The organism is Kitasatospora sp. NPDC048298 (assembly GCF_043201465.1).
Taxonomy (GTDB): Bacteria; Actinomycetota; Actinomycetes; order Streptomycetales; family Streptomycetaceae; genus Kitasatospora.
This window is the reverse complement of the sequence record NZ_JBICYZ010000038.1, coordinates 1-56,332: the sequence shown is the minus strand read 5'-3', so window position 1 is coordinate 56,332 and position 56,332 is coordinate 1. Positions and strand designations below refer to the sequence as shown.

The window sequence follows — 56,332 nt, the reverse complement described above, 5'->3', positions numbered from 1 at the left end:
CGCATCACCTCGATGAAGGGCCTCAAGCGGACAGTGCGCCGGTTCGGCCCCGTCGAGGGCCACCGAACCGGCCCGCACGGCGACCGGCTCCTGTCGTACGAGACGGCCCGCCGCCGCATCTACCTGCCCGCCTACCGGTGGGTCCTCGAACACCGCGCCGCCGACCTGGTCGAGCGGCTCCGGGGGATGGACGAGGTCGTGCTCCTCGACTTCACCACCAACGGGCGACGTCGCCGACCCCTCCAGCCCCCTCTCCCACGCCGCGCTCGTCCGGCTGTACGTCGAGGGCCGCTGGCCCGCCGAGGAGCACCCGGACGCTCCGGCTCCGCGACCGGTCGAACACCCTGAGCCCCGAACACCCTGAGCCCCGAATGCGCCGAGCCCACACGCCCTGAGCCCCGAGGCTGAACCCTCCGGGCCCGTCGGCCGTGTTCCGGGTGCGGCACCGCGTCGGCGGGCAGCCGCGGTCCCTCGGAACGGAGTCGATTTGATGAGCAAGCGCGCCGGCCACGCGAGGCACGGAGGCCCCGGGGTGTTGGCGGCGGTCGCCCGCCGCAGGGTCCCGGTCGCGGCGACCGCGGTCGCCCTGGTGGCCGGGTCCGTCCTCGCCGTCTCCGCCAGCGCCGCCGGACCGGCCGACGCCGCCGTGCCGGCCGCCGCCCAGGCGCCGCGGGTGAAGGCCCAGCAGTGGATCTACCCCGGTCCGGCCGGTTCGCCGACCTGCAGCGCGCCCGCCGAGTACGCCGACGGCCGGCTCGCGAACGGCGTGCTGCAGCCCGAGTACTACACCATCGACGGCAACGGCGGCGCGGTGCTGCTGTCGGCCTCCGACCCGGACTACGCCTGCAACGGCTACAGCCCGGCGAACGTGGCGGACGTCAAGGCCCACTCGGCGCAGCAGTACATGACGGTCTCGCTGGCCGACCTCGCCGCCGAACGCAAGCTGACGGGCGACCCGGCGAAGACGGCCGCGGCCGTGCAGACCCTCACCGACTTCACCCGGAAGATCGGCTTCGCCGGCGTCGACATCGACTTCGAGAACTACTGGGACTGGAGCGCGCAGGACGCCGAGAACTTCTTCGGCTTCATCACCGCCCTGTCCGACGGGTTGCACGGCCGCGGCCTCAAGCTGCAGGTCGAGGGCCCGCCGGACACCACCACCCGGTTCGACTACGGGCGGGCCCTGACGGCCGGCGCCGACCAGGTGGTCATGATGGCGTACGACTACCAGTACCAGTCCCCGGCCGGCGCCACCTGCCTGCCGTTCGCGCCGTACGACTGGGCGCGGGACCTCTTCTCCGGCGCCCTGGCCCAGATCCCGGCCGACCAGCGCTCCCGCTTCGTCGCCGGGCTGCCGTCCGAGGCCTACACCGCGAGCGACCAGTGCCGCACCGTCAAGGGCAACCAGACCGTCGCCGACATGAAGAAGGCCCCGGGCTACTCCGAGGACCCGGCGGTCATCGCCCAGCGCCGTGACCCCGCCTCGGGCGAGATCCGGTGGAGCTCGGGCGGCCGCTTCTACGACTACGTCGACCAGACCGCCCTGGACTCCAAGCTGAAGGTCGCGACCGACCTCGGCATCACCGAGGTCTCGGTCTGGGCGCTGGGCGGCGGCAACGCCTGGTTCTCCCCCGGCGCCCTGGGCGGCGGCCCGGCCGGCCACGGCCTGGTCTCGAAGGCCAGCGGCCGCTGCATGAACGCCCCCTCCTCGGCCAACCTCGCCCGCTTGGAGGTCCGGGACTGCGACGGCTCCGCGGGCGAAGCGGTCGCCGCCCAGGCCGACGGCACCCTCCGGGTGTACGGCAAGTGCGTGGACGCCTCCGGCCGCAAGACCACCCCCGGCACGCCCGTCATCCTGTACACCTGCAACGGCGGGACCAACCAGCAGTGGCAGCCCCGGCCCGACGGCTCCTTCGTCGGCGGCCAGTCGGGCCTGTGCCTGGACGTCACCGGCGGAGCGGTGCCCGCCCCCGACGGCACGCAGCTGGAGCTGTGGCAGTGCACCGGCCAGAGCAACCAGATCTGGACCGCCGTCTGACACCACCGCGCCGGTTCCCCACCGACGGCACCGCCCGCCCGGGCGGTGCCGTCGCCCGCTCCGGAACGCCTCTCCGCCCTTGCCGGGAAAAGCAGTTGGTCCGAACACGCGAGGAGTCCGACAATCGCCGGATGACCGATGACCAGAGCGAGTTCCAGCGGTGGCGCGCAGCCCGCATGACCTGCAAGCGCTTCCTCTCCGCCGACCGCGTCCTCAGCATCCGCGAGCGCCTCGCCCAACTCTCCGCCATAGACGGCCTGGACGCCGGCCCCGACTTCTACGGCATCGGCGGCCCGGTGCGACAGCTGGAGGAACGGACCGCCGCCCTGCTCGGCAAGGAGGACGCGGTCTTCTTCCCCACCGGGACGATGGCCCAGCAGGTCGCCCTCCGCCACCACGCCGAGCGCACCGGCAACACGGCCGTCGCCCTGCACCCGCTCAGCCACATCGAGCGGCACGAGCGCCACGCCCACACCCAGCTCACCGGCCTGCGCGGCCTCTGGCCCACGACCGCGCAACGCCAGCCGACGCCCGAGGAACTCACCGCGTTGGGCGAGCCGTTCGGCACCCTGACGGTCGAACTCCCGCTGCGCGACCCCGGTTACCTCCTCCCCAGCTGGGACGAGTTGACCGCCATGGTCGCCGCCGCCCGCGAGGCCGGCGCCCGGGTGCACTTCGACGGCGCACGCCTCTGGAACACCACGGTCCACTTCGACAGGCGGCTCGACGAGATCGCCGCCCTCGCCGACAGCGTCTACGTCTCGTACTACAAGGACCTCGGCGGAATCAGCGGAGCCGCCCTGGCCGGTGACTCCGCCCTCACCGCCCACGCCCGCACCTGGCGCCACCGCTACGGCGGCCAGCTCTCCCAGCAGTGGCCCGCCGCTCTCGCCGCCCTCCACGGCCTGGACACGGTGCTGCCCCGCCTGGCCGACTACACCCGCCACGCGGCCACCCTCGTACCGGCCCTGGCCGCACTGCCGGGCGCCCGGCTCCACCCGGAGGTCCCGCCCACCCACGAGTTCCAGCTCTGGCTGCCGGGCCCGGCCGAGGCCCTGAACGCCGCCCACCTGGCGCTCGCGGAGGAGGAGGGCCTCTGGTTCACCTCGCACTGGGAGGACGCCGCGCCCGGCCTCGCCATGGCCGAGATCAGCCTCGGCGAGCCGGCGCTGGCATGGACGGCGGCGCAGGTGCGGGAGGTCGGACTGCGCTTCCTGGAGCTGGCCGCCAAGGCCTGACGGAAGGGACCTTCCGGGGTGCCGGGCCTGGACTGACTCCCCGTCAGCCGAAGCCCGGCCCTTCCGGCCTCGCCGGCCGACACCCCTGCGGAGTTCCCGGAATCCGGACCTCCACTCCGAGGAGTGATTCACCGCGAAACGGTTCGCGGCGAATCACCCTTCATGTCAGACTGACGATATGAGCGAGATGCACGTGGGGGACCTGGCCGCCGTCCGCAGCCGCGAGGAGTTGGTCGCGCTGATGGCCGACGGGGTGCGGCCGAAGTGGGTGATGTTCTGGGGGCACACCGAGCGCAAGGGCGGCGGGACGCGCCAGGAGTGCCTGAGCCAGTGGTGGCCCGGCGAGTTCACCGTCGACGGGGTCGGCTACGCCTCCGCCGAGCACTGGATGATGGCCGGCAAGGCCCGGATGTTCGGCGACGAGGAGATCGCTCAGCGGGTGCTGGAGGCCCGGACACCCGGCGAGGCGAAGAAGCTGGGGCGGCTGGTCAGGGACTTCGACAACGAGACCTGGACGGCCGGCCGCTTCGAGCTGGTGGTGGCGGGCAACGTCGCGAAGTTCGGGCAGGACGAGGCGCTGCGCGGCTACCTGCTGGGCACGGGCGACCGGGTGCTGGTCGAGGCCAGCCCGCTGGACCGGATCTGGGGCATCGGGCTGGCCGCCGACGACATCCGGGCCCAGCAGCCCGCCGAGTGGCGCGGGTTGAACCTGCTCGGCTTCGCGCTGATGGAGGCACGGACGCGGCTGGGCGCGTGAGCACGATCGCTCCACTGCTGGATGGGACGGTGGTGGTCTCGGCCGCGGCCGCCCTGTTCCTGGCGCCGGGAGTTCTGCGACGCAGGGGCCCGGAGCGGCGGCACGTCGGCACGCGCCGGCCCGGGCCGGAGCCGGTGCTGGCGGTGGTCGTCGCACTGATCTACCTCAACCAGGTGCTCGTCGCCGTCTACGTGAACCGGGTGCACCACGGGGACGTCTCCTTCATCGCCCGCCACCTGCCGCCCGGGTGGTTCGACGTGCCCCGCCTGGACCCCCTCGCCGCCCACTTCCCGGCCCCGGAGCTGCTGGCCCCGTCCGTGCTCCGGGTTCCGGCGCTCCTCGAACTGCCGCTGGTGCTGCTGGCGTTCGTCGCCGTCATCCGACGGCTGGACCGCGCGCTGTACGTCCGGCTGGCCCGCTCACCCCTGATCCCGCTCGCCGCCGCCTCGTACACGGTGGCGTTCTGCGCGGTGGAGTGGGACCTGCGCAACCCGTACACGGTGGACGACCTCGTGCTGCGCACGCTCGCCGCCTGCCTCACGCCCCCGCTGATCGTCTGGCTGGCCCGCCGCGAGCCCGAACCCGAACCCGAACCCGAACCCGAACCCGAACCCGGCGCCGAACCCGCCCGGAGCCTGTTCCGCTTCGCCCTCGACCTGTGGGCGTACGGCCAGTTGATGCTGGGGCTGTACGACACCGCACTGCTCTACAACCTCGCCCGGCTCGGCGACCATCTCCCTTCCGCCGCAGCCGCGTTGGCGGTGCTCGTCGCCACCCGCACCGCCCCGACCCGACCCCGCCTCCCGCACCGGCAGCCGGGCCCGTACACCACCGCACTCGCCGAGACGATCGGCCGGGCGCTCGCACTGTTCCTCGCCCCCGCCCTGGCGATCCGCTACGCGGAGTCCTTCGGGACGCCCGAACTCGCCGCCCTGGCCGGGATCCTGGTGATCGGGGCTGCGGCGGCCCACCGGGACGCGCTGCTCCTCCTGCTGCCCGCCCTCGCAGGCGGGGCGGTCGGATATGCCGTCGCGGCGCTCGCTCCCGGCTCGTACTACGAGGCGACCCTGCTACGGAGCGCGACCGGCGCACTTCTCACAACGACCGCCGTCTGCGCGCTCCTTGACACCACTCGGACACGACTGGTCGTGCGCTCTTAACTCCTACGCCACATACTGACGCGAGGATGTCACACAGTCAGGGTCCGAATGGACAGGTTGGGGCGATCATGCGCATGCGGCCGACGGCACAACCCGCAGGCCAGCAGCCGGAAGGCGAGCAGCAAGCCGCCGAACTCCGCGCAGAACTGGACGAGTTACTCCGTGCGAGCCGCTACGCGAGCCAGCGGGAACGGCGCCTCAACGAGGCGATCCGCGCAACCCCCGGTCGACAGCGGCCGGACGGGGAGCTGCTGCGCCAGCTCGCCCAGGCCCGCACCCTCCGCGAGGGGCTGGGCGCCCGCTGCCTCCAACTCAGCGACCAGCTGGAGGCGTTGGAGAGCCGGATCAGACACCGGCAGCAGCCTCCGCCACCACAGCAGCCCCAGCACCCCCACTTCCCGCAACAGCAACAGCAACAGCAACAGCAACGACAGCAGCCCTCACAGCAACCCTCACAACAGCAGGCCCCGCCACCCCCCGCCCGCCCCGACCTCGGCGCCCTCACCGAGCGCATCATCACCCTCCACCGGGCCGGCTCCCTCACCGAGGTCGCCGAGGTGATCGACACGGCCGCCGCCCACCTCGCCCCCGCCGACGCCTCGCTGCTGGTCGGCATGCTGACCCGGTACGGCCCGAACGGCAGCTCGCTCCACCTCGCCCGCAGCATCTCCCGGTCGGCTCCGGACCACTCCGTCGCCGTGCTCGCCGAGCTGCGCGAACTGGGCCTGGCCGAGGAGGCGGCGGAGGTGTTCCACGCCTTCTGGAGCTACCCGGCCGCCTCCGTCCCCGGTCTGCTCTCCGCGCTGGACCGGGCCGGACTGGCCGCCGACAGCGCGACGCTGCTCTGGGAGTGGGGGTCGGCGCCGATGACCGAGCTGACCTCCCTGGCCGCCTGCCTCCAGCAGCACGGTCGGGCCGCCGACGTCCGGACCCTGCTGCGCCAGGCCGCCGGTCGCTCCACCGCCGACCTCGCCGACCTCGCGGCCGGGCTGCCGCCCGCGCTCGCCACCCTGCTGCTGAACGAACTGGCCGTGCTGCGCCCGCCCGTCGAGGTGGTCCGGCTGGCCACCGCCCTGAACGGCGCCGGCACCTCCGAGCTGTACGCGCAGCTGCTGGCCGCACTGCTCGCCGACGAGGCCCGCCACCGCACCACCCTCGCCGCCCTGCGCACCGCCGGCCTGCCGACCCGCCCGCCCACGGCTCCACGCTCCCGCTGGGGACGGCGCTAGCGGCCCGCCGCCGCCCCGACCCCGACCGCCCCGCCCCCGGACAGCAAGGAGCCCCCGACCGCCCCATCAGGGCGGACGAGGGCTCCCGAGCCGATCAGGCCCCCGCTAGCAGCCGATCAGCCGCGCGCCGAGGTACGCCTTGACCTGGTCCAGCGAGACGCGCTCCTGCGACATGGTGTCGCGGTCGCGGACGGTCACCGCGTTGTCCTCGAGGGTGTCGAAGTCGACCGTGACGCAGAACGGCGTGCCGATCTCGTCCTGGCGGCGGTAGCGCTTGCCGATGGCGCCGGCGTCGTCGAACTCGACGTTCCACGCGGTGCGCAGGTCGGCGGCCAGGCCGCGGGCCTTCGGGGAGAGATCGGCGTTGCGCGACAGCGGCAGGACGGCGACCTTGACCGGGGCCAGGCGCGGGTCCAGCCGCATGCCGACGCGCTTCTCCATGACGCCCTTGGCGTTCGGCGCCTCGTCCTCGAAGTAGGCGTCGATCAGGAAGGCCAGCATGGCGCGGTTGAGGCCGGCCGCCGGCTCGATGACGTACGGGAAGTAGCGCTCGCCGGACTCCTGGTCGAAGTACCGGAGGTCCTTGCCGGAGGCCTCGCTGTGCACCCGCAGGTCGTAGTCGGTGCGGTTGGCGACGCCCTCCAGCTCGGAGAACTCGCTGCCGCCGAAGTTGAAGCGGTACTCGATGTCCACCGTGCGCTTGGCGTAGTGGGAGAGCTTCTCCTTCGGGTGCTCGAAGAAGCGCATGTTCTCGGTGCGCATGCCGAGGTCGACGTACCAGTCCCAGCGCTGCTGGAGCCAGTACTCGTGCCACTGCTCGTCCTCGCCCGGCTTGACGAAGAACTCCATCTCCATCTGCTCGAACTCGCGGGTCCGGAAGATGAAGTTGCCGGGCGTGATCTCGTTGCGGAAGCTCTTGCCGGTCTGGGCGATGCCGAACGGCGGCTTCTTGCGCGAAGTGGTCTGGACGGCGCTGAAGTTGGTGAAGATGCCCTGGGCGGTCTCCGGGCGCAGGAACGCCAGGCCGCTCGCCTCCTCGGTGACACCGAGGTGGGTCTTCAGCATGCCCGAGAAGTCCTTGGGCTCGGTGAACTGGCCCTTGGTGCCGCAGTCGGGGCAGTTGACGTCCTTGAGGCCGTTCGGCGGCGGGAAGCCGTGCTTGGCCTCGTACTTCTCCTCCAGGTGGTCGGCCCGGTGGCGCTTGTGGCAGGAGAGGCACTCGGTCAGCGGGTCGTTGAAGGTGGCGACGTGGCCGGAGGCCTCCCACACCTCGCGCGCGAGGATCACCGACGAGTCGAGTCCGACGACGTCCTCACGGGCCTGGACCATCGTGCGCCACCACTGGCGCTTGATGTTCTCCTTGAGCTCGACACCCAGCGGCCCGTAGTCCCAGGCGGCGCGCGTGCCACCGTAGATCTCGCTGCAGGGGTAGACGAAGCCACGGCGCTTGCTCAGGCTGACGATCGTGTCGATCTTGTCGGCGGCCACAGTGCTCTCTTCAGTACGTACGGCACGGTCAGGGCACGGCTGGTTGCGCGTACCCGAATACCTCAGGTTACCGGCCATACGGGTACGTGATTCAAATCGGTATCGTCCGGCCGCCGACGCCCTCGGCCACCCTCCGTTCACCCGCCCGAGTGATTTGACAATCATTTCCATGTGAGATGAGAATGATTGTCATGATGATCAGACTGCCTCGACTCGGACTGACTCGCCGGACCCGTCGCTCCATGGCCTTCGGCGCCACCGCCCTGGCCGCCTCCCTCGCCCTCACGGCCTGCGGAGGCAGCAGCAGTGCCGACAGCGGCGCCGGTCGGCTGAAGGTCGTCGCGTCCTTCTACCCGATGGAGTTCCTGGCCCAGCAGATCGGCAAGGAGCACGTCGCGGTCACCGATCTGACCGCCGCCGGCGTCGAGCCGCACGACCTGGAGCTCACCGCCAAGCAGGTCGGCACGGTCCAGAAGGCCGACGCGATCATCTACCTCAAGGGCCTGCAGCCCACCGTCGACCAGGCCGTCGCGCAGTCGTCCAGCAAGCACAAGATCGACGCCACCGCCGCCAGCCCGCTGGTCGACCACCACCTCGACGAGGGCACCGAGGACGAGGCCCACGGGAGCGAGGCCCACGGGGGCGACGGCCACGGGCACGAGGGCCCGGCCGGCGACCCGCACATCTGGCTCGACCCGACCCGCTACGCGGCGATCGCCAAGAGCGTCGGCGACGAGTTCGCCAAGGCCGACCCGGCGCACGCCGAGGACTACCGGAAGAACACCGACGAGCTGGTCACCAAGCTCACCGCGCTCGACCAGGAGTTCCGGGCCGGGCTGAAGGACGCCACGACCAGGACCTTCGTCACCAGCCACGCCGCCTTCGGCTACCTCGCCGACCACTACGGCCTCACCCAGGTCGCCATCAACGGCGTCGACCCGGAGTCCGAGCCCACCCCGGCCCGCCTCGCCGCGGTGCAGAAGGCCGCCAAGGACAACGGCGTCACCACCGTCTTCTTCGAGACCCTCGTCAGCCCCAAGCTCGCCGACACCGTCGCCAAGGACCTCGGCCTCAAGACCGCCGTCCTGGACCCGCTGGAGGGCGTCAAGGACCCCGCCAAGGACGACTACCTGACGGTGATGAAGCAGAACCTGGCCAACCTCCAGGCCGCCCTCGGCGCCCCGGCCACCCCCGCCGGAACCGCCCCCGCGACGGACGCCGCCACCCCTGCCGCCACCAGCTGACGGGACCAGCACCATGACCGACCCGATACCCCCGGCCGTCCGCCTCCGTGACGCCGTCGCCTCGCGCGGCGGCCGGCCGGTGCTGCGCGGCGTCGATCTCACCGTCCGCCCCGGCGAGGTCGTCGCCCTGCTGGGCGCCAACGGCTCCGGCAAGTCCACCACCGTCAAGGCCGTGATCGGCTCCGTCCCGCTGGAGCAGGGCACCCTGGAGCTGTTCGGCACGCCGTTCGGCTCCTTCCGCGCCTGGCACCGGATCGGGTACGTCCCGCAGCGCACCACCGCCGCCTCCGGCGTCCCCGCCACCGTCCGCGAGGTGGTCTCCACCGGACGGCTGCCGCAGCACCGGCTGCTGCCCTTCCGCCGCCGGGACCGCGAGGCGGTCGACCGCGCGCTGGCCGCCGTCGGCATGCTGGAGCGGGCCTCGGACGGCGTGGCCGACCTCTCCGGCGGCCAGCAGCAGCGGGTGCTGATCGCCCGCGCCCTGGTCGGCTCCCCCGACCTGCTGATCATGGACGAGCCGATGGCCGGCGTGGACGCCGCCAGCCAGCAGGTGCTCGCCGACACCCTGCGCGCCGAGGTCGGCCGCGGCGCCTCCGTCCTCCTCGTGCTGCACGAACTCGGGCCGCTGGAGCCGCTGATCGACCGCGCCGTGGTACTGCGGGACGGCTGCGTCGCCCACGACGGCCCGCCGGTGCCCAACACCGGCCTGCACGCGCTGCCCGGCCACGACCACGTCCACCCGCACGCCGACCTGACCCCGCCGAGGCTGCTCGCATGATCGAGATGTTCTCCTACGACTTCATGCAGCGCGCCCTGCTCGCCGCCGTCCTGGTCGGGATCACCGCCCCGGCCGTCGGCATCTACCTGGTGCAGCGCCGCCAGGCGCTGATGGGCGACGGCATGGGCCACGTCGCGATGACCGGCGTCGGCCTCGGTTTCGTCTTCCAGACCAGCCCGGTCTGGATGGCCGTGCTGGTCTGCGTGCTCGGCGCCGTCACCATGGAGCTGGTCCGCTCGCGCGGCAACCAGCGCGGCGACATCGCCCTCGCGATGCTCTTCTACGGCGGCATGGCCTGCGGCAAACTGCTGGTCTCGATGTCCGCCCAGGCCGGGGCCGGCTCGCTGGAGAGCTACCTGTGGGGCTCGATCCTCACCGTCGCCCCCGCCGACCTGGCCACCATCGCGGTGCTCGGCGCGGTGGTCATCGCGGTCACCGTCGGCCTGCGCCGCCAGCTCTTCGCGATCTGCCAGGACGAGGACTTCGCCCGGGTCACCGGGGTGCCGGTGCGCACCCTCAACCTGCTGCTCGCGGTGATGGCCGCGGTCACCGTCACGGTCGCCATGCGGGTGGTCGGGCTGCTGCTGGTCAGCGCGCTGATGGTGGTCCCCGTGGTGGCCGCCCAGCAGCTCACCCGCTCCTTCGCCGCCACCCAGGCCGCCTCGATCGCGCTCGGCGTGGTCGTCTCGCTGGCCGGCGTCACCGGCTCCTACCACCTCGACGTGCCCTCCGGCCCGGCCATCGTGCTGCTCGCCATCGCGGTCTTCGCGGTGTTCAGCCTGCTCGCCGCCCCACTGGCCCGGCGGCGCCACCGCGGCGCGGGCGAGCAGGGACCGAAGGTCTGCGACGTCGAACTGCCGGGACAGGCCACCTCCGGGCCCTCCGGCATGAGCACCACTGAGGGACGGGCGGGGCTGGCACAATGATGTGCGAGACGCCCACGACCCCAGGAGGACCCACGGTGACCACCGCAGGCCCGTCGCCGCGCGCCCGATCGACCCGGCAGCGTGCCGCCGTCTCGGCGGCCCTGGACGAGATCGCGGACTTCCGCAGTGCCCAGGAGCTCCACGACCTGCTCAAGCACCGCGGCGACTCCGTCGGTCTGACCACGGTCTACCGCACGCTCCAGTCACTCGCGGACGCCGGTGAGGTGGACGTGCTGCGCACCGCCGACGGCGAGGCGGTCTACCGCCGGTGCAGCAGCGGGCACCACCACCACCTGGTCTGCCGGCACTGCGGCGCGACCGTCGAGGTGGAGGGCCCCGCGGTGGAGCGCTGGGCCAACTCGGTCGCCGCCGAGCACGGCTTCAGCGACATCGCGCACACCCTGGAGATCTTCGGGACCTGCGCGGAGTGCGCCAAGCGGATCTGAGCCCCGTACACGACGCCCCGTACGCGACGGCCCGTACACGACGGAGAGGACCCACCGGGATGATTCCGGTGGGTCCTCTCCGTCGTCCGGGTGGCGCGGGAGCGAGGGACCGCTCAGCGCCGAGGGACTCCTCAGCGCTGGGACGGCAGCGGCGCGCCGACCTCGTTGGGGATCGCCCCGCCGAAGCGCCGGTCACGCATCGCGTACTGCTCGCAGGCGCGCCACAGGTCGCGGCGGTCGAAGTCCGGCCAGAGCACGTCCTGGAACACGAACTCGGCGTAAGCCGACTGCCAGAGCAGGAAGTTGGAGGTGCGCTGCTCGCCGCTGGGGCGCAGGAACAGGTCCACGTCCGGCATGTCCGGGTGGTACATGTACTTGGCCAGGGTCTTCTCGTTGACCTTCTTCGGGTCGAGCTTCCCGGCCGCGACGTCCATGGCGATCGCCTGCGCCGCGTCGGCGAGTTCGGCCCGGCCGCCGTAGTTGACGCACATGTAGAGCGTGACGGCGTCGTTGCCCTTGGTCTGCTCCTCGGCGACCTGCAGCTCCTGGACGACGCTCTTCCACAGCTTGGGCATCCGGCCCGCCCAGCGGATCCGCACGCCCATGGCGTCCATCTCGTCGCGGCGGCGGGCGATGACGTCCCGGTTGAAGTTCATCAGGAACTTCACCTCGTCGGGCGAGCGCTTCCAGTTCTCGGTGGAGAACGCGTACAGCGAGATGTTCTTGACCCCGAGCTCGATGGCGCCCTTGAGGACGTCCAGCACCACGGACTCGCCGACCTTGTGGCCCTCGGTGCGCGGCAGTCCGCGCTCCTTGGCCCAGCGGCCGTTGCCGTCCATGACGATCGCGACGTGCTGGGGGATCAGCTCGCCGGGGAGCTTCGGGGGCTGTGCGCCGCTGGGGTGCGGGGTCGGGGGGACGTACGCCCGCTGCTTGCCGCCGCCGAAGAGCCGTCGCGCTGCCATGTGCTCACTTCTCCACGTATCTCATCGAGCGGATGCCCCGCTCCAGGTGCCACTGCAGATAGGCCGCGACCAGGCCGCTGCCCTCCCGCCAGTACCGCGGCTCGCAGGCGTCGGCCGTCTGCCAGTCCCCTGACAGCAGCGCCCCGAGCAGTACCAGTGTCTCAGGGGAGGGTACGGCACATCCGGGCACTCGGCAGTCGCCGCAGAGCACCCCGCCCGCGGGAAGGGAGAAGAAACGGTTCGGCCCCTCCAGGCCGCACTTGGCGCAGTCGGTGAAGCTCGCGCCGTACCCGTTCACCGCGAGCGAGCGCAGCAGGAAGGCGTCCAGCACCAGGTGCGACTCGTGCAGCCCGGCCGCCAGCGTGCGCAGTCCGCCGACCAGCAGCAGGTACTGCTGGACGGCCGGCTCGCCCTCGTTCTCGGCGAACCGCTCGGCGGTCTCCAGCATCGCGGTGCCGGCCGTGTAGCGGCCGTAGTCGGTGACGATCGAGCCCCCGTACGGGGCGATGGTCTCCACCTGGGTGCAGAGCGGCAATCCGCGGCCGACCAGCTCACTCCCCCGGCTGAAGAACTGCACGTCCACGTGCGAGAACGGCTCCAGGCGGGCGCCGAACTTGGACTTCGTCTTCCGCACCCCGCGAGCGACCGCCCGCACCTTGCCGTGCTGGCGGGTCAGCAGGGTGATGATCCGATCGGCCTCGCCGAGCTTCTGCGCCCGCAGCACGACGCCGTCGTCCCGGAAAAGACTCATGGGGACCATTGTCCCCCACCCCCGCCCCGCGCCGGACAGCCGTGTTGCCCGCACCGACGGCCGTGGGGGAGGCCTGCGGTGCGGGTCACGGCGGGCCCGGGGTGGGGAGTCCGGGGCCCGTTGTGGGGGATTCGGAGGTGGTCTACGGATTCCGGAGTCGCGGACCGCGGGGCGCGGTGATCGACGGCCGGCGTACTCGACGGACGGTGTGTTCGACGGACGGGTCTACTCGACGGACAGTGCCACGAGCGGTGTGCTCGTCGGACGGTGCTAACGGTGCTACTTGTACGGCGCCCTGGCCGCCGCCTCCAGCAGCGCCCCGACCCGGGCCTTCGGCAGGTCCAGGCAGCCCCCGACCGCGGCCAGCGCGTCGCGCTCCTGCGGCAGGTAGCGCCCGTCCGCCAGCGCGATCGCCGCGCCCTGCAGCAGCAGCCGCTCGCGGCCGTGGTGGGCCAGGTGCGGGGTGAGCGGTTCGAGCACCGCGTGCAGTTCGACGGCCAGGCCGCCGGACATCCCGCGGGCGTCGTGGAGTTCGCCGCCGAGCCCGGAGAGCGCGGCGAGCGCGGCCAGCACCTGGGCCTCGCCGCAGTCCTCGAACCCGGCCTCGCGCACCGCCGTGCAGGCCGCCTCGCGGGCCGCCCGGTGGGCGGTGCCGCCGGCCGCGAGCAGGGCCAGCGCGATGGTGTACTGGGCGTCCCGCAGCATCGCGCCGAGGCGCACGCTGGTGGGCTGCTCCAGGCTCTCGACGCCGTACCGGCCGTGGCAGCCGGTGCACTGCACACTGCCGATGACCGGGCCGAGCGGGACCACCGGGGTCCCCAGCAACCGCAGCCACCGCCGGCCGTGCTGCCGGCGGTAGTTGCGGTCCCCGCCGCAGCCCGGGCAGAAGAAGTCACCGAGAACGTCAGTCCGCCACCGCGGGCGAACACCCCACAACCTGGTCACGGCGCCACTCCCCAGACATGGCAGGCGGCCTGCTCGACAATGGGCAGGTCACGCGACCGGACACCGAGGCCGTCCCACCGACCCGGCTTTCCGGTGGATCGATGTTGCCACGGTTACCGGCACGTGTCAGTACCTCGAACGGCTTCCGATTCGAAAAAATGTGGCGCAGGCCACAGTGCCAGGTGGGGGCGACGAAGGGCCGCCCCGCAGGACGGCCCTTCGCATACCACCCGTTCGAATTAGCCGCGCTGCGAGCGGTTGACGGCGCTGATCATGGCCTTCAGCGAGGCCAGCACGGTGTTGCCGTCGATGCCCACGCCCCACATCACCCTGCCGTCCACCGCGCACTCCACGTACGCGGCGGCCTGGGCGTCGCCGCCCTCGCTCAGCGCGTGCTCGGCGTAGTCCAGGACGCGCACGTCCACGCCGATCCGGGCCAGCGCGTCGGCGAAGGCCGAGACCGGGCCGTTGCCGGTCCCGGTCAGGGTCACCGGGGCGCCGTCCACCAGGGCCTCGGCGGTCAGCGCGTCCCGGCCGTCCTCGGTGGTCAGGGTGCGCGAGCCGGACAGCGAGATCCGGCCCCACGGGTTGTCGGTGGTCGGCAGGTACTCGTCCTCGAAGACCCGCCAGATCTCGGCCGGGCTGACCTCGCCGCCCTCGGCGTCGGTCTTGGCCTGGATGATCCGGGAGAACTCGATCTGCATCCGGCGCGGCAGGTCCAGCTTGTGGTCGTTCTTCAGCACGTACGCCACGCCGCCCTTGCCGGACTGGCTGTTGACCCGGATGACCGCCTCGTAGGTGCGGCCGACGTCCTTCGGGTCGATCGGCAGGTACGGCACGCCCCAGGTGTGCTCCTCCACCGGCACGCCCGCGGCCGCGGCGTCCGCCTCCAGGACATCGAAGCCCTTCTTGATGGCGTCCTGGTGCGAGCCGGAGAAGGAGGTGTACACCAGGTCGCCGGCGTACGGGTGGCGCGGGTGCACCTCCATCTGGTTGCAGTACTCGGCGGTGCGGCGCACCTCGTCGATGTCGGAGAAGTCGATCTGCGGGTCGATGCCCTGCGAGAACAGGTTCATCCCCAGAGTCACCAGGTCGACGTTGCCGGTCCGCTCGCCCTGCCCGAACAGGCAGCCCTCGATGCGGTCGGCGCCCGCCATGTAGGACAGCTCGGCGGAGGCGACGGCGGTGCCGCGGTCGTTGTGCGGGTGCACCGACAGGCAGACGTGCTCGCGGCGCGACAGGTGGCGCGACATCCACTCGAACTGGTCGGCCTGGACGTTCGGGGTGGCCCGCTCGACGGTGGCGGGCAGGTTCAGGATGATCTCGCGGCCCTCGCCCGGCTGCCAGACGTCCATGACCGCCTCGCAGACCTCCAGCGCGAAGTCCAGCTCGGTGTCGACGAAGATCTCCGGCGAGTACTGGTAGCCGAAGACGGTGTCGTCGCCCAGCAGCTTCTCCGCGTACTCCATCACCAGTCGGGTGCCGTCGGTGGCGATCGCCTTGGTGGCCGCCCTGTCGTTGCGGAACACCACCCGGCGGAACAGCGGCGCGGTCGCGTTGTACAGGTGGACGGTCGCGCGCGGGGCGCCGACCAGCGACTCCACGGTCTTCTCGATCAGTTCCTCGCGGGCCTGCGTCAGCACCGAGATGGTGACGTCCTCGGGGATCGCCCCCTCCTCGATCAGCGACCGTACGAAGGCGTGGTCGGTGGCACCGGAGGAGGGGAAGCCGACCTCGATCTCCTTGTAGCCCATCTTCACCAGCAGGTCGAACATCATCCGCTTGCGGGCCGGCGACATCGGGTCGATCAGCGCCTGGTTGCCGTCCCGCAGGTCGGTGGACAGCCAGCGCGGCGCCTTGGTGATCACCGTGTTCGGCCAGGTGCGGTCCGGCAGGTCGACGGTGCCGAACGGCAGGTAGCGCCCGTGCCGCATGCCCGAGGGCCGCTGGCGCACCGAGGCGGCGGTGATCGGGGTGGGGCGGTCGACGAAGGGACGGCCGGCGGGAACGGACGCGGCGGAGTTCTGCTCGGTCATGGAGGTGACTCGGCTTCCTGTGATGCGTGATGCGGGCGGGTCGGGGTGGTCGACACGTGGTCGGTACCGACTGGCCGGCCTCGGCTGTCGCTCGCGATACACCGTTGGATCGCCGATTGCGCGCAGCTCGTTCCCCGCGGCGAGGGTGCCGGCCCGGTGGACTACAGGCCCTCGACGCGGCAGCTAAGAAGAAGCAGCCCGTTGCGCATGATGGCCCCAGCGTAACCCAGCGCCGCGCGCCCCCGAAGTGATCCGGGCTTCCGTTCCACTCCTTGAGACACGGCTGATCACGCCCGAGGTGGTGACAACCGGTCATGAAGGCCCCACCCTGGGTCACATGACTGCAGCAGTACCGATCTGCACGATCGTCCCGCCGTACGTCCTGGACCACCTCGCCGAGGCCGGTCACGAGCCCGCCGTCCACTCCCTGGCCCTCGACGCGGCGCACCGCGCGGCCCGCCTCGACCCGCCCCCGTCCGTCGCCGTCTCCGTCCCCGGCCTGGACCGGGTGGTGTACGACGCCGGCCACGGCCAGCGGCTGCCCGGGCGCAGCGTGCGCACCGAGGGCCGGGCCGCGTCCTCCGACAGCTCCGTCAACCACGCCTACGACGGCCTCGGCGCCACCTTCGCGCTCTACGCCGACGTCTTCGGCCGGCACTCGATCGACGACCGGAACCTGCGGCTGGACGCCACCGTCCACTACGGCCGCAACTACGACAACGCCTTCTGGAACGGCAACCAGATGGTGTTCGGCGACGGCGACAACGTGGTGTTCGGCGACTTCACCGCCTGCATCGACGTCATCGGCCACGAACTCACCCACGGCGTCACCCAGTTCACCGCCGGGCTGGAGTACCAGGACCAGCCCGGCGCGCTCAACGAGTCGGTCTCCGACGTCTTCGGCTCGCTGGTCAAGCAGTACGCGCTGCACCAGGACGCCGCCGACGCGGACTGGCTGATCGGCGCCGGGCTGCTCGCCCCGGGCGTCCAGGGCGTGGCGCTGCGCTCGATGAAGGCGCCCGGCACCGCCTACGACGACCCGCGGCTCGGCAAGGACCCGCAGCCCGCGCACATGCGGGACTACGTGCACACCTCCCAGGACTACGGCGGGGTGCACGTCAACTCCGGCATCCCCAACCACGCGTTCTACCTGCTGGCCACCGCGCTCGGCGGCTCGGCCTGGGAGCGCGCGGGGCGGATCTGGTACGACGCCCTGACCGGGCGCACGCTGCCCGCCGACGCCGACTTCACCGCCTTCGCCCGGGCCACCGTGGCCGTCGCCAAGGCCCGCTACCCGGACGACCGGTCGGTCGTGGACACCGTCACGGCCTCCTGGGCGCAGGTCGGGATCAGCCCGGGGTGAGCGCCGGCCGGGGCCACCGGAGCGCGTCCGGAGGACGGTTGAGACCGGGTTGAGGCGGGCTTAAGGTCACGGTCCGGGAAAAGCCCGGCAAACCCCCTCCCCGGGTAGCACCATGGACACCATGCGCATCCAGGTGACCCGGACCGGCGGTTTCGCCGGGATCGTCCGCCAGGCGGAGATCGACACCGCCGACCGCACGGACGCCCCGCACGTGCACGCACTCGCCCGCGAGGCCGTCGCGGGCGGGCTGCGCGCGCCCTCGTACGGGGTGCCGGACGGTTTCCACTACGAGATCACCGTCGACGGCCGGTCGGTGTACTGCGCCGACCCGAAGCTCACCGACTCCCAGCGCGAGCTGGTCTCCCTGGTGCTGCGCGAGGGCGCGTAGCACCGGGGGCCGGGCCCCCGGAGTCGGCGAGGGCCCGCCCGGACGCATTCGCGTCCGAACGGGCCCCGGGCCTTCCGGCGGCTCGAACTCCCCTGTCGGGAGCGCCGGTTCAGAATCCCAGCTTGCGCAGCTGCTTGGGGTCGCGCTGCCAGTCCTTGGCGACCTTGACGTGCAGGTCCAGGTAGACCGGCGTGCCGAGCAGCGCCTCGATGTGCTTGCGGGCGGTGGTGCCGACGTGCTTGAGCCGCGAGCCCTTGGCGCCGATCACGATGGCCTTCTGGCTCTGCCGCTCGATGTAGACGTTGGCGTGGATGTCCAGCAGCGGGCGGTCCGCCGGGCGGCCCTCGCGCGGGAGCATCTCCTCGACCACCACGGCCAGCGAGTGCGGCAGCTCGTCGCGCACGCCCTCCAGCGCGGCCTCGCGGATCAGCTCGGCGACCATGATCTGCTCGGGCTCGTCGGTGAGGTCGCCGTCCGGGTAGAGCTGGTCGCCCTCCGGCAGCAGCTTGGTGAGCAGGTCGGCGACCAGCTCCACCTGCTTGTCGCCCACCGCCGAGACCGGGATGATCTCGGCCCACTCGAAGCCCAGCTCGACGCCGAGCTGCTGGATGGCGATCAGCTGCTCGGCCAGGCGCTTGGAGTCGACCAGGTCGGTCTTGGTGACGATGGCGACCTTCGGGGTCTTCTTGATCCCGGCGATCTCCTTGGCGATGAACTTGTCGCCGGGGCCGATCTTCTGGTCGGCGGGCAGGCAGAAGCCGATCACGTCGACCTCGGCCCAGGTGGTGCGGACCAGGTCGTTGAGGCGTTCGCCGAGCAGGGTGCGCGGCTTGTGCAGACCGGGGGTGTCGACCAGCACGAGCTGGGCGTCGGGGCGGTGCACGATGCCGCGAACGGTGTGCCGGGTGGTCTGCGGGCGGTCGGAGGTGATCGCGACCTTCGTCCCCACCAGGGCGTTGGTCAGGGTCGACTTGCCCGCGTTGGGCCGGCCGACGAAGCACGCGAACCCGGAGCGGTACGAGGAGGAAGGGGCATTCATGGGCTCCATTCTCCCTGATCACCGGAGCCCCGCGGTCCGGGCCCGCCCCCGGGGGCGTCCGGGGGCGCTTTCAGCCCTTCTTGGCGCTCTTGTTGCCGCCCTTGCCGCCCTTGCCGTCGGTGGGGACCAGCGAGACCACCACCAGCACCAGCAGGAAACCGAGCGAGCCGAACAGCCAGAGGTCCGAGCCGGTCTCCTGCCACTTGCCGAGCCCCATCACGAACAGCAGCAGCCCGGCGAAGAACGCCACCGCCCCCATGCCCCAGTCCCCTCACCGAGTCCACTCCCCCGGTGAGATTATCTGCCAGGTCTGGGCCGAGACCATGCCCTTCGGCGGGCCGCCGAAGGCCCGCACCACGGACCCCCGACAGCCCGGAAGAGACCCGGCACGGGCCCGCGCGCAGGCCCCGCGCACAGGCCCGTACGGTCCCTCAGCGGGCCTCGGCGGCCACCCGCAGCGCCCCGTCCGGCCCGGCCAGCAGCACCGGCGTCCCGGCCCCGCCCAGGTCCCGCACGGCCGCCAGGTCCGCCTCAGCCGGCTGCTCCGCCTCGCTCACCACGGCCGCCGCCTCCAGCGACCTGGCGCCGCTGGCCACCGCCATCGCCACCGCCGTCTGGAGGGCGCTCAGCCGCAGCGACTCCAGCGCGACCGTCCCGGCCACGTAGGTGCGCCCGGTCTCGTCACGCACCGCGGCCCCCTCGGCGACGCCGTTGCGGGCGCGGGCTGAGCGGGCCAGGGTGATGATCTTCTTGTCTTCGGGGTCGAGTTCGACGATGTCACTCATGCCGCCGAGCATAGGCACCCGGCGCCGGTCAGTGGCCGACCGGGTGGGTCCGCCCCGGGTTCGGATGGAGGACCTTGACGAAGGTCTTCGCCGCACCGGACGGCAGGTCCTCCTCGTGCTCGGTGCGCTTGCGCCAGTACGGGTTGTCGTGCGGCAGGTGGCTGCTCACCCGGCCGTACATCCCGAAGGTCGTCAGGACGATCCCGAAGATGAACGCGAACAGCACGTTCGACAACCGGAAGTTGAGGATGTTCGCTTCCGGCCGCTCCAGCACCGTCAGACCGTAGAAGCCGGACAGGACGAACAGCACGCCCACCGCCATGTTGAGGTTGGACGCGAAGTTCCCGCCGATCACCGCCCCCACCAGCAGGACCGCGCCCGCCACGATGGACAGGATGCTCAGCGCCCCGTTGGTCGACAGCCCGGCGATCCGGTCGCCGTGGGTGGCCAGGAAGCCGGGATGGTCGGCCAGCCCCAGGCTCCCGAACACGATCAGGAAGATCCCCCCGCCCCCCGCCCCGATCCGCCACACCATGGCGAGCCGGCGGTCGACGGGCTTCAGCGTGTCTTGCAGCTTCATGGCGACCTCCAGAGCTCGGCCATGGTCTAGCTGTAGGGATGGAGCTTCTCCATGTGCGGCGTCTCGTGCATGTAGAGCGAGCCGCACTGCTGGCAGCAGCGCAGCCCGGTGCCCCACTCCTCCTCGGGCCGCGTCTCGGCGTCGTCCGGCATGGTCCGGCCGCAGAGCGCCACCGACAGGTCCTCGTCCCGCACCACGTGCCAGGACTTGACTCCGCCGGCCGCCCCCTGCGGGCCGTACTCCGCGCGAAGTTTGTGCGTCATGCCCTCCATGGTCGCTCGGCGCCCGCCCGGCCGCTACTCGCCCGAGGGCTCCTCGGGGTCCTCGGTGTGGCGGACGGGGGCGGCGACCATGGAGCCGATCCGGTTGCGGCGGCCCGCCGAGGACTCGGCGGTCAGCAGGATGCCGGTCAGGCCGCCGTCGACCGGCTCGGGCAGCGGGATCTCGCAGGAGGAGCCGGGGATCGGCACCCGGCCCAGGTGCTTGGCCAGCAGGCCGCCGACGGTCTCGACGTCCTCGTCCTCCAGCTCGATGCCGAACAGCTCGCCCAGGTCCTCGACCAGCAGCCGGGCGGTGATCCGGTACGAGCCGTCGCCGAGGTCCTCCACCGGGGCGATCTCCCGGTCGTACTCGTCGGTGATCTCGCCGACGATCTCCTCCAGGATGTCCTCGATGGTGACCAGCCCGGCCGTGCCGCCGTACTCGTCGATCACGATCGCCACGTGCGAGCGGCGCTGCTGCATCTCGCGCAGCAGGTCGCCGGCCGCCTTGGAGTCCGGGACGAAGACGGCCGGGCGCATCACCGCGCCGACCTCCTCGGACTCCGCCTCCCGGTTGATGTGGGTGCGCCGCACCAGGTCCTTGAGGTAGACGATGCCGACCACGTCGTCCTCGTTGTCACCGACCACCGGGATGCGCGAAAAGCCCGAGCGCAGCGCCAGGGTGAGCGCCTGCCGGACGGTCTTGTGCCGCTCGATCATCACCAGGTCGGTGCGCGGCACCATCACCTCGCGCACGATGGTGTCGCCCAGCTCGAAGACCGAGTGCACCATCCGGCGCTCCTCGTCCTCGATCAGGTCGTCCTTCTCGGCGAGGTCCACCAGGGCCCGCAGCTCCGCCTCGGAGGCGAACGGACCCTCCCGGTAGCCCTTGCCGGGGGTCAGCGCGTTGCCGAGCAGGATCAGCAGCCGCGGGATCGGCCCCAGCACCGCGGCCAGCGGCAGCAGCACGAAGGAGGCCGCGGTCGCGGTGGTGACCGGGTGCTGGCGCCCGATCGTGCGCGGCGAGACCCCCACCGCGACGAACGACACCAGCACCATCACGCCGAACGCCAGCAGCACGGCCTGCCAGGTGGGCGTCACGTTGCGCACGCACACCACGGTGACCAGCACCGCCGCCGCCATCTCGCTGGCCACCCGGATCAGGGTGGCCAGGTTGAGGTAGCGGATCGGGTCGGAGGCGACGGTCAGCAGCCGCGCGGAACCGCGCCGGCCGCTGCGCACCGCCTCCTCCGCCCGGAACCGGGAGACCCGGGAGATGCCCGCCTCGGCGCACGCGGCCAGCCAGCCGAGCACGACGAGCAGCACGGCACCGAGGATGAAGCTCGTACTCTCACCACTCACAGGGGTTCGGGCTCCGCGCTCAGTGGGTGGTGGGAGCCGGGGAGATGCCGCCGAGGCCGCGGCCCGCCCGCCAGTCGTCCAGGATGCGCTTCTGGAGGGCGAACATCTCCTCCTCTTCCTCCGGCTCCTCGTGGTCGTAACCGAGGACGTGCAGCACGCCGTGCACGGTGAGCAGCTGCAGCTCCTCGTCCATCGAGTGCTTGGAGGGAGCCGCCTTGCCCTGCTGCTCGGCGACCTCGGGGCAGAGCACGATGTCACCGAGCAGGCCCTGCGGCAGCTCCTCGCCCTCCTTGCCGGGACGCAGCTCGTCCATCGGGAAGGACATCACGTCGGTGGGCCCTGGCAGGTCCATCCACTGGATGTGCAGCTCCTCCATCGCCGCTCCATCCACCAGGATCACGGACAGTTCGGACTGCGGGTGGATCCGCATCTTGTCCAGTGCGAAGCGGGCGACGTCGAGGATGGCTTCCTCGTCGGCCTCCCAACCGGACTCGTTGGCGATGTCGATCGACATGACGGGCTCTGTGCTCAGCTTTCGGTGCGATGGGACTGTCGGGGTGCGCGGGGTGCGCGGGGTGCGGTGGCCTTGCCGGGTCGCCGCTGGGCGGGCTTGCGGGCCGCCGGGGCGGCGTCCTCGGCCTCCTGGCGGGCGTCCCAGCGCTCGTAGGCGTCCACGATCCGGCCGACCAGCTTGTGGCGGACCACGTCGGTGCTGGTGAGGACGGAGAAGTGGATGTCGGGCACGTCGGCCAGGATCTCCTGGACGACCTTCAGCCCGCTGCGGGTGCCGCCCGGGAGGTCGATCTGGCTGGTGTCGCCGGTGACCACCACCCGGGAGTTGAACCCGAGGCGGGTGAGGAACATCTTCATCTGCTCGGGCGAGGTGTTCTGGGCCTCGTCGAGGATGATGAAGGCGTCGTTGAGGGTGCGGCCGCGCATGTACGCGAGCGGCGCGACCTCGATGGTGCCGGCCGCCATCAGGCGCGGGATGGAGTCCGGGTCCATCATGTCGTGCAGCGCGTCGTACAGCGGGCGCAGGTACGGGTCGATCTTCTCGTAGAGGGTGCCGGGCAGGAAGCCCAGCCGCTCCCCCGCCTCGACCGCCGGGCGGGTCAGGATGATCCGGTTGACCTCCTTGGCCTGGAGGGCCTGGACGGCCTTGGCCATCGCCAGGTAGGTCTTGCCGGTACCGGCCGGGCCGAGGCCGAAGACGATCGTGTGCCTGTCGATCGCCTCGACGTAGCGCTGCTGGTTGAGGGTCTTCGGGCGGATCGTGCGGCCCCGGTTGGACAGGATGTTCGCGGTGAACACCTGGGAGGGCGCCGGGCTGTCCGGGTCCTGCTCCTGGCTGCGGAGCATGGCGATGGAGCGCTCCACGGAGTCCTCCGTCAGGGGCTGGCCGGTGCGCAGCACCAGCATCATCTCGTTGAAGAGCCGCTGTACGAGGGCGACCTCGGCCCGCACCCCGGTGGCCGTCACCTCGTTGCCGCGGACATGGATGTCGGCGGCGGGGAAGCCCCGCTCGATCACGCGCAGCAGCGAGTCCGCGGTGCCGAGCAGGGTGACCATCGGGTGCTTCTCGGGGATGACGATCCGGGCGCTGACGCGGCCGTCGTCGGCCGGTTCGGGGCGCGACTGTCCGTTCGTACGGGTCTGCGATGTGTCACTCATAGGTCGGCGCTGGGGCCTGCCTCATCCCATCCGTGGTGTCGGGTGCCGCTCGGTGTCTCCGGGGCACCAGGGTACGCCGCGAGCGTGATCGTCGTGGCGGGCGGCGGGGCCGCACCCGATGATGCTGCGGCAGATCGCAGGCCGATGCGAGCCCTTTTCCGGGGTTCGCGCGGTTCCGTCCCGTTCACGACGGGCGGCGGGCCGGAACGGGCACCCGGTCGAGGTCGGCGGCCAGTACCAGTTCCCCGTCGAAGTGCTTGCGGGCGTCGGCGAGGTGCTGGCCGAGGTCCGGGTAGCGCTGGGAGAAGTGGGTCAGCACCAGGGTGCGCACGCCGGCCTCGGCGGCGACCTTGGCGGCCTGCCCGGCGGTGAGGTGGCCGTGCTCATCGGCGAGGCGGGCGTCGGCGTCGGTGAAGGTCGCCTCGACGACCAGCAGGTCGGCGCCCTCGGCGAGGGTGTGCACGCCCTCGCACAGCCGGGTGTCCATCACGAAGGCGAACCGCTGGCCCGGCCGCGGCTCGCTGACCTCGGCCAGGGTGACGGTGCGGCCGTCCACCTCGATCGCGCCCTCGTGCTGGAGCCGGCCCACCGCCGGGCCGCGCACGCCGACCGCGGCGAGCCGCTCCGGCACCAGCCGGCGGCCGTCCGGCTCGGACAGCCGGTAGCCGTAGGACTCCACCGGGTGGTCCAGCCGGACGGCGTCCAGCGCGAAGCGGGCGCCGGGCGCGGGCAGCGGTCCGGGCTCGTCGATCGGCCGGGGCCGCAGCACGGCCGTCTCGTGGTAGGCGGTGGAGTGCCGCAGCCGCTCGAAGTAGACCTCGCCGGAGGCCGGGAAGTAGACGTCGACCGGGTGCGGGACCCGGTCGAGGTTGATCCGCTGGATCACCCCGGCGAGGCCCAGGCAGTGGTCCCCGTGGAAGTGGGTGACCGCGATCCTGGTGATCTGGGTGGCCGTGACCCCGGCGTGCAGCATCTGGCGCTGGGTGCCCTCGCCGGGGTCGAACAGCAGGCCCTCGCCGTCCCAACGCAGCAGGTAGCCGTTGTGGTTGCGGTGCCGGGTGGGCACCTGGCTGGCGGTGCCGAGGACGACGAGTTCGCGCTGGGACACGGTGGGTCAGACCATGCGCTCGGTCATCGACATCCCGCCGAGGACGTGGACGTGCGCGTGGAAGACGGTCTGTCCGGCGCCCGCACCGGTGTTGAAGATCAGCCGGTAGTCCTCGATGCCCTCGTCCCGGGCCACCGCGCCCGCCTCGGCGAGCAGTTCGCCGGCGATCTCCGGCTCGGCGGCGGCCAGCGCGGCCGCGTTCGGGTAGTGCACGTGCGGGATCACCAGCACGTGCACGGGCGCCTTGGGGGCGATGTCGCGGAAGGCGAGGGTGCGCTCGGTCTTGCGCACCACGGTCGCCGGGATCTCGCCCGCCGCGATCTTGCAGAACAGGCAGTCGGGCTGCGGCTCGCCGGCCATGGCGCTCTCCTCGGGATCGGTACGTCGGGTGTGGTGGGGCCGTACGGGCGCAGCCTAGCCGAGCCGGGCGACGGCCTGCTGGTACTCCTGGAGGTGCTTCCAGCGCACCGAGCGCACGCCGACCAGGTCGCCCTCGTCGCTGTCGTAGTCCTCGGTGAGGAGGTTGACGGCGAGGATGACGAAGCCGAGCAGCCAGCGCCTGGTGAGCCGCCAGGTATTCGGCCGCATCACGCCCTTGCGGCGCACCACCCGCATCGCCGTGATCCCCTTGCCCACGCTGAAGCCGGTCAGCCGGGCGAGCACCACCTGGTTGAGGAAGGACGCGCCGAGGCCGACCGCCAGCAGCGCCACGAAGTACGGCACCACCGGTCCGCCGCTCTGCACGGCGTGCCCGGCCACGTACTCGGTCCTCGGGCGGCTCGCGGCGTTGGCGGCGACGAAGCCGAGGCCGATCGCGAACAGCCAGTCCAGCACGATCGCCAGGAACCGCCGGCCGCCGCCCGCCTCCTTGGGGCAGGGCGGCAGGGCCCGGCCCTGCGGCTGCGCGTAGGCCGGCGGCTGCGCGTAGGCCTGCGGCGGGTACGGCTGCTGGTAGGGCTGCGGCTGGTGAGGCTGCGGGTAGGGCTGTTGGTACGGCTGCTGGTAGGGCTGCGGCTGCGGCTGCTGGTACGACGGCGCCGGCGGGTACGGCTGCGGCGGCTGCTGTGCGTATGGATTCCGGTCGTACTGCGGCGGCGGGTAGCCCTGCGCCATGTGTTCCCCCGTGAACTGTGGATCAAGAAGCAGCCCCGCATCCTACCCACGCCCCCGCACACCGGAGTGGGGGGGGGGGGCGGGCGCCCGGCCCCCCCCCCCGGCCCCCCGCAACCCCCCCCCCCCCCCCCCCCCCCCCCCCCCCCCGGGGTGGGCGCCGCCGCCCCGCCCCCCCCCCCACTCCGGCTTCCCGCTACAAAGCCCCGCGACAACGCCCCGCTACGCCCAGGGCAGCGGCGGCGCCGTACGGGCCGGGGTCTCGGCGAGCCCCGCCAGCGCGAGCCGGACGCCCTCGGCCAGCTGGGGGTCCTCCCCGGCCGCCCAGTGGTGCGGGGCGAACGGCACCTCGACGTCCGGGTCGACGCCGTGGTTCTCCAGGCCCCAGCCGTAGTTCTCCATCCAGAGCGCGTACTTGGGCTGGGTGACCAGGGTGCCGTCGACCAGCCGGTAGCGGCTGTCGATGCCGATCACCCCGCCCCAGGTGCGGGTGCCGACCACCGGGCCGATCCCGAGCGCCTGGACGGCGGCGTTGACCACGTCGCCGTCCGAGCCGGTGAACTCGTCGGCGAGCGCGACCACCGGGCCGCGCGGGGCGTCCGCCGGGTAGGGCACCGGGTGGTCGGTGTCCCGGATGACGTCCCAGCCGATGATCCGGCGGGCCAGCTTCTCGATCACCAGCTGCGAGGTGTGGCCGCCCCGGTTCCCCCGGACGTCGACGACCAGGCCCTCCCTGGCCATCTCGCTGCGCAGGTCGCGGTGCAGTTGGGCCCAGCCGGCCGTCTGCATGTCGGGGATGTGCAGGTAGCCCAGCCGCCCGCCGGACAGCTCGCGCACCGCGGCCCGCCGCCCGGCCACCCAGTCGTGGTAGCGCAGCGCCTCCTCGTCGGCGAGCGGGACGACCACCGGGTGGCGCCGGTCGGTGCCGTCCTTCCCGGCCACGGTCAGCTCGACCGGCTGCCCGGCGGTGCCGGCCAGCAGCGGCGCCGGCCCGGTGACCGGGTCCACCGGGCGGCCGTTGACGGCGAGCACCGCGTCGCCCGGGCGGATCGCGGCGCCGGGCGCGGCCAGCGGCGAGCGGGCCCTGGGGTCGGAGGACTCCCCGGGCAGGATCCGGGCGATCCGCCACTGCTCGCCGTCCCGGACCAGGTCGGCGCCGAGCAGGCCCTGGCGCCGGGCGGGCTCGGTGTACCGGCCGTACGGCATCACGTAGGCGTGCGAGGTGCCGAGTTCGCCGTGCACCTCCCAGAGCAGGTCGACCAGTTCGTCGTGCGAGCCGATCCGCTCGACCAGCGGCCGGTAGCGCTCCAGCACCCCGGCCCAGTCGACGCCGGAGAGGTCGGGGCGCCAGAAGTTGTCCCGCATCAGCCGGCCGTTCTCGGCGTACATCTGCCGCCACTCGGCGGCCGGGTCGACGGTCACCCGCAGCCGGGCGAGGTCGACGGCGGTCTCCTCGTCGTCGCCGCCCTTGTGGTCGGCCGGGACGACCCGCAGTTCGCCCTCGTCCAGCACGGCCACCCGGGTGCCGTCCGCGCTGACCGCGAAGTCGTCCACGCCGTGCACCAGCTGCTCGACCCGGCGCTTCCTCAGGTCGAAGCGCTCCAGCACCGGGCGCGGCCGGTCGGCGTCCAACGAGGCCGCCTCGTCGCCGAGTTCGCCCATCAGCGGGGCCCTGGTCCAGAGCACGCCGTCCTTGGCGGCGGCCAGCTCCTCGAAGCGGCCGCCCTCGACCGGGAAGGGGACGATCCGGTCGGCGATGCCGTCCAGGTCCACCCTGGTCACCGGCGCGGCACCGGCCGCCGCCGCCTCGCCGTCCGCCTTCCCGGCCTTCGGCTCGTCCTCCTCCCCGCCGAGCGGGCGCCCGGCCCGCCGCGGACCGAACGGGGAGGGGGTGTCGGCGGCCAGCGTGACGAGGTAGGGGCGGCAGCCGTTCGGGAACGACAGGTCGAAGACGTGGGCGTCGTAGACCGGGTCGAAGTTGCGCACCGACAGGAAGGCCAGGTAGCGGCCGTCCGCGGTGAAGGAGGGCGAGGTGTCCACGAAGCGCGGCTGGGTGACCTCGCCGACGGTCCGGGTGGCCAGGTCGGCCAGCACGATCTGGCGCAGCGAGTGCGGTCCCATCCCGCGCACCGGGCGCGACCAGGCCAGCCAGGCCGAGTCCGGGCTGAAGGCGGGCCCGCCGGGCTCGCCGTCGGCGCTGCGGTCCAGCTCGTGCACGGCGCCGTCGGCCAGCGAGACCAGCAGCACCCGGCCGTCGTGCACGCCGAGCGCGGCCCGCTTGCCGTCCGGGGAGACCGTCAGCGAGTTGACCCGGCCGAGCCGCCCCGCGGCCAGCCGGCGGCGCTCGGCGCCGTGCAGGTCGGGGGCGAACTCCAGGGCGTCCCCGCCCTCGGCGTCGGTCACCCACAGCACGCCCTGGGCGCCGTCCTCGCCGGGCACCACCCGGGCCAGGCGCCCGCGCACGCCGGGGGTCTCGTCCAGCACCCGGGCCGGGCCCTCGCGGTGGGTCAGCCAGTGCACGCTGCCGCGCACCACCACGGCGCTGCCCCGGCCGGTGCGGTCGGGGGCGACGGAGTCCAGCCAGTGCGCGGCGGGCACCGGGCGGGGGCGGCGCCCGGCCCGCGGACCGGCGAGGCGGACGTCCAGCCGGCGCGGCTCGGCGCCCGCCAGGTCGTCCAGCAGCCAGAGGTCGCCGGCCCGGTGGAAGACCACCCGGGTGCCGTCGGTGGTGGCGCCCCGGGCGTAGAAGCCGTCCGGGTCGGTGGTGTGGCGGCGCAGGTCGGTGCCGTCCGGGCGGCTGGACCACAGCTCGCCGACGCCCTCGTGGTCGGACAGGAAGGCGATCCTGCCGTCCCGCCCGTCCTGCCCGGCCACCCACAGCGGCGAGTCCAGCTGCCCGTCCAGCTCCGCGTGGACGCGGGCGAACTCGTCCCGGCCGAGCCACAGCTTGCCGGCCCGCCCGCCCCGGTACCGCTTCCACCAGGCCGGGTCGCGGCCGTTGACGCTGTTCAGCAGCACCCGGTCACCGCCCGGCTCGAAGGCGAGGGCGCCGACCGGCCCGTACGGCAGCCGCTGCGGCTCGCCGCCGTCCAGCGGCACGGCGTGCGCCCAGGTGCGGCGGAAGCTCGACTCGCCGGCGGCGGTGACGGCGATCGGGCGGCCGTCGGCCGTCCATCCCAGCACCCGGGTCTGGTGACTGCCCCAGTGGGTGAGCCGGCGCGACGGGCCGCCGTCCACGGGCACCACGTGCACCTCGGGGGCGCCGTCCCGGGTGGTGGTGAAGGCGAGGTGACGCCCGTCCGGGGAGAACCGCGGGTGGTGGACCGGCAGGTGGTCCGCCGTCAGCCGCCAGGCCCGGCCGCCGTCCAGCGGGGCGAGCCAGAGGTCGTCCTCGGCGACGAAGGCGACCAGGTCGCCGTGCAGGTGGGGATGGCGCAGGTAGGCGCCCGCCGAGCTGTTCGGGGAGGTGCTCAGGGAGTCCGTCACCCGGCCAGCCTAGGCAGCCGCGCGTACGGTCGGCGCCGTTTTCCGCAGACTCCCGGCGCCGCCCGCGGACGGCCGTCACACGGCCGCGACCAGGACGCCGGGGCGCGCTACGACCAGCGGCCGGTACGCCCCAGCAGCAGTGCGCCGGCGGCGACCCCGGCGGTGGAGGTGCGCAGCACCGAGGGGCCCAGCCGGTACGGCTTGGCGCCGGCCTCGGCGAAGGCGGCCAGCTCCTCCGGGGAGACCCCGCCCTCCGGGCCGACCACCAGCACGATGTCCCCGGCCTCCGGCAGGCCGGCGTGCGCCAGCGGCTCGGCGCCCTCCTCGTGCAGCACGGCGGCGAACGCGGCCCCCAGCAGCACCGGCGCCAGCTGCCGGGTGGTCATCACGTCCCGGACCACGGGGAAGCGCAGCCGGCGGGACTGCTTGCCGGCCTCCCGGGCGGTGGCCCGCCACTTGGCGAGCGCCTTGGCGCCGCGCTCGCCCTTCCACTGGGTGATGCAGCGCGAGGCGGACCACGGGATCACCACGTCCACGCCGACCTCGGTCATCGTCTCCACGGCCAGCTCGCCGCGGTCGCCCTTGGGCAGCGCCTGGACGACCACGATCCGCGGCGCGGGCTCCGGCTCCCGGCGCACGGCGGCGACCGTCACGTCGATCCCGTCCTTGCCGAGCACCGCGGCGACCGTGCCGTCCACGCCGAGCCCCAGCCCGTCGGCCAGGGTCACCGCCTCGCCCGGCTCCAGCCGCTTGACCGCGGCCGCGTGCCGCCCCTCCGGGCCGTCCAGGCGCACCACGGCCCCGGGCGCGGCGGCGGCGATCCGCTCGGTCTCGACGAAGAAGACGGGCGCGGTCATGACGGAAAACCTCCAGAAGTGGGGACGGACACACGGAAGGGGTGCCGGGGGCCCTGGCCCCCGACACCCCTCCACGGACGACTACCGGCCGTTGAAGGCGTCCTTCAGCCGGGAGAAGAGGCCCTGCTGGCCCGGTGCGAACTGGCCGGACGGGCGCTCCTCGCCGCGCAGCACCGCGAGGCGGCGCAGCAGCTCCTCCTGCTCGGCGTCGAGCTTGCTGGGCGTCTTCACCTCGACGTGCACTATCAGGTCGCCCCGGCCGCCGCCGCGCAGGTGGGTGATGCCCCGGCCGTGCAGCGGGATCGACTGGCCGGACTGGGTGCCGGGCCGGATGTCGACCTCCTCCAGGCCGTCCAGGGTCTGCAGCGGCACCTGGGTGCCGAGCGCGGCCGCCGTCATCGGGATGGTGACGGTGCAGTGCAGGTCGTCCCCGCGCCGCTGGAAGATGTTGTGGGTGGTCTCGGCGATCTCGACGTACAGGTCGCCGGCCGGGCCGCCGCCGGGGCCGACCTCGCCCTCGCCGGCCAGCTGGATCCGGGTGCCGTTGTCGACACCGGCCGGGATCTTGACGGTCAGGGTGCGGCGGGCCCGCACGCGGCCGTCGCCGGCGCACTCCGGGCACGGGGTCGGCACGACGGTGCCGAAGCCCTGGCACTGCGGGCAGGGGCGGGAGGTCATGACCTGGCCCAGGAAGGACCGGGTGACCTGGGAGACCTCGCCCTTGCCGCGGCACATGTCACAGGTCTGCGCCGAGGTGCCGGGGGCCGCGCCCTCGCCACTGCAGGTGGTGCAGGTGACGGCGGTGTCGACCTGGAGCTCCTTGGTGGTGCCGAAGGCGGCCTCCTCCAGGGTGATCTCCAGCCGGATCATGGCGTCCTGGCCGCGGCGGGTGCGCGAGCGCGGGCCGCGCTGGCCGGCCGCGGCGCCGAAGAAGGCGTCCATGATGTCGGAGAAACCGAATCCCGCCGCGCCGGCCCCGAAGCCGCCCGCACCGCCGCCGCCCGGGGACAGCGGGTCCCCGCCGAGGTCGTAGACCTGACGCTTCTGCGGGTCGGAGAGCACCTCGTAGGCGGCGTTGATCTCCTTGAACCGCTCCTGCGTCTTCGGGTCCGGGTTGACGTCCGGGTGCAGTTCGCGTGCCAGGCGCCGGAACGCCTTCTTGATCTCGTCCTGCCCCGCATCCCGTCGGACGCCGAGTACCGCGTAGTAGTCCGTGGCCACCAAATGCTCCGCTTGTTCCGCCTGTAGTAGTGCTGCGACTGGACGCCGCCGTCGGAGGCCCGACGGCGGCCCTTGCTAGGACTCGGCCAGGATCTGGCCCACGTACCGCGCCACCGCTCGCACCGCCCCCATTGTGCCCGGGTAGTCCATCCGGGTCGGACCGATCACACCCAGTTTCGCCACGCTCTCGTCGCCCGAACCGTAGCCGACCGAAACGACCGAGGTGGAATTCAGCCCCTCGTAGGCGATCTCCCGCCCGATCCGGACCGTCATCCCGGCGTCCGCGGTCTCACCCAGGAGACGGAGCAGGACGACCTGCTCCTCCAGGGCCTCCAGCACCGGCTGGATGGTGAGCGGGAAGTCGTGCCCGAAGCGGGTCAGGTTGGCCGTACCGGCCAGCATGATCCGCTCCTCGTTCTGCTCGGCGAGCGTCTCGAACAGCGTCGCCAGGACCGTGCTGACGGTCGGCCGGTCGGCCTGCTCGAACTGCGCCGGCAGCTCCTCCAGCAGCTCCGGGACCTCCGGGAGGCGCCGGGCGACGGCTCTCGCGTTGATCCGGGCCCGAAGGTCCGCCAGCACCGTCTCGCCGACCGGGCCCGGGCAGTCGACCATCCGCTGCTCGACCCGGCCGGTGTTGGTGATCAGCACCAGCATCACCTTGGCCGGGGCCAGCGCCACCAGCTCGATGTGCCGGACGGTGGAACGCGTCAGCGACGGGTACTGCACCACCGCGACCTGCCGGGTGAGCTGGGCGAGCAGCCGCACGGTGCGGGCGACCACGTCGTCCAGGTCCACCGCGCCGTCCAGGAAGTGCCGGATGGCCCGGCGCTCGGGGGCGGTCATCGGCTTGATCTCGGCGAGCTTGTCGACGAAGAGGCGGTACCCCTTGTCGGTGGGGATGCGGCCGGCGCTGGTGTGCGGCTGGTGGATGTAGCCGTCCTCCTCCAGCGCCGCCATGTCGTTGCGGACGGTCGCCGGGGAGACCCCGAGGTTGTGCCGCTCCACCAGGGCCTTGGAGCCGACCGGCTCCTCGGTGCCCACGTAGTCCTGCACGATCGCGCGGAGCACCGCGAGCTTGCGTTCGTCCAGCTGGCGGACCTCACCGGCCATGGGGCACGCACCTCCGTCCTCGCACGTCGTCCGACCGTGTCCCTCGCTGCGGGCCGTTCCAGGGGCCCTCGGCCTTGGCACTCTGAACGTACGAGTGCCAGAACCGTACCTGCCAGTGTACGGCCCGGGTCCTGTGGCAGGAACGGCCCGACCGGGGTGATCCTCCCCGCAGTTCCGGACACGGCCCGCGGGGCCCCGCCGGTTCGATCCTCCCGGCGCCGGAGTGGTGCCGGGAAGCCGTCCGGGTGGCAGCATCGAAAGCGACGGCGAACGGAGGAGCAAGCGATGTCGAGCTCGGGCCAGCACACCCGTTTCGCGCCCGACCGCGGCCTGACCGGCCGCATGGTCGCGACGATGTTCGTGATCGGGCTGCTGTACGTCGGTTTCACCGGCCTGCTGATCGCGCTGCTGCGCGGCGCCTGGCCACTGATCGTCCTGATCTCCGGCGGGCTGTTCGTGGCCCAGTTCTGGTTCAGCGACAAGATCACCGAGCGGGCGATGGGCGCCCGCCAGGTGTCCCCGGAGCAGTTCCCCCAGCTGCACGGCACCGTCGACCGGCTCTGCGCCCTCGCCGACATGCCCAAACCCCGGGTGGCGGTCGCCGACAACGACATGCCGAACGCCTTCGCCACCGGCCGCAACCCGCAGAACGCGGTGGTCTGCGTGACCACCGGGCTGCTGCGCCGGCTGGAGCCGGAGGAACTGGAGGGCGTCCTCGCCCACGAGCTGTCGCACGTCGCCCACCGGGACGTCGCGGTGATGACGATCGCCGGCTTCCTCGGCGTCCTCGCCGGGGCGATGACCCGGATCGCCGTCTACGGCGGGTTCATGGGCGGCGGGCGCAACAACAACGACCAGAACGCGGCCATCCTGGCGCTGATCATCCCGCTGGTGTCGATCGTCGTCTACGCGATCAGCTTCCTGCTCACCCGGCTGCTGTCCCGCTACCGCGAACTGGCCGCGGACCGGGCCGCCGCCCAGCTCACCGGCCGGCCCAGCGCCCTGGCCTCGGCGCTCACCAAGGTGACCGGGCAGATCGCGGCCATCCCCACCAAGGACCTGCGCCAGGCGCAGCCGTACAACGCCTTCTACTTCGCCCCCGCGCTGAGCGCCCGGGAGACCGCCTCGCAGCTGTTCTCCACCCACCCGACGCTGGAGAAGCGGCTGGAGCAGCTCGCGAGGATCTCCGGGCAGCTCGGGCACTGAGCCCGACCCGCCCCGCCCCGACCCGCCCCAGCCGATTCCGTCCCGACCCGTCCCAGTCCGTTCCGTCCCGAAAGGACCGCCGTGGGATTCCTGGACACCCTGTTCGGCCGCACCAAGCCCGTCAAGCCCGACCTCGACCAGCTGTTCGGCGTGCCGTCCGCCGCGCTCACCCTGGAGGCCGGGGCCGGGTTCACCCCCACCGGGCTCGGCTCGGTCTGCTTCGCCGCCGTCGAGGGCGCGGCCTTCGTCCAGGTCGAGCAGCAGGTCAGAGCGCTGCTGGACGCCGACACCGAGCACGGCGGCGTCCCGGTGGAGGCCTCCAAGGACGGCTACGGCTACTCCTGGCTGCTCGCCCGGCACCGGCCCGAGGAGCTGCCGGAGCTGGTGAACGACCTGCACGCGGTCAACAGCGAGCTGGAGGCGAACGGCTTCGGGCCGCAGCTGCTCTGCTCGCTGGTGGCCTTCCGCAACCCCGAGGGGCAGTCGCTGGCCCTGGTCTACCTGTACAAGCGGGGGACGTTCTACCCCTTCGCCCCGATGCCCGGCGGCGGGGAGCGGCGCAACAGCCCGCTGGAGCTGCAGGTCAACGCGATGCTGGGGAACGACCTGCGGCTGGAGAAGGATCTCAGCCGCTGGTTCCCGGTCTGGGGCGCGCCGGGCCTGTGACGGTCCGTCCGTAGACTCGCGACCATGCGCAGCCGCCAGTACGGACCCGACCTGACCCCGCCGTGGAAGAAGCAACAACCCGCCCCGGAGGTGCCCGCCGAGCGGGACCTGGTGGTCGAGGAGGCGGCGAGCGGCTTCTGCGGGGCGGTGGTGCGCTGCGAGAAGACCGCCGAGGGGTTCACCGTCACCCTGGAGGACCGGTTCGGCAAGCACCGGGTGTTCCCGCTGGTGCCGCGCGGCTTCCTGCTGGAGGGCCGGGTCGTCACCCTGGTCCGCCCGGCCGGCCCGGCGGCGCCCCGCACCCCGGCCCGTACCGCCTCCGGCTCGATCGCCGTCCCGAACGCCCGCGCCCGGGTCGCCCGCGAGTCCCGGATCTACGTCGAGGGCCGGCACGACGCCGAGCTGGTCGAGCGGGTCTGGGGCGACGACCTGCGGATCGAGGGCGTGGTCGTCGAGTACCTGCGCGGCATCGACGACCTGCCCGCGATCGTCGCCGACTTCGCCCCCGGCCCGGAACGGCGCCTCGGCGTCCTGGTCGACCACCTGCTCCCCGGCACCAAGGAGCACCGCATCGCCGCCCAGGTCACCGGCGCCTCGGTGCTGGTCGTCGGCCACCCCTACATCGACATCTGGCAGGCCGTGAAGCCCGCCAGCGTCGGCATCCCCGCCTGGCCCGCCGTCCCGAGGGGCGAGGACTGGAAGGAGGGCACCTGCCGCCGCCTCGGCTGGCCGGTGGACACCCCGGCGGCCTGGAAGCACATCCTGTCGAAGGTGAACAGCTACAAGGACCTGGAGCCCGAACTCCTGGGCCGGGTCGAGGAGTTGATCGACTTCACAGCCCTGCCGGGCCAGGAGTAGTCACGCGAACACGATAGACCTCGGTCAGTCCACCAGGTCACGTACCACCGCGTCGGCCAGGAGGCGGCCCCGGAGGGTGAGGGCGGCGCGGCCCCGCTCGTAGGGGCCGGGGGCGAGGAGGCCGTCGGCGAGGTGGCGGGCGGCCCACTCGCGGCCGGTGGCGGTGAGGAGGTCGAGGGGGACGCCCTCGACGAGGCGCAGCTCGAGCAGGACGCGCTCGACGCGGCGGTCCTCGTCGGCCAGCAGCTCGCGGGCCTGGGCGGGGGTGCGCTGCTCGGCGAGGGCCCGGGCGTAGGCGGCGGGGTGCTTGGCGTTCCACCAGCGGACGCCGCCGACGTGGCTGTGGGCGCCGGGGCCGGCGCCCCACCAGTCGGCGCCGGTCCAGTAGAGCTCGTTGTGGCGGCAGCGGCCCCCGGGGGTGGTGGCCCAGTTGGAGACCTCGTACCAGGAGTAGCCGGCGGCGCTCAGCGCCTCCTCGGCGATCAGGTAGCGGTCGGCGTGCACGTCGTCGTCGATCATCGGCAGTTCGCCGCGCTTGACCCGGGCGGCGAGCCGGGTGCCCTCCTCGACGATCAGCGAGTACGCGGAGACGTGGTCGGGCCCGGCGCCGATGGCGGCGTCCAGGGAGGCCCGCCAGTCGTCGTCGGACTCGCCCGGGGTGCCGTAGATCAGGTCGAGGTTGACGTGCTCGAAGCCGGCCGCGCGGGCCTCGGCCACGCACGCCTCGGGGCGGCCCGGGGTGTGGTGGCGGTCGAGCAGCTTCAGCACGTGCGGGCGGGCGCTCTGCATGCCGAAGGAGAGCCGGTTGTAGCCGCCCTCGCGCAGTTCGGCCAGGTACGCCGGGTCCACCGACTCCGGGTTGGCCTCGGTGGTGATCTCGGCGTCCTCGGCGAGGCCGAACTCGTCGCGGATCGCGGCGAGCATCTTCACCAGGTCGCGGGCGGGCAGCAGGGTCGGGGTGCCGCCGCCGAGGAAGACCGTCCGCACCGGGAGGTCCGTGTCCCCCAGCACCTTCCGGGCCAGGCGGATCTCGGCGACCACGTTGTCCGCGTAGGTGTCCTGCGAGGCGACCGCCCCGGAGGAGCGCAGCTCGGTGGCGGTGTACGTGTTGAAGTCGCAGTAGCCGCAGCGGCTGGCGCAGTACGGCACGTGCAGGTAGAAGCCGAACGGGCGCGAGCCCAGCCCGTCGAGGGCGTGCGCGGGCAGGGAACCGTCGGACGGCACCGGTTCGCCGTCGGGGAGTGCGGAGGGCATGAGCCCATTGTCCCGTACGACCCGACCGAACCGGCGGGCCGTACGGGAGCGGGGGTGCTCAGGCCTCGTTGGCGCCCGCGTACATCGCGGTCACCGCGTCCGCGTAGGTCCGCTCGACCACCGGGCGCTTGATCTTCAGGCTCGGGGTGAGCTCGCCGTGCTCGATGTCGAGGTCGCGCGGCAGCAGGTGGAACTTCTTGATCGTCTGCCAGCGCTGGAGGTCGCCGTTGACCCGCTTGACGAAGCCCTCGATCAGCTGGTGCACGGCCGGCTCGGCGGCCAGCTCGGCGTAGGACCTGCCGGCCAGGCCGTGCTCGGCGGCCCACGGCAGCAGGACCGCCTCGTCCAGGCCGATCAGCGCGGTGCAGTAGTTGCGGCCGTTGCCGATCACCAGGATGTTGCTGACGAACGGGCAGACGGCCTTGAACTTGCCCTCGACCTCGCTGGGCGCCACGTACTTGCCGCCGGAGGTCTTGAACAGGTCCTTCTTGCGGTCGGTGATCCGCAGGAAGCCGTCCGGGGTGAGCTCGCCGATGTCCTCGGTGTGGAACCAGCCGTCCGGCTCCAGCACCTCGGCGGTCTTCTCCGGCAGGTTGTGGTAGCCGCGCATGACGCCCGGGCCGCGCAGCAGGATCTCGCCGTCCTCGGCGATCCGCACCTCGGTGCCGGGCAGCGGGCGGCCCACCGTGCCGATCCGCACGTCCTCCGCGCGGTTGACGCAGGAGCCGGCGCTGGTCTCGCTCAGGCCGTAGCCCTCCAGGATCGGCACCCCGGCGCCGAGGAAGAAGTAGCCGATCTCCGGGGCGAGCGCGGCGCTGCCGGAGACCGCGCCGCGCAGCCGGCCGCCGAAGGCCGCCCGGATCTTCGCGTACACCAGCTTGTCGGCCAGCGCGTGCTGCACCCGCAGGCCCAGCGGGGCGGAGTCGGTCCCGGTGGCGACCCGGTTCTCCTGCACCACCCGGGCGTGCTCGCGGGCGACCTTGGCCGCCCACATGAAGATCTTGTACTTGGCGCCGCCCTCGGCCCGGGCCTTGCCCGCGATGCCGTTGTAGACCTTCTCGAAGATGCGCGGCGCCGAGGCCATGATGGTCGGCCGGATCGCCGGCAGGTTGTGGATGATCCGGTCCACCCGGCCGTCCACCGCCATCACGTGCCCGGTGGCGATCTGCCCGGAGATCAACGTCTTGCCGAACACGTGCGACAGCGGCAGCCACATGAACTGGACGTCGTCGGGGCCCAGCAGCCCGCTGGCCTCCTGCGCCCGGCCCTCGTACGCCCAGCAGTCGTGCACCAGGCGCACGCCCTTGGGGCGGCCGGTGGTGCCGGAGGTGTAGATCAGGGTGGCCAGCTGCTCCTTGTCGAGCCCTTCGACGGCCTTCTCCACCGCGCCCGGGTGCTCGGCCAGGTACCGGGTGCCGCGCTCCTCCAGCTCGGCGAGGGTGATCAGGTCGAGGCCGGCGGTCTCGGGGGCCTCGGCGGGCGCGTCGAAGAGGATCACGGTGCGCAGCTCGGGCAGCCGGTCGATCTGCCCGACGGCCTTGGCCAGCTGGGCCGCGTTCTCGGCGAACATCGCCCGGGAGCCGGAGTCGGAGAGGATGAACGCGGTCTCGTCCGCGTTGGTGCTCGGGTAGACGGTGGTGATCGCGGCGCCCGCGCACATGGCGCCCAGATCGGCGACGATCCACTCGAGCCTCGTCGAGGAGGCCAGCGCCACCCGGTCCTCGGGCCGGATGCCGAGCGCCATCAGGCCGGCGGCCACCGCCTTCACCCGGGTCGCCGTCTGGGCCCAGGTGAGCGAGCGCCACTGCTCGGCGCCGGGCGCGCCGTCGGCGGCCTGCTCGTCCACGGGCGAGGGGTAGCGGTAGGCCTCGGCGTTCGGGGTCAGGGCGACCCGCTCAAGGAACAGGTGGGCGACGGAGGCGGGACGCCCGGCGACGAGGTCGGGCCTGCCGGAGCCGATCAGGGACTGCGCGGAACTCAACGAGGACCTCCGGTGGCGGGTGGCCGTGTGAGGGATTGTCGCGGCGTCCATGGGGGGCGGTCGCCGGGCCCCCAATTCACCTGAGCGGTACCGGTCAGTAACAAAGGGGCAATCAGCAGCCTAGGGGGAAAGCGGTCATTCCGTAAGAGGGCAGCACCCGACGGCACGCCCCCGCACCCCCCGTGCCGCACCCGGCCACAGGGCAAAGGCCGGGCAAACCTCCGGTTCCCACACGCCGAATGGCCCGCGCGGCACCATGGACCACCCAGAATTAGGGGTGGCCAACCCGACCGGCGACGACAAGAGTGTGCTAGTGCTGATCAGACTGCTGAGGGCGTACCTGCGCCCGTACTCCCGACCGATCACCCTGCTGGTGCTGCTCCAGCTGGTGTCCACCCTCGCGGCGCTCTACCTGCCGACACTCAACGCCGACATCATCGACGACGGTGTGGTCAAGGGCGACACCGGCTACATCCTGCGCGTCGGCGGGGTGATGATCGCCGTCACCGTCGTCCAGGCCCTGTGCTCCATCGGCGCCGTCTTCATCGGCGCCCGCACCGCCATGGCGTTCGGCCGCGACGTCCGCGCCGCCGTCTTCGACCGCGTGCAGAGCTTCTCCGCCCGCGAGGTCGGCCAGTTCGGCGCGCCCTCGCTGATCACCCGCACCACCAACGACGTCCAGCAGGTCCAGATGCTCGCCCTGATGAGCTTCACGCTCATGGTCGCCGCGCCGATCATGTGCGTCGGCGGCATCATCATGGCGCTCAACCAGGACGTCCCGCTGTCCGGCCTGCTGCTCGCCGTCATCCCCGCGCTCGGCGTCGTCGTGCTCCTCCTGGTCCGCGCGCTGCGCCCCAGGTTCCGCAGCATGCAGGAGCGGATCGACACCGTGAACCGGGTGCTGCGCGAGCAGATCACCGGCATCCGCGTCATCCGCGCCTTCGTCAAGGACGACCGGGAGCAGGCCCGCTTCGCCGGCGCCAACGAGGACCTCACCGACGTCGCCCGCCAGGTCGGCCGGCTGATGTCCGTCATGTTCCCCGCCGTCATGCTGGTGGTGAACGTCTCCAGCGTCGCCGTGCTCTGGTTCGGCGCGCACCGCATCGACAGCGGCGCCATGGAGATCGGCGCGCTCACCGCGTTCCTCTCCTACCTGATGCAGATCCTGATGAGCGTCATGATGGCCACCTTCATGTTCATGATGGTGCCGCGCGCCGAGGTCTGCGCCGAGCGCATCGAAGAGGTCCTCGGCACCCACAGCAGCGTCGCCCCGCCCACCGCCCCCGTCACCGAGGCGGCACGCCGCGGCAACCTGGAACTGCGCGACGTCGACTTCCGCTACCCCGGCGCCGAGGCCTCGGTGCTGCGCGGCATCGACCTCACCGCCCGCCCCGGCGAGACCACCGCCATCATCGGCTCCACCGGCAGCGGCAAGTCCACCCTGCTCGGCCTCGTCCCCCGGCTCTTCGACACCACCTCCGGCCGGGTCCTGATCGACGGCGTGGACGTCCGCGAACTCGCCCCCGCCGCGATCGCCGAGAGCGTCGGCATCGTCCCGCAGAAGCCCTACCTCTTCTCCGGCACCGTCGCCAGCAACCTCCGCTACGGCCGGCCCGACGCCACCGACGAGGAACTCTGGCACGCCCTGGAGATCGCCCAGGCCAAGGAGTTCGTCGAGAAGCTCCCCGAAGGCCTGGACGCCCCCATCGCCCAGGGCGGCGGCAACGTCTCCGGCGGCCAGCGCCAACGCCTGGCCATCGCCCGGACCCTCGTCCGCCGGCCCTCCGTCTACCTCTTCGACGACTCCTTCTCCGCGCTGGACTACGCCACCGACGCCAAGCTCCGCAAGGCCCTCGCCCGCGAGACCTCCGACGCCACCGTCCTGATCGTCGCCCAGCGCGTGTCCACCATCCGCGACGCCGACCGGATCATCGTCCTCGACGAGGGCGCCGTCGTCGGCACCGGAACCCACCACGAACTGATGGCCGACAACCCGACGTACCGGGAGATCGTGCTCTCCCAGCTCACCGAGCAGGAGGCGGCGTGACCAGCCCCGGAAAGCCCGAACTGAACAAGGGCCCGGCCCCCAGAGCCACCGCCCCCGCGGACGACCCCGCGGACGCCGCCACGGCCGCCCCCGAGAAGGCCGCCCTCACCGAGGACGCCCCGAAGCCCGCCGACCTGCCCAGCGACTCGCAGGCCGCCGCCGCCCGCCGCGGCCCGGCCGGCCCCGGCCGCTTCATGGGCGGCCAGGGCACCGAGAAGTCCATGGACTTCAAGGGCTCCGGCAAGCGCGTCCTCGGCCTGCTGCGCCCCGAACGCAACACCCTGATCGGCGTCCTGATCCTCGGCGTGCTCGGCATCGGCTGCGCCGTCATCGGCCCCAAGATCCTCGGCGACGCCACCGACCTCATCTTCGCCGGCGTCATCGGCGCCCGCTTCCCGGCCGGCGCCTCCAAGGAACAGGTCATCGAAGGGCTGCGCGCCCACGGCGACGGCGGCGTCGCCGACCTGCTCTCCGCCGTCGACTTCACCCCCGGCCAGGGCATGGACTTCGGCGCCATCGGCACCGTCCTGCTCTGGGTGCTCGGCATCTACGTCGTCTCCGCCCTCTTCGGCATCGTCCAGGGCCGGCTCGCCACCCGGGCCATCCAGGCCGCCGGCTACCGGCTGCGCCAGGACGTCGAGGCCAAGCTCGCCCGACTGCCGCTCAGCTACTTCGACAAGCAGCCGCGCGGCGAGGTGCTCAGCCGGGTCACCAACGACATCGACAACATCGGCCAGTCCATGCAGCAGACGCTGGGACAGGTCGTCAACTCGCTGCTCACCGTGGTCGGCGTACTCGCGATGATGTTCTGGATCTCCCCGCTGCTCGCCGTGATCGCGCTGGTCTCGGTGCCGGTCTCGGTGGTCGTCGCCACCAAGGTCGGCAAGCGGGCCCAGCCGCAGTTCGTCCAGCAGTGGATGTCCACCGGCCAGCTCAACGCCCACATCGAGGAGATGTACACCGGCCACACCCTGGTCAAGGCGTTCGGGCGCCAGCAGGAGTCCGCAGAAACCTTCCGCGCGCACAACGAGGCGCTCTACCAGGCCAGCTACAAGGCCCAGTTCATCTCCGGCATCATCCAGCCCGCGATGATGCTGATCGGCAACCTCCAGTACGTGCTGGTCGCCGTCGTCGGCGGCCTGCGGGTGGCCAGCGGCGCGCTGTCCATCGGCGACGTCCAGGCGTTCATCCAGTACTCACGGCAGTTCAGCCAGCCGCTCACCCAGGTCGCCAGCATGGCCAACCTGGTGCAGTCCGGCGTCGCCTCCGCCGAGCGCGTCTTCGAGCTCCTGGACGCCCCCGAGCAGAGCCCCGAGCCGGCCATGCCCGAACGGCCCGACGTGGTGCACGGCCGGGTCGTCTTCCAGGACGTGTCCTTCCGCTACGACCCCGAGAAGCCGCTCATCGAGGACCTCTCGCTCAAGGTCGAACCCGGCCAGACCGTCGCCATCGTCGGCCCCACCGGCGCCGGCAAGACCACCATGGTCAACCTGCTGATGCGGTTCTACGAGGTCAGCTCCGGACGGATCACCCTCGACGGCGTGGACATCGCCGCGATGTCCCGCGAGGAACTGCGCTCCGGCATCGGCATGGTGCTCCAGGACACCTGGCTGTTCGGCGGCAGCATCGCCGACAACATCGCCTACGGCGCCGAGTCGGCCACCCGCGAGCAGGTCATCGAGGCCGCCAGGGCCGCCCACGTCGACCGCTTCGTGCGCACCCTGCCGGACGGCTACGACACCGTCATCGACGACGAGGGCACCGGCGTCAGCGCCGGCGAGAAGCAGCTGATCACCATCGCCCGGGCGTTCCTCGCCGAGCCGTCCATCCTGGTCCTGGACGAGGCGACCAGCTCCGTCGACACCCGCACCGAGGTGCTCATCCAGCGGGCCATGGCCCGGCTGCGCACCGGCCGCACCAGCTTCGTGATCGCCCACCGGCTCTCCACCATCCGGGACGCCGACGTGATCCTGGTGATGGAGAACGGCTCGATCGTCGAGCAGGGCTCGCACGACGAGCTGATCGCCGCCGACGGCGCCTACGCCCGGCTCTACCAGGCGCAGTTCGCCGAGGCCGTGGTCGAGATGGACTGACGTCCCACCAGCCGGGGGGGGGGGGGGGGGGGGGGCCCCCCCCCCCCCCCCCCCCCGCCGCCCCCCCCCCCCGGGCCCCGGGGGGGGGGCCCCCCCCCCCCCCGCGCGGGGGCGGGGACTTCCCGCCCCGGCCCGCCGCGCTTCGGCCCGTCCAGCTTCGGCCGTCGCGCTTCGGCCCTGCGCGCCCCGGTCGTTTACGCCCCGGGCACCGCGCGCTACCTTGGGCCCGTGATCGACGACCAGGCCCCGGACGGCCCGGACGGCCGGGACTCCTCCGGCGCTCCGGGCGGCCCCGGCACTCCGGACGCCCCGGGTGGCACGGACGCCTTCGAGGCGAACCGCCGCTACCTCGGCTCGGTCGCCTACCGGCTGCTCGGCTCGTTCACCGACGCCGAGGACGTCCTCCAGGACGCCTGGCTGCGCTGGCAGGCCGCCGACCGCACCGCCGTCGCCGACCCGCGCGCCTTCCTCACCACCGTCGTCACCCGGCTCTGCTACGACCAGCTGGGCTCGGCCCGCGCCCGCCGCGAGGCCTACTACGGCGAGTGGCTGCCCGAACCGGCCGTCACCTACGCCGACGGCCCCGACTCCCCCGCCGAGCTCGCCGAACGCGGCGAGTCCGTCTCGCTCGCCCTGCTCGCCGTACTGGAGCAGCTCACCCCCGCCGAACGGGCCGCCTTCGTGCTGCACGACGTCTTCGCGGTCGGCTTCGAGGAGATCGGCACCTCCCTGGAACGCACCCCCGACGCCGCCCGGCAGCTCGCCTCCCGGGCCCGCCGCCGGGTCCGCGACGGCGGCCGGACGCAGGAGCGCCCCCGGCGCACCGGCGGGGCCGACCGGGCCGAGCACCGCCAGGCCGTCGAGGCCTTCGCCGCCGCCAGCACGCGCGGCGACATCCTCGCCCTGATGGAGATCCTCGACCCCGACGTGGTCTGGCACTCCGACGGCGGCGGCATCGTCCGCGCCGGGGTCCGCCCGGTCCACGGCGCCGACCGGGTGGCCCGGATGGTGGCCGGCCTGGTCGCCAAGTGGCTCACCCCCGACCTGGACACCACCGGCGCGGTGGTCAACGGCGAGCCCGGACTGGTCTGGTACGACCGGGCCACCGGCGCGGTCGGCGGCGTCCTCGCCTTCACCGTGGCCGACGGCCGGATCACCGAGGCGTACGTCGTGGTCAACCCCGAGAAGCTCGCCCGCATCCCCGCCGTGGAGCTGTGACACGGGTCACGGTCACACCCCGGCCGGCCGCGTCGTCCCCTTCCCGAACAGCGCTCCACCGGAGCGCCCTCGCGAGGAGGCGGACGAGATGAGCAGCACCACCACCGGGCAGCGGATCGTCGTACTGGGCGCCGGCTACGCCGGGCTCACCGCGGCCAAGGGCGCCGCACGGCAGCACGCCGTCACCCTGGTCGCCCCCGAGGAGCGGATCCTGCACCGCATCCGGCAGCACGAGACCGCGGCCGGCCGCGGCCGCGACTGGCCCACCATCGGCGAACTCACCCGCGGCGGCCGGGTCACCCACCGCCGGGCCCGGGCCGTCGGACTCGACCTGGCCGCGCACGAGGTCCAGCTGGACGACGGCAGCACCCTCGCCTACGACACCCTGGTCCACGCCCTCGGCAGCCGCACCGCCTGGCACGGCGTCCCCGGCGCCGAACAGCTCGCCTACCCGGCGGAGCGCGCCGACGAACTGCGCCGCCGGATCGGCGCGACCGACCGGCCCGGCACCCTCGCCGTGGTCGGCGGCGGCGCCACCGGCATCGAACTGGCCACCGAACTCGCCGAGGCCCACCCCGGCCTGCAGGTGCGGATCGTCGCCTCCGGCCTGGTCGGCGGCGTCTACTCGGCCAAGGGCCGGGCCCACGTCCGGCGCGTCCTCGCCCGGCTCGGCGTGACCGTCCACGAGAACGCCACCGTCACCGAGGTCACCCCGGACGGGCTGCGCACCACCGCCGGCCCGGTCGACGCCGACCTCACCGTCTGGGCGGCCTCGCTGGAGCCGCACCCGCTGGCCGCCGAGGCCGGACTGGCCGTGGACGAACGCGGCCGGGCCCTGGTGGACGACCACCTGCGGTCGGTCTCCCACCCGGACGTCCACGTGATCGGCGACGCCGCCGCCGTCACCGTCCCCGGCGTCGGCACCCTGCGGATGGGCTGCGCCACCGCCCTGCCGCAGGGCCAGTACCTCGGCAAGCTGCTGGCGGGGCGCACCGCGGACCCGTTCTCGTTCCGGTACGTGGTGCAGTGCGTGAGCCTCGGCCGGCGGGACGGGCTGCTCCAGGTGGTCCGCCCCGACGACTCGATGCGGCCCACCGTGTTCACCGGCACCGCGGGGCGGCTGGCGAAGGCGGCGATCGTCACCGTGGTGCTCAACAGCCTGAAGTAGCCCGCCGGACGGGCGCGGGCGGAGCGGCCGCGGAAACGCCGGAAGGGCCCGGGCGGGTGCCCGGGCCCTTCCGGCGCGCGTCGCCGCCCGCCGCCGTTACTTCTTCTCCTTCGGCGGCTCGGCGTCGGTGGACAGCGCGGCGATGAAGGCCTCCTGCGGGACCTCCACGCGGCCGACCATCTTCATCCGCTTCTTGCCTTCCTTCTGCTTCTCCAGCAGCTTCCGCTTACGGGAGATGTCACCGCCGTAGCACTTGGCGAGGACGTCCTTGCGGATCGCGCGGACCGTCTCGCGGGCGATCACCCGGGAGCCGATGGCCGCCTGGATCGGCACCTCGAACTGCTGGCGGGGGATGAGCTTCTGGAGCTTGCCCGCCATCATCACGCCGTAGTTGTAGGCCTTGTCCTTGTGGACGATCGCGGAGAAGGCGTCCACCGCGTCGCCGTGCAGCAGGATGTCGACCTTGACCAGCTGGGCGGTCTGCTCGCCGATGGGCTCGTAGTCCAGCGAGGCGTAGCCGCGGGTCTTGGACTTCAGCTGGTCGAAGAAGTCGAAGACGATCTCCGCGAGCGGCAGGGTGTAGCGCAGCTCGACCCGGTCCTCGGACAGGTAGTCCATGCCCTGGAGGTTGCCGCGGCGGGACTGGCAGAGCTCCATGATCGCGCCGACGAACTCGTTGGGCGCGAGGATGGTGCCGCGCACGACCGGCTCGTACACCTCGGCGATCTTGCCGACCGGGAACTCGCTCGGGTTGGTGACGGTGTGCTCGGTGCCGTCCTCCATGATCACCCGGTAGACCACGTTCGGGGCGGTGGAGATCAGGTCGAGGTTGAACTCGCGCTCCAGGCGCTCCCGGATGATCTCCAGGTGCAGCAGGCCGAGGAAGCCACAGCGGTAGCCGAAGCCGAGCGCGACCGAGGTCTCCGGCTCGTACACCAGGGCGGCGTCGTTGAGCCGCAGCTTGTCCAGGGCGTCACGCAGCAGCGGGTAGTCCGAGCCGTCCAGCGGGTAGAGGCCGGAGAACACCATCGGGCGCGGGTCCTTGTAGCCGCCGAGCGGCTCGGTGGCACCCTTGTGCATCGAGGTGATCGTGTCACCGACCTTGGACTGCCGGACGTCCTTCACACCGGTGATGATGTAGCCCACCTCGCCGACACCGAGGCCGTCGGCGACCTTCGGCTCGGGCGAGATGACACCGATCTCCAGCAGCTCGTGGGTTGCGCCGGTGGACATCATCGAGATGCGCTCGCGCTTGGTGAGCTGGCCGTCCACGACACGGACGTAGGTGACCACGCCGCGGTAGGAGTCGTACACCGAGTCGAAGATCATCGCGCGGGCCGGGGCGTCCTTGACGCCGACCGGGGCCGGGATGGTGTTGACGATGTGGTCGAGCAGGTCCTCGACGCCCAGGCCGGTCTTGGCGCTGACCTGGAGCACGTCGGAGGGGTCGCAGCCGATGATGTGGGCGATCTCGGCGGCGTACTTCTCCGGCTGGGCGGCCGGCAGGTCGATCTTGTTGAGGACCGGGATGATCGTGAGGTCGTTCTCCAGCGCCAGGTACAGGTTGGCGAGGGTCTGCGCCTCGATGCCCTGGGCCGCGTCGACCACCAGGACGGTGCCCTCGCACGCGGCGAGGGAGCGGGACACCTCGTACGTGAAGTCCACGTGGCCGGGGGTGTCGATCATGTTGAGGATGTGCGTCGCCCCGGCGTTCGGCCCGGTCTTCGGCGCCCACGGGAGGCGGACCGCCTGCGACTTGATGGTGATGCCGCGCTCACGCTCGATGTCCATGCGGTCGAGGTACTGGGCACGCATCTGCCGGGGGTCGACGACGCCGGTGATCTGCAGCATCCGGTCTGCGAGCGTCGACTTGCCGTGGTCGATGTGGGCGATGATGCAGAAGTTGCGGATCAGCGCCGGGTCGGTACGGCTGGGCTCTGGCACATTGCTGGGGGTCGCGGGCACCTTGGTCCGATTCTCCGTTGGTCCGGGGCCGGGGGTGTCCGGGTCATCGCTGACCGGTTTTCCCGGGGACCGGACAGTCTCGTCCGATCGAAATAGTTCCTCCCATCTTCCCACGAGCACGGGGTGGGCTGCCGGTCGGGCGCGGGAGGGGTGCCGGTCGGCCCCGGTCGGGCGACGGGAGAGGGCCTCCGCGGGCGGCCGGTTTGGGGCGGGCAGCGGGCCCCTGGTAGCGTGGGCTGCTGCACCTGGCCTCGGCATGCCCTCTCAGCAGGACCGAAGGCCGCCGGGTGTGACCCCGTTCAAACCTTTCAGACAGACTGAGGCTCCTTCGTGGCGAACATCAAGTCCCAGATCAAGCGCAACAAGACCAACGAGAAGGCGCGCCTGCGCAACAAGGCCGTCAAGTCCTCGCTGAAGACCGCTCTGCGCAAGGCCCGTGAGGCCGCTGCCGCCGGCGAGACCGAGAAGGCCACCGTGCTGGCCCGCGCCGCCTCCAAGGCGCTGGACAAGGCCGTGAGCAAGGGCGTCATCCACGCCAACCAGGCCGCCAACAAGAAGTCGGCCATCACCAAGCGCGTCAACGCGGCCGCCCAGGCCTGACGCCCCAGGGGGCTGTGCCCCCCACCGCTTCGGGTCGACCGGCCCTCTACCCGGACCCCGAGGCGCGCAAGACTCGCACCGCACGCGGCCTGCGTTCGCCACGCGGGTGCGGTGCAACGAAGCAGTGCGACAGGCGTCGCAGTCGGCCTCCTCCCCGGAGGCCACTGCGGCGCCTGTCGCGTTTCGTGGTCCGGCCGCTAGGGTCGGTCAGGTTCGACCGGGGTGCGGGGAGCACTCCGGCGCCAGGTTCAGGGGGACTTCCATGACGACGCCACCGCCGCCGCCACCGGCACAGAACGGACCGGGGTACGGCTTCCCGCCGCCGCAGCAACAGCCGGGCGGGGGCGCGCAGCCCGTACCGGGGGCTCTCGGGGCTCCGGGCCCGGCGGGAGCCGGCGGCTTCGGACCGCCGCCGGGGCTGCCCACCGCCCCCGGCCTGGCACCCGTCTCCGGCATGCCCCCGGGAGCCGTCCCCGCGAGGACCGGGAACCTGCGGCGCAACGCCGTCTGGGCGTTCGTCGGCGCGGTGATCGTCTCGGCCGGCTGGGCCGCCGCCGTGATGGCGATCCCCGGCCTGGTCAGCAGCGACTCCTCGCCGCGCGGCCTGCGCGGCTACCACCTCTCCGACGACTTCTGCACCACCGGGAAGCCCACCAAGCTCCTCCAGACGTACTCCGTCTCGGACAGCTCCGCGCCGACCCATCACACCGACCGGCACCCGGCGCTGGACAGCATGAACTGCTCGATGTCGCTCAAGCGCACCGGCGGCAGCGACAGCGAGTACGCCAACCTCTACATGCGCGCCGACCTGCACAAGGCGGTCAACCCGGCGCCCGAGCTGGCGGCCAACAAGGAGCTCTACCGGGCGCGCGGCTACCAGGTCACCGACATCGCGGGGATCGGCGAGGAGGCGTACTTCCTGTACAAGGACGACGGCTCGGGCCAGTACCACAGCGTCTACGCCGAACTGGACATCCTCGACGGCGGGATGACCTACTACATCAACTACACGGCCAGCTACACCGAGGGCAAGGGCAAGCCGCCGTCCAGGGAGGAGCTGCGCAGCGCCCTCCAGTCCGACGGGCAGGACGCCGTGCGGGCCATGAAGAAGTAGGCCCGGGCGTCGCTGCGCCGTACCGTCGGCCGCTTCCCGGCGTCGGCCGCTCTCCGACGTCGGCAGACGGGCAGGCCGGTAGGCGGGCGCCCCCGGCGCCGGCAGGCGGGCCGGTCAGTAGGCGGGACGGGAGCCCGCCCGGGAGGCCCGGGCGACGGCGACCACCGCGCGCTCCAGGGCGAAGGCCGGGTCGTCCGAGCCGCCCTTGACGGCGGCGTCGGCCTGGGCGATCGCGGTCAACGCGGTGGCCACGCCGTCACCCGTCCAGCCGCGCATCTGCTGGCGGACCCGGTCGACCTTCCACGGGGGCATGCCCAGCTCGCGCGCCAGGTCGCCCGGGCGCATGTTCCGCCCGGCGCTCGCCAGCCGACCGATGCTGCGCACGCCGGAGGCCAGCGCGTAGGTGATGCCGGTCGGCGGCTGGCCGACGGCCAGCGCCCAGCGCAGCCGCTCCAGCGCCTCCGCGGCCCGGCCGGTGACGGCCAGGTCCGCCACCTCGAAGCCGGTCGCCTCGGCGCGGCCGCTGTAGTAGCGGGCCACCACCGTCTCGTCGATCGTGCCCTCGACGTCCGAGGTCAGCTGGTGGCAGGCGGCCGCCAACTCGCGCAGGTCGCTGCCGAGCGCGTCGAGCAGCGCCTGGCAGGCCTCCGGCGTCGCCGAGCGGCCCAGGGTGCGGAACTCGCCCTTGACGAAGGCCAGCCGCTCGCTCGCCTTGGCCAGCTTGGCGCAGGCCACCTCGCGCCCGCCGGCCTTGCGTCCGGCGTCCAGCAGGCCCTTGCCCTTGGCGCCGCCGGCGTGCACCAGCACCATGATCACTTCTTCGGCCGGGGCCTCGATGTACGCCTTGACCTCCTTCACGGAGTCGGCGGAGAGGTCCTGCGCGGCCCGGACCACGATCACCTTGCGCTCGGCGAACAGCGACGGCGTGGTCAGCTCAGCCAGACTGCCCGGCTGCAGGCCACCGGGCGGCAGGTCCCGCACGTCGGTGTCCGGGTCCGCCGCCTTCGCCGCCGCCACCACCTGGGCGACCGCGCGGTCCAGCAGCAGCTCCTCCTGGCCGACCGCGAGGGTCAGCGGGGCGAGCAGGTCGTCGGGTGCACTCTTCCTGGCCATCGCGTACCAGCATCCCACGGTCCGCGGACACTCCCGACGGGCCACCGGCGCTCCCGCCCGACGGAGCGGGCGGCCCGACCTGGACAATGACGGGGTGACCGAGAACCGCACCACCGACCTCCCGGACGTCGAAGACCCGTACGCCCGGCAACTGCTCGTCCTGCCCGACCGCGACGCCGCCGAGGAGGCCGCCGAGGAGCTCGGCGCCACCCAGCCCGACCTCGGCGAGCTCGAAGTCGTCCGCGACGCGCTCGCGGGCGAGGACGACGCCGAGGACGCCCAGTGGCTGATCGTGGCCGAAGCCCCGGAGAACGGCTGGACGCCCGCACTGCTCCACGCCCTCGACACCCTCGCGGCCGGCTACGAGGGCTGGCGCGAGGACGCCTGAGAGCCGCAGGGCCGGTGACCGGCGCCTTCCGGATCAGCGGCGCGGGAAACCGGCCCCCTCCCTGCCGGCTCCAAGGGATGAGGCTTTTCGCGGCGTGGGGGGGGGGGGGGGGCCCGGGCCGCCCCCCCCCCCCCCCCCCCCCCCCCCGGGGGGGGGCCCCCCCCCCCCCCCCCCCCCCCACCCCCCCCCCCCCCCCCCCCCCGCAACCGATTCCCCGCCGAGCCATGAAGACAGGGCCACCGCGACCCGATCCGATCGGTGAGCACGAGTGGGCCCTCTCGGACCAAGCCGCCCCACCGCCTCGTTGAGGGCAGCCTCCACTGTGTTCATGACGCGTCCAGGCTCGAACGCAGGGGCCCATCGAGCTCGGTGGTAGCGGCGTGGAGCAACTGGGCCAGAGCACACGCGGAGGGCCGTTGCCCGGGCTCGCGGGCAAGACCGGCAAGCAGGGCACCCTCGAAGGCGGGAAAGGGCCAGGGCCGCTCGAGCGTGAGATCGCGCCGTCGGCCGGCTGCGGTGTCGGCCAGGAGATCGGGACGGCGACCCCACGGGTCGCGGTAATCGGTGGGTGGGGTTCGCGTCCACGCCCAGAACATGGAGGCCGTCAGCGACCACACGTCCGACTCAGGGGTGGTGGTGATGTGGTCAGTGGTACCGAGGATCAGCGCAGCGACCTCGGGTGCGGTGGTGTGGGCCAGGCCGCCGCGGTGGGCGTAGAACGGAACCGCGACGGGGCCCTGAGCACAAGCCAGGTCGATGATCCGCACAGCGCCGTTCTCGAAGACGACGTGGTCGGGCTGGAGGTCGCCGTGGGTCCAGCCGGCGGCGTGGAGGTCGGCGAGTGCTTCGGCGGCCTTCGCGGCAGCCGTCAGGATTGAGCGGCGGAGGGTGGGGGTGTTGTCGCCGCGGTGGGCGGGTTCCAGGGCATCCCACAGGCTGGTGCCGTCGATCCACCGCATGGTCAGCCAGGTGCCGTCTCCGTACCGGCCGTGGGCTCGGTAGTGGTCGGCTCCGAGGGCGGCGAGCACCTGGCCCTCGCGGCCGGCCATCAGCCCATCGGTGATCTTCAGGGCGGTGTCGCCGACCTTGAAGAAGGTGGTGCCGCGTCGCTCGTGTAGGAGCTTCGGGTCGCCGTCCAAGGTGAGCTCGGTGATCAGAGGGTGCACGGAAGTCCTTCCGGGATGGCCGCCGTCCGGGCTGTGTCCTGGGGGCCAGCCTGCTCGATCCCGGGGCCGGGTGCGAGTACTGGATGTGACCGCCGACAGCGGGTGCCGCACTCGGGGCGCCTGCGTCGGTCGGGCCTCAAGTTGCCCTAGGGTGTGGGGAGTTCCCGGTAGCGGCTCACTGCCGGGACCTTGTGCTTCCTGGGGCGGAGTGGATCATGCGATACGTGCGGTTGCTGCGTCGTGGACCTGTGCTCCTGTTGTGGGGAGCGCAGACGGCGTCGGTGTTCGGCGACCGCCTGTACGCGATGGCCGTGATGTGGATGGCATGGGAGCACGCGGGCGCCGGGGCAATGGGTCTGGTGGCCGTCGCCGAGTCGCTGCCCTACATCGTGCTGGGCACGGTGGGGCGCCGGGTGACGGACCGGTTCGCGTCGATGCAAGCACTTGCGACAGTGGACGCGGCGCGGTTGGTCTTGGTGGCCGCACTGCCGTGGGCATGGGCCGAGTTCGGCACGGTAGGGCTGATCACCTCGGCCACGCTGCTGGGCGTCGGCGGGGCCCTGTTCGACCCGAACCTCGGCGCGATGGTGCCGGACCTGGTCAAACCCGGTGAGGTTCAGGCCGTCAGCGGGCTGATGGACTTGACCGGCCGGATCGCCCGGATCGCCGGGCCCGGAGCGGCCGGGCTGCTGCTGGCGGTGATGCCGCTGGCCGGGCTGTTCTGGGTGGACGCGGCGACGTTCGCCGTCTCGGCCCTCGCCCTGGTGCTGCTGGCCGCCGGCGTGAGGCCGGTCGCTGCCGCACCGCAGGCCGGGCCACCGGCGGCGGGGGTGCGGCCCGGTGTCTGGTCGCTGGTGCGGACCCATCCGGACACCGGGGTGGTGCTGGCCGTACATGGGATCGGGATCTTCGCCGGGGCGGTGTCGCTGGCGATGCCCGCGCTGCTGGCCGGGCGCCTCGGTGCCGGGGCCGCCGCCTACGCGGCGGTGCTGGCCTGCACCGGCGCCGGAGCCCTGGCGGGCAACCTGGTGACCGGGAACGTGCGGCTGCCGGCTCCGTTGACGGCGGTGTACTGCGGGGCGTGGGCGGTGTCCGGGCTGGTGCTGGCGTTCACCGGGCTGGCCGGGTCGCTGCCGGTACTGCTGGCGCTGTCCGTCCTGTCGGGGGCGGTGTCGCCGTTCCTGCAGATCACGCTGTCCACGCACTTCGCACTGTTCCCTCCGGCCGCCCGTAGGCGGCTACTGACGGTGGACCTGACCGCGATCCGTACCTGCGGGACGGTCTCGATGTTGTTCGTCCCCGGGTTGGCCGCTACCGGCCCGAGGGTCGCGTTCCTGGCTGGCGGTCTGGCGGTGGCGGTGGTCGGCGGGGTCAGTGCCGTACTGGCGCTGGTCCTGACACGGGGGCACCGACCACTGCCAGAGGTCGAGCCGGTTGCGGAGCTGGCGGCCCGCGACTGAGCACGGGCCGGGCCCCGCACCGCGGGGCCCGGCCTTTGTGCTGGTCAGGTCAGCTGGCGAGCAGCTGCCAGTGGGCGACGGTGATGTCCTCCAGCGGGATGCCGAGCTCCTTGTAGATCCGCTGGTGCATGGCGCCGAACCAGGCGTCGCGTCGGTCGTCAAAGAACGCCCGGTCGTACCAGGCGACGCCGAGGAGAACGGTGCCGCCGCCGTTGGGGTTGTCCGGCTCGGCCTCCCAGTAGGTGCACTGCCAGTCCCAGAGCATGAGCTCCTCGGGGCGGTTGCGCAGGCGCTCGTCGGACTCGCGCAGGGACTGGATGCACCGCTCGGCGGTGGCCGCGTCGGGGCAGTAGTAGGTGCAGTCGGACTTGGCGATCGGGGTCTTGTCGGCGCGGCGGGCCGCGTCGGCGTCCTCCCCGGTCAGGACGCGGACCCGGGTCACCAGGTCCTCGCGGGTGGCGATCTCTTCGAGGATGGTCACGGCGTTGTGTTCCTCTCGCTGTGGTGTTGATCCCTTGGGTGGTGCTACCAGCCAGTCCCGGTGACCGGGTCGAGGCTGGGGCTCTGGGGGTCCCGGCGGCGGAGGCCGCCGGGGGCGACGTAGCGAATGTTCAGGCCGACGCGGGCACCATCGCCGGTGTTGGTACCGGAGCGATGCAGCAGGCGGCTGTCCATGAGCAGGGCGGTGCCCGCGCGAAGCGGCAGGGCGGTCGAGGCGTCGGCGGTGAAGCCGGTCGCCTGGTCGGCCCGGCCTCGTTCGGCGCCGTTCTCGGCCTCGGAGGAGAACGGCAGGTAGCCGAAGTGCTGTGAGCCGAAGACGGCGTGCAGGCAGCCGTTGTCGAGGGTGGCGTCGCTGATGGCCAGCCAGGCGGAGACGGACCGGTCGGGGTCGAGTTCGACCCGGGCGTCGATGCCGTCCTGGTGCCAGGGGATCTCGAAGGTGCGGCCGGGCCACTTCACCACAAGGAAGGTGTTCTCCACCGCGACGTCCGGCCCGATGGCCTCCTGGACGGCGGCCAGCAGTTGCGGGGCGCGAACGGCCGTGCGGGCCCACTCGGCGCTCAGGTGCGGGTTGCGGACGATCTCCTGGCCGCGGGCGCGGTGCTCGGTGATGAGCTGGGCGGCGCGGGCGCGGGCGGCTGCGGGCGTGGACCACTCGACGCCGGTCCGCAGTCCGCGGCGGCCGAGGACTCCGTCTGCGCTGGCCACACTGGTCATCAGGCGCGATCCCTTCGAGGCAGGTTTCTCTGGGTGGTGCGAGGTGGCCTGTTCAGGCGGCGGTGCGGGGGCGGCTACTGCCGGGCTCGTGCGGCGGCCGTATCGGAGAGCGCCCGGGACGCGGGAGGATGCGGAGGGCAGCTCGCACGGCCCGGCGCGGGACAGCCAGGAGTTGGCGTCGGGTCACCGGCTGCTCAGGCAGAGCCAGCTCAGCCCAGACGCGTTTCCCGCACGCGGTCCGCTCTGCCCCGTAGGCCAGGGCCAGGTGCTCGACGAGTTCCAGGCCTCGGCCGTTCTCCGCGTCCGTACCTGCCCGGCGGCTGCGGGGCAGCATGGTCGAGCCGTCGCAGACCTCAACCAGGGCCCGTCGCAGCCGGACGCTCGCGTAGACGGCGACAGTGAGTATCGGCTGGTCAGAGTGCTGCACAGCGTTCGCCACCAGCTCAGAGGTGACGGTGTCCAACGCAAGCCGCGCGTCCTCGTCGAGCAGGACACCCCAGCCGACGATGCGAGCCCTCACCCTGCGACGGGCGACGGGCACGGAGAACGGTTCTCTGGTCAGGAAGAAGACGTGGGAATGCACGACCACGGTGGGGCACCCTTCGGCACTGGCCTGGAGAGCGGCACCGGCCACCTGGGAGTGGACGAGCAGGTGGGCGGTGCCGCCGATCGTGGAGCCGAAGCGACCCCGGCTCGCGGGACCCTCACTCGGCCTGACAATGAGTCAACAGGTGTGCGCTCCGCGTGAACACGGTAGAGGCGCCCCCGATGCTTGAAACCCTTGAAACCCGACCTGGGGGTGGCAAATGGCAGCACGCGAACGGAAACCCAACGGCAAGCTCGCCGCACTGGTCGCCGAGTGCCGATGGACGAGCAACGGCGAGTTCGCACGCGCGGTCAACCGAGCCGGCACCGAAGCCGGTTACAAGCTGCGGTACGACGAATCGGCCGTCTCGCACTGGCTCTCGGGCACCCGTCCCATGGCCAAGTACCAGAAGGTAGTACTGGAGACGCTGACCCGCCGCCTGCGCCGACCCGTCACCGCGTTCGAGGCGGGCTTCGCCGATCGGCCTGACATTCAGGCCCGGTCCGGGGATACGGTGACTGGGCTGATCGACCTCGGGAGCATGGACATGGACCCATCGCGCAGGGGCGTACTCGGAGCGGGCCTGTACTCGGTCGCCCTCAGCATTCCCGGCTGGCCGGACATCATCGGGCGGTTCGAGCGGCTGAAGACCGACCCACACACCAGGATCGGCATGGCCGAGGTCGAGGCCGTGATCGCCATGACCGAACGGATCAGCGAGATCGATGACCAGTTCGGTGGCCGAACCGCCCGCCCGATGGCCGCCGCGTTCATGGTCAACAACATCGTGCCGCACCTGAAGGCCACCGCCGGCGAAGAAGTGCGCAAGGCGATGCTGTCCGCCGCTGCTGACCACCTCTACCTGACCGGATACATGGCGGTGGACGAGCGCCTGGACCTGCTCGGCCAGGCCTACTACACGAAAGCCCTGGAACTCGCGCTCGCCGCGGACGACCACCTCACCTACTGCACCACGCTGCGCGGCATGAGCGTCCAGGCCGTCGAACTCGGGCACGGCGGCCCTGCGTTGCGGTACGCGAACGCTGCCGCTGCCGCCTCCCCTGAGGCCGGACCCAGGATGCGAGCCTTCCTCGCCGGGCAGCAGGCCCACGCCCTTGCCCGGACCGGCGACCGTACCGGTGCGCTCGTCATGCTCCGTGCGGCCGAAGTCGCCATGGAGCAGGCCGAGTCCAAGGCCAAGGCCCACGGCTCCTACGATCCGGCCTCACTCTCGTACCACGCCGCCCAGGTCAACTACGAGCTCGGCGACCGAGAGGGTGCGATCCGTGCGCTCCTGCACTCTGAGCGGGTCCGCCCCGTGGTGTACCGCCGGGCCCGCGTCCGCCACCGCGCGATGCTCGCCGAATGGCAGCTCGAAGCCGGTCGGTTGGAGGAGGCCGTCCAGAACTGGCACCTCGCGCTGGACGACTTCCCCCACGTGCAGTCCGGCCGGGCCGATGACCGCTTCCGCACCATGCTCTCCGCGGCCCAGCCGTACCGACGCAACCCTCATATCCGCGAACTCCTCGACCGGGCCCGACCGATAGCGCCCCGCACGGCCTGATCGTTGGCTCCAGGCCCTCGTCTTTGGGGCCGTGAAGTGTTTGGTGGTGTTCTGACCCTCGGCCCCAAGGGATGAGAGGCTCTTCGCGGCGTGCTCCGGGCCGGGCCCGGAGCACGCCGCAACCGATTCCTCATGGCTTCGCGCATGGCTTCGCGCGGTCCAGCGGCACGCAGTTTCGGGCTACGGGTTGCCCTTCACCTTGGGCTTGTGGCGTTTTCTCCGGCGCGGGGCGGGGGGGGGGCCCGGGCGCGCCCGCGGGGTGGCGTGCGCCCCGCCCCCGCCGCAGCCTCTACACCCCCAACCCCAAACCCCAAACCCGCCACCCC

At 72.5% G+C, this 56,332-nt stretch carries 52 protein-coding genes (1 of these 52 cut by a window edge); 24 read left to right on the top strand and 28 right to left on the bottom strand.

Annotated features, from left to right (window positions below; translation table 11 throughout):
* The 6 genes from ACGF0D_RS26130 to ACGF0D_RS26105 form a co-directional block, all read left to right on the top strand.
* Positions 1 to 348 carry the 3' portion of a DUF6939 family protein gene (locus ACGF0D_RS26130; RefSeq protein WP_392920194.1) on the top strand. Its footprint begins 240 nt before the window's first position, so 348 of the gene's 588 nt are visible here — the last part of the coding sequence; its start codon lies off the left edge, out of view; the stop codon is at positions 346 to 348.
* 142 nt (positions 349 to 490) lie between these two features.
* Positions 491 to 2,038 carry a ricin-type beta-trefoil lectin domain protein gene (locus tag ACGF0D_RS26125; RefSeq protein ID WP_392920191.1) on the top strand — a complete coding sequence of 516 codons (1,548 nt, stop codon included), beginning with the start codon at positions 491 to 493 and terminating at the stop codon, positions 2,036 to 2,038.
* A 131-nt stretch (positions 2,039 to 2,169) separates the two neighbouring features.
* Positions 2,170 to 3,276, top strand: coding sequence for a threonine aldolase family protein (locus ACGF0D_RS26120; protein WP_392920188.1), 1,107 nt, complete (start codon positions 2,170 to 2,172; stop codon positions 3,274 to 3,276).
* 178 nt (positions 3,277 to 3,454) lie between these two features.
* Positions 3,455 to 4,033 (top strand): NADAR family protein, encoded by a 579-nt coding sequence (locus ACGF0D_RS26115; protein WP_392920185.1) that lies wholly within the window; start codon positions 3,455 to 3,457, stop codon positions 4,031 to 4,033.
* The gene (locus tag ACGF0D_RS26110) at positions 4,030 to 5,193 is read left to right on the top strand and encodes a hypothetical protein (RefSeq protein ID WP_392920182.1); all 1,164 of its coding nucleotides are present in this window, start codon (positions 4,030 to 4,032) and stop codon (positions 5,191 to 5,193) included. Before ACGF0D_RS26115 ends, ACGF0D_RS26110 begins: the two co-directional genes overlap by 4 nt.
* A 68-nt stretch (positions 5,194 to 5,261) precedes the next feature.
* Positions 5,262 to 6,422 (top strand): hypothetical protein, encoded by a 1,161-nt coding sequence (locus ACGF0D_RS26105; protein ID WP_392920180.1) that lies wholly within the window; start codon positions 5,262 to 5,264, stop codon positions 6,420 to 6,422.
* A gap of 105 nt (positions 6,423 to 6,527) precedes the next feature.
* Here the strand turns inward: ACGF0D_RS26105 and ACGF0D_RS26100 are convergent, their stop codons facing one another.
* The gene (locus tag ACGF0D_RS26100; protein ID WP_392869830.1) at positions 6,528 to 7,910 is read right to left on the bottom strand and encodes a glycine--tRNA ligase; all 1,383 of its coding nucleotides are present in this window, start codon (positions 7,908 to 7,910) and stop codon (positions 6,528 to 6,530) included.
* A gap of 194 nt (positions 7,911 to 8,104) precedes the next feature.
* Here ACGF0D_RS26100 and ACGF0D_RS26095 point away from each other — a divergent pair, with 194 nt between their 5' ends.
* From ACGF0D_RS26095 to ACGF0D_RS26080, 4 genes are read left to right on the top strand one after another with little or no spacing between them, the layout of a single operon-like run.
* Positions 8,105 to 9,154, top strand: coding sequence for a metal ABC transporter substrate-binding protein (locus ACGF0D_RS26095; RefSeq protein ID WP_392870112.1), 1,050 nt, complete (start codon positions 8,105 to 8,107; stop codon positions 9,152 to 9,154).
* 13 nt (positions 9,155 to 9,167) lie between these two features.
* A complete protein-coding gene (locus ACGF0D_RS26090; protein ID WP_392869831.1) occupies positions 9,168 to 9,932 on the top strand; it encodes a metal ABC transporter ATP-binding protein in 765 nt (254 codons plus the stop codon).
* Positions 9,932 to 10,858: a metal ABC transporter permease gene (locus ACGF0D_RS26085; protein ID WP_392920243.1), complete on the top strand. Its 927-nt coding sequence runs from the start codon at positions 9,932 to 9,934 to the stop codon at positions 10,856 to 10,858. Before ACGF0D_RS26090 ends, ACGF0D_RS26085 begins: the two co-directional genes overlap by 1 nt.
* A gap of 35 nt (positions 10,859 to 10,893) precedes the next feature.
* Positions 10,894 to 11,304, top strand: a complete 411-nt coding sequence (locus ACGF0D_RS26080) for a Fur family transcriptional regulator (protein ID WP_188298282.1) — start codon at positions 10,894 to 10,896, stop codon at positions 11,302 to 11,304.
* 131 nt (positions 11,305 to 11,435) lie between these two features.
* Here ACGF0D_RS26080 and ACGF0D_RS26075 read toward each other — a convergent pair whose 3' ends face one another.
* From ACGF0D_RS26075 to leuA, 4 genes are all read right to left on the bottom strand, one after another.
* A complete protein-coding gene (locus tag ACGF0D_RS26075; protein WP_392869833.1) occupies positions 11,436 to 12,269 on the bottom strand; it encodes an isoprenyl transferase in 834 nt (277 codons plus the stop codon).
* A 4-nt stretch (positions 12,270 to 12,273) separates the two neighbouring features.
* Positions 12,274 to 13,020, bottom strand: coding sequence for a DNA repair protein RecO (gene recO / locus ACGF0D_RS26070; protein WP_224279474.1), 747 nt, complete (start codon positions 13,018 to 13,020; stop codon positions 12,274 to 12,276).
* Positions 13,021 to 13,299: 279 nt separating this feature from the next.
* Entirely contained in the window at positions 13,300 to 13,965 is a 666-nt protein-coding gene (locus ACGF0D_RS26065) for a TerB family tellurite resistance protein (protein WP_392869837.1), read from the bottom strand.
* 239 nt (positions 13,966 to 14,204) lie between these two features.
* Complete coding sequence (gene leuA, locus ACGF0D_RS26060) at positions 14,205 to 16,001, bottom strand: 2-isopropylmalate synthase (protein ID WP_392869839.1); 1,797 nt, start codon at positions 15,999 to 16,001, stop codon at positions 14,205 to 14,207.
* A 337-nt stretch (positions 16,002 to 16,338) separates the two neighbouring features.
* Here leuA and ACGF0D_RS26055 point away from each other — a divergent pair, with 337 nt between their 5' ends.
* Complete coding sequence (locus ACGF0D_RS26055) at positions 16,339 to 17,364, top strand: M4 family metallopeptidase (RefSeq protein ID WP_392920176.1); 1,026 nt, start codon at positions 16,339 to 16,341, stop codon at positions 17,362 to 17,364.
* Between the two features lie 121 nt (positions 17,365 to 17,485).
* The gene (locus ACGF0D_RS26050; protein WP_049651101.1) at positions 17,486 to 17,752 is read left to right on the top strand and encodes a protealysin inhibitor emfourin; all 267 of its coding nucleotides are present in this window, start codon (positions 17,486 to 17,488) and stop codon (positions 17,750 to 17,752) included.
* 109 nt (positions 17,753 to 17,861) lie between these two features.
* Here ACGF0D_RS26050 and era read toward each other — a convergent pair whose 3' ends face one another.
* The 15 genes from era to hrcA all read right to left on the bottom strand — a co-directional run bounded on the left by era (position 17,862) and on the right by hrcA (position 32,341).
* The gene (gene era / locus ACGF0D_RS26045) at positions 17,862 to 18,791 is read right to left on the bottom strand and encodes a GTPase Era (RefSeq protein ID WP_270147040.1); all 930 of its coding nucleotides are present in this window, start codon (positions 18,789 to 18,791) and stop codon (positions 17,862 to 17,864) included.
* A gap of 70 nt (positions 18,792 to 18,861) precedes the next feature.
* The gene (locus ACGF0D_RS26040) at positions 18,862 to 19,050 is read right to left on the bottom strand and encodes a hypothetical protein (protein ID WP_392869845.1); all 189 of its coding nucleotides are present in this window, start codon (positions 19,048 to 19,050) and stop codon (positions 18,862 to 18,864) included.
* Positions 19,051 to 19,222: 172 nt separating this feature from the next.
* Complete coding sequence (locus tag ACGF0D_RS26035) at positions 19,223 to 19,576, bottom strand: cytidine deaminase (protein WP_189917993.1); 354 nt, start codon at positions 19,574 to 19,576, stop codon at positions 19,223 to 19,225.
* A 28-nt stretch (positions 19,577 to 19,604) separates the two neighbouring features.
* Positions 19,605 to 20,156 carry a DUF4383 domain-containing protein gene (locus ACGF0D_RS26030; protein ID WP_392869849.1) on the bottom strand — a complete coding sequence of 184 codons (552 nt, stop codon included), beginning with the start codon at positions 20,154 to 20,156 and terminating at the stop codon, positions 19,605 to 19,607.
* Positions 20,157 to 20,182: 26 nt separating this feature from the next.
* Entirely contained in the window at positions 20,183 to 20,419 is a 237-nt protein-coding gene (locus ACGF0D_RS26025; protein WP_392869851.1) for a hypothetical protein, read from the bottom strand.
* 33 nt (positions 20,420 to 20,452) lie between these two features.
* A complete protein-coding gene (locus ACGF0D_RS26020) occupies positions 20,453 to 21,778 on the bottom strand; it encodes a hemolysin family protein (RefSeq protein WP_392869853.1) in 1,326 nt (441 codons plus the stop codon).
* A gap of 19 nt (positions 21,779 to 21,797) precedes the next feature.
* The gene (gene ybeY, locus ACGF0D_RS26015; RefSeq protein WP_207816018.1) at positions 21,798 to 22,292 is read right to left on the bottom strand and encodes an rRNA maturation RNase YbeY; all 495 of its coding nucleotides are present in this window, start codon (positions 22,290 to 22,292) and stop codon (positions 21,798 to 21,800) included.
* Between the two features lie 14 nt (positions 22,293 to 22,306).
* Complete coding sequence (locus ACGF0D_RS26010; RefSeq protein WP_392870118.1) at positions 22,307 to 23,347, bottom strand: PhoH family protein; 1,041 nt, start codon at positions 23,345 to 23,347, stop codon at positions 22,307 to 22,309.
* 286 nt (positions 23,348 to 23,633) lie between these two features.
* Positions 23,634 to 24,557 carry a ribonuclease Z gene (locus tag ACGF0D_RS26005; protein WP_392920171.1) on the bottom strand — a complete coding sequence of 308 codons (924 nt, stop codon included), beginning with the start codon at positions 24,555 to 24,557 and terminating at the stop codon, positions 23,634 to 23,636.
* A gap of 6 nt (positions 24,558 to 24,563) precedes the next feature.
* The gene (locus ACGF0D_RS26000; protein WP_392869857.1) at positions 24,564 to 24,917 is read right to left on the bottom strand and encodes a histidine triad nucleotide-binding protein; all 354 of its coding nucleotides are present in this window, start codon (positions 24,915 to 24,917) and stop codon (positions 24,564 to 24,566) included.
* A gap of 54 nt (positions 24,918 to 24,971) precedes the next feature.
* Complete coding sequence (locus ACGF0D_RS25995) at positions 24,972 to 25,670, bottom strand: RDD family protein (RefSeq protein WP_392920168.1); 699 nt, start codon at positions 25,668 to 25,670, stop codon at positions 24,972 to 24,974.
* A 219-nt stretch (positions 25,671 to 25,889) separates the two neighbouring features.
* On the bottom strand, positions 25,890 to 29,153 hold the full coding sequence (locus ACGF0D_RS25990) for a PDZ domain-containing protein (RefSeq protein WP_392869860.1): 3,264 nt from the start codon (positions 29,151 to 29,153) through the stop codon (positions 25,890 to 25,892).
* A gap of 107 nt (positions 29,154 to 29,260) precedes the next feature.
* Positions 29,261 to 30,010 carry a 16S rRNA (uracil(1498)-N(3))-methyltransferase gene (locus ACGF0D_RS25985; RefSeq protein WP_392869862.1) on the bottom strand — a complete coding sequence of 250 codons (750 nt, stop codon included), beginning with the start codon at positions 30,008 to 30,010 and terminating at the stop codon, positions 29,261 to 29,263.
* Between the two features lie 81 nt (positions 30,011 to 30,091).
* Positions 30,092 to 31,231 (bottom strand): molecular chaperone DnaJ, encoded by a 1,140-nt coding sequence (gene dnaJ, locus ACGF0D_RS25980; protein ID WP_387748296.1) that lies wholly within the window; start codon positions 31,229 to 31,231, stop codon positions 30,092 to 30,094.
* Positions 31,232 to 31,306: 75 nt separating this feature from the next.
* Positions 31,307 to 32,341 (bottom strand): heat-inducible transcriptional repressor HrcA, encoded by a 1,035-nt coding sequence (gene hrcA, locus ACGF0D_RS25975; RefSeq protein ID WP_392869864.1) that lies wholly within the window; start codon positions 32,339 to 32,341, stop codon positions 31,307 to 31,309.
* A 285-nt stretch (positions 32,342 to 32,626) separates the two neighbouring features.
* Here hrcA and htpX point away from each other — a divergent pair, with 285 nt between their 5' ends.
* The 3 genes from htpX to ACGF0D_RS25960 all read left to right on the top strand — a co-directional run bounded on the left by htpX (position 32,627) and on the right by ACGF0D_RS25960 (position 35,071).
* A complete protein-coding gene (gene htpX / locus ACGF0D_RS25970) occupies positions 32,627 to 33,547 on the top strand; it encodes a zinc metalloprotease HtpX (protein WP_392869866.1) in 921 nt (306 codons plus the stop codon).
* An 81-nt stretch (positions 33,548 to 33,628) separates the two neighbouring features.
* Entirely contained in the window at positions 33,629 to 34,213 is a 585-nt protein-coding gene (locus ACGF0D_RS25965; RefSeq protein WP_392869868.1) for a hypothetical protein, read from the top strand.
* A gap of 24 nt (positions 34,214 to 34,237) precedes the next feature.
* Positions 34,238 to 35,071, top strand: coding sequence for a DUF3097 domain-containing protein (locus ACGF0D_RS25960; RefSeq protein WP_392920165.1), 834 nt, complete (start codon positions 34,238 to 34,240; stop codon positions 35,069 to 35,071).
* A 24-nt stretch (positions 35,072 to 35,095) separates the two neighbouring features.
* Here the strand turns inward: ACGF0D_RS25960 and hemW are convergent, their stop codons facing one another.
* Both hemW and ACGF0D_RS25950 read right to left on the bottom strand, forming a co-directional pair.
* Positions 35,096 to 36,325, bottom strand: a complete 1,230-nt coding sequence (hemW, locus tag ACGF0D_RS25955) for a radical SAM family heme chaperone HemW (protein WP_392920162.1) — start codon at positions 36,323 to 36,325, stop codon at positions 35,096 to 35,098.
* Between the two features lie 58 nt (positions 36,326 to 36,383).
* The gene (locus ACGF0D_RS25950; protein WP_392869874.1) at positions 36,384 to 38,306 is read right to left on the bottom strand and encodes an AMP-dependent synthetase/ligase; all 1,923 of its coding nucleotides are present in this window, start codon (positions 38,304 to 38,306) and stop codon (positions 36,384 to 36,386) included.
* 313 nt (positions 38,307 to 38,619) lie between these two features.
* Between ACGF0D_RS25950 and ACGF0D_RS25945 the strand changes: the two genes are divergently transcribed.
* The 4 genes from ACGF0D_RS25945 (at position 38,620) to ACGF0D_RS25930 (ending at position 44,832) form a co-directional block, all read left to right on the top strand.
* On the top strand, positions 38,620 to 40,353 hold the full coding sequence (locus ACGF0D_RS25945) for an ABC transporter ATP-binding protein (protein WP_392920159.1): 1,734 nt from the start codon (positions 38,620 to 38,622) through the stop codon (positions 40,351 to 40,353).
* 194 nt (positions 40,354 to 40,547) lie between these two features.
* Positions 40,548 to 42,446 carry an ABC transporter ATP-binding protein gene (locus ACGF0D_RS25940; RefSeq protein ID WP_392870124.1) on the top strand — a complete coding sequence of 633 codons (1,899 nt, stop codon included), beginning with the start codon at positions 40,548 to 40,550 and terminating at the stop codon, positions 42,444 to 42,446.
* Between the two features lie 228 nt (positions 42,447 to 42,674).
* Positions 42,675 to 43,664: an RNA polymerase sigma factor SigJ gene (gene sigJ, locus ACGF0D_RS25935; RefSeq protein ID WP_392869876.1), complete on the top strand. Its 990-nt coding sequence runs from the start codon at positions 42,675 to 42,677 to the stop codon at positions 43,662 to 43,664.
* An 88-nt stretch (positions 43,665 to 43,752) separates the two neighbouring features.
* Entirely contained in the window at positions 43,753 to 44,832 is a 1,080-nt protein-coding gene (locus ACGF0D_RS25930) for an NAD(P)/FAD-dependent oxidoreductase (protein WP_392920156.1), read from the top strand.
* Between the two features lie 96 nt (positions 44,833 to 44,928).
* Here the strand turns inward: ACGF0D_RS25930 and lepA are convergent, their stop codons facing one another.
* Positions 44,929 to 46,797 (bottom strand): translation elongation factor 4, encoded by a 1,869-nt coding sequence (gene lepA / locus ACGF0D_RS25925; protein WP_392869880.1) that lies wholly within the window; start codon positions 46,795 to 46,797, stop codon positions 44,929 to 44,931.
* Between the two features lie 330 nt (positions 46,798 to 47,127).
* Here lepA and rpsT point away from each other — a divergent pair, with 330 nt between their 5' ends.
* Positions 47,128 to 47,397 carry a 30S ribosomal protein S20 gene (rpsT, locus tag ACGF0D_RS25920; protein ID WP_270147017.1) on the top strand — a complete coding sequence of 90 codons (270 nt, stop codon included), beginning with the start codon at positions 47,128 to 47,130 and terminating at the stop codon, positions 47,395 to 47,397.
* A gap of 262 nt (positions 47,398 to 47,659) precedes the next feature.
* The gene (locus tag ACGF0D_RS25915) at positions 47,660 to 48,511 is read left to right on the top strand and encodes a hypothetical protein (protein ID WP_392920154.1); all 852 of its coding nucleotides are present in this window, start codon (positions 47,660 to 47,662) and stop codon (positions 48,509 to 48,511) included.
* Positions 48,512 to 48,625: 114 nt separating this feature from the next.
* On the opposite strand, the gene holA is transcribed toward ACGF0D_RS25915, so the two are convergent.
* Positions 48,626 to 49,624 carry a DNA polymerase III subunit delta gene (holA, locus tag ACGF0D_RS25910; protein WP_392920151.1) on the bottom strand — a complete coding sequence of 333 codons (999 nt, stop codon included), beginning with the start codon at positions 49,622 to 49,624 and terminating at the stop codon, positions 48,626 to 48,628.
* Between the two features lie 94 nt (positions 49,625 to 49,718).
* Here holA and ACGF0D_RS25905 point away from each other — a divergent pair, with 94 nt between their 5' ends.
* Positions 49,719 to 50,012: a hypothetical protein gene (locus ACGF0D_RS25905; RefSeq protein WP_392920148.1), complete on the top strand. Its 294-nt coding sequence runs from the start codon at positions 49,719 to 49,721 to the stop codon at positions 50,010 to 50,012.
* A gap of 326 nt (positions 50,013 to 50,338) precedes the next feature.
* Here the strand turns inward: ACGF0D_RS25905 and ACGF0D_RS25900 are convergent, their stop codons facing one another.
* Positions 50,339 to 51,178 carry a hypothetical protein gene (locus tag ACGF0D_RS25900; RefSeq protein WP_392920145.1) on the bottom strand — a complete coding sequence of 280 codons (840 nt, stop codon included), beginning with the start codon at positions 51,176 to 51,178 and terminating at the stop codon, positions 50,339 to 50,341.
* A 215-nt stretch (positions 51,179 to 51,393) separates the two neighbouring features.
* On the opposite strand from ACGF0D_RS25900, the gene ACGF0D_RS25895 reads away from it, so the two are divergent.
* Positions 51,394 to 52,638, top strand: a complete 1,245-nt coding sequence (locus tag ACGF0D_RS25895) for an MFS transporter (protein ID WP_392920142.1) — start codon at positions 51,394 to 51,396, stop codon at positions 52,636 to 52,638.
* Between the two features lie 49 nt (positions 52,639 to 52,687).
* Here the strand turns inward: ACGF0D_RS25895 and ACGF0D_RS25890 are convergent, their stop codons facing one another.
* Genes ACGF0D_RS25890 through ACGF0D_RS25880 form a run of 3 tightly spaced genes read right to left on the bottom strand, consistent with a single transcriptional unit; the run spans position 52,688 to position 54,445 of the window.
* The gene (locus ACGF0D_RS25890) at positions 52,688 to 53,119 is read right to left on the bottom strand and encodes a hypothetical protein (protein WP_392920140.1); all 432 of its coding nucleotides are present in this window, start codon (positions 53,117 to 53,119) and stop codon (positions 52,688 to 52,690) included.
* 44 nt (positions 53,120 to 53,163) lie between these two features.
* A complete protein-coding gene (locus ACGF0D_RS25885) occupies positions 53,164 to 53,856 on the bottom strand; it encodes a phytanoyl-CoA dioxygenase family protein (protein ID WP_392920137.1) in 693 nt (230 codons plus the stop codon).
* A gap of 52 nt (positions 53,857 to 53,908) precedes the next feature.
* Complete coding sequence (locus ACGF0D_RS25880) at positions 53,909 to 54,445, bottom strand: ATP-binding protein (RefSeq protein ID WP_392920135.1); 537 nt, start codon at positions 54,443 to 54,445, stop codon at positions 53,909 to 53,911.
* Positions 54,446 to 54,662: 217 nt separating this feature from the next.
* On the opposite strand from ACGF0D_RS25880, the gene ACGF0D_RS25875 reads away from it, so the two are divergent.
* Complete coding sequence (locus tag ACGF0D_RS25875) at positions 54,663 to 56,006, top strand: tetratricopeptide repeat protein (RefSeq protein WP_392920132.1); 1,344 nt, start codon at positions 54,663 to 54,665, stop codon at positions 56,004 to 56,006.
* Positions 56,007 to 56,332: the final 326 nt, after the last annotated feature.

Coding starts and splice junctions, on each gene's coding strand:
- ACGF0D_RS25915 (WP_392920154.1), top strand. CDS start 47,660: ATGACGACGCCACCGCCGCCGCCACCGGCACAGAACGGACCGGGGTAC.
- ACGF0D_RS26115 (WP_392920185.1), top strand. CDS start 3,455: ATGAGCGAGATGCACGTGGGGGACCTGGCCGCCGTCCGCAGCCGCGAG.
- era (WP_270147040.1), bottom strand. CDS start 18,791: ATGAATGCCCCTTCCTCCTCGTACCGCTCCGGGTTCGCGTGCTTCGTC.
- ACGF0D_RS26000 (WP_392869857.1), bottom strand. CDS start 24,917: ATGGCCGGCGAGCCGCAGCCCGACTGCCTGTTCTGCAAGATCGCGGCG.
- htpX (WP_392869866.1), top strand. CDS start 32,627: ATGTCGAGCTCGGGCCAGCACACCCGTTTCGCGCCCGACCGCGGCCTG.
- ACGF0D_RS25895 (WP_392920142.1), top strand. CDS start 51,394: ATGCGATACGTGCGGTTGCTGCGTCGTGGACCTGTGCTCCTGTTGTGG.
- ACGF0D_RS25960 (WP_392920165.1), top strand. CDS start 34,238: ATGCGCAGCCGCCAGTACGGACCCGACCTGACCCCGCCGTGGAAGAAG.
- hemW (WP_392920162.1), bottom strand. CDS start 36,325: ATGCCCTCCGCACTCCCCGACGGCGAACCGGTGCCGTCCGACGGTTCC.
- ACGF0D_RS26040 (WP_392869845.1), bottom strand. CDS start 19,050: ATGGGGGCGGTGGCGTTCTTCGCCGGGCTGCTGCTGTTCGTGATGGGG.
- ybeY (WP_207816018.1), bottom strand. CDS start 22,292: ATGTCGATCGACATCGCCAACGAGTCCGGTTGGGAGGCCGACGAGGAA.
- ACGF0D_RS26035 (WP_189917993.1), bottom strand. CDS start 19,576: ATGAGTGACATCGTCGAACTCGACCCCGAAGACAAGAAGATCATCACC.
- ACGF0D_RS26050 (WP_049651101.1), top strand. CDS start 17,486: ATGCGCATCCAGGTGACCCGGACCGGCGGTTTCGCCGGGATCGTCCGC.
- ACGF0D_RS25885 (WP_392920137.1), bottom strand. CDS start 53,856: ATGACCAGTGTGGCCAGCGCAGACGGAGTCCTCGGCCGCCGCGGACTG.
- ACGF0D_RS26125 (WP_392920191.1), top strand. CDS start 491: ATGAGCAAGCGCGCCGGCCACGCGAGGCACGGAGGCCCCGGGGTGTTG.
- ACGF0D_RS25875 (WP_392920132.1), top strand. CDS start 54,663: ATGGCAGCACGCGAACGGAAACCCAACGGCAAGCTCGCCGCACTGGTC.
- ACGF0D_RS26095 (WP_392870112.1), top strand. CDS start 8,105: ATGATCAGACTGCCTCGACTCGGACTGACTCGCCGGACCCGTCGCTCC.
- ACGF0D_RS25995 (WP_392920168.1), bottom strand. CDS start 25,670: ATGGCGCAGGGCTACCCGCCGCCGCAGTACGACCGGAATCCATACGCA.
- recO (WP_224279474.1), bottom strand. CDS start 13,020: ATGAGTCTTTTCCGGGACGACGGCGTCGTGCTGCGGGCGCAGAAGCTC.
- ACGF0D_RS26055 (WP_392920176.1), top strand. CDS start 16,339: ATGACTGCAGCAGTACCGATCTGCACGATCGTCCCGCCGTACGTCCTG.
- holA (WP_392920151.1), bottom strand. CDS start 49,624: ATGGCCAGGAAGAGTGCACCCGACGACCTGCTCGCCCCGCTGACCCTC.
- hrcA (WP_392869864.1), bottom strand. CDS start 32,341: ATGGCCGGTGAGGTCCGCCAGCTGGACGAACGCAAGCTCGCGGTGCTC.
- ACGF0D_RS26030 (WP_392869849.1), bottom strand. CDS start 20,156: ATGAAGCTGCAAGACACGCTGAAGCCCGTCGACCGCCGGCTCGCCATG.
- ACGF0D_RS26025 (WP_392869851.1), bottom strand. CDS start 20,419: ATGACGCACAAACTTCGCGCGGAGTACGGCCCGCAGGGGGCGGCCGGC.
- ACGF0D_RS26120 (WP_392920188.1), top strand. CDS start 2,170: ATGACCGATGACCAGAGCGAGTTCCAGCGGTGGCGCGCAGCCCGCATG.
- leuA (WP_392869839.1), bottom strand. CDS start 16,001: ATGACCGAGCAGAACTCCGCCGCGTCCGTTCCCGCCGGCCGTCCCTTC.
- ACGF0D_RS26010 (WP_392870118.1), bottom strand. CDS start 23,347: ATGGTCACCCTGCTCGGCACCGCGGACTCGCTGCTGCGCGTGATCGAG.
- ACGF0D_RS26105 (WP_392920180.1), top strand. CDS start 5,262: ATGCGCATGCGGCCGACGGCACAACCCGCAGGCCAGCAGCCGGAAGGC.
- ACGF0D_RS26090 (WP_392869831.1), top strand. CDS start 9,168: ATGACCGACCCGATACCCCCGGCCGTCCGCCTCCGTGACGCCGTCGCC.
- ACGF0D_RS25930 (WP_392920156.1), top strand. CDS start 43,753: ATGAGCAGCACCACCACCGGGCAGCGGATCGTCGTACTGGGCGCCGGC.
- ACGF0D_RS25985 (WP_392869862.1), bottom strand. CDS start 30,010: ATGACCGCGCCCGTCTTCTTCGTCGAGACCGAGCGGATCGCCGCCGCC.
- ACGF0D_RS25940 (WP_392870124.1), top strand. CDS start 40,548: ATGGGCGGCCAGGGCACCGAGAAGTCCATGGACTTCAAGGGCTCCGGC.
- ACGF0D_RS26075 (WP_392869833.1), bottom strand. CDS start 12,269: ATGGCAGCGCGACGGCTCTTCGGCGGCGGCAAGCAGCGGGCGTACGTC.